Annotated in this window: 52 protein-coding genes (1 of these 52 cut by a window edge); 19 read left to right on the top strand and 33 right to left on the bottom strand. The window is 41.7% G+C overall.

The window, feature by feature from the left end; translation table 11 throughout:
• The 3 genes from A0125_RS06305 to A0125_RS06295 form a co-directional block, all read right to left on the bottom strand.
• Positions 1-391, bottom strand: the start of a protein-coding gene (locus A0125_RS06305) for a Gfo/Idh/MocA family protein (protein ID WP_066753722.1). Its footprint begins 890 nt before the window's first position; the window shows 391 of its 1281 coding nt (coding positions 1-391); the start codon lies at positions 389-391; the stop codon falls past the left edge of the window.
• Between the two features lie 287 nt (positions 392-678).
• Entirely contained in the window at positions 679-1605 is a 927-nt protein-coding gene (locus tag A0125_RS06300; RefSeq protein WP_156472438.1) for a glycoside hydrolase family 43 protein, read from the bottom strand.
• Positions 1606-1733: 128 nt separating this feature from the next.
• A complete protein-coding gene (locus tag A0125_RS06295) occupies positions 1734-2828 on the bottom strand; it encodes a glycoside hydrolase family 43 protein (protein WP_066753720.1) in 1095 nt (364 codons plus the stop codon).
• A gap of 239 nt (positions 2829-3067) precedes the next feature.
• On the opposite strand from A0125_RS06295, the gene A0125_RS06290 reads away from it, so the two are divergent.
• Positions 3068-6211 carry a ligand-binding sensor domain-containing protein gene (locus tag A0125_RS06290; RefSeq protein ID WP_066753718.1) on the top strand — a complete coding sequence of 1048 codons (3144 nt, stop codon included), beginning with the start codon at positions 3068-3070 and terminating at the stop codon, positions 6209-6211.
• 54 nt (positions 6212-6265) lie between these two features.
• On the opposite strand, the gene A0125_RS06285 is transcribed toward A0125_RS06290, so the two are convergent.
• The 6 genes from A0125_RS06285 to A0125_RS06260 all read right to left on the bottom strand — a co-directional run bounded on the left by A0125_RS06285 (position 6266) and on the right by A0125_RS06260 (position 13747).
• On the bottom strand, positions 6266-9916 hold the full coding sequence (locus tag A0125_RS06285) for an ABC transporter permease/M1 family aminopeptidase (RefSeq protein ID WP_066753716.1): 3651 nt from the start codon (positions 9914-9916) through the stop codon (positions 6266-6268).
• Positions 9909-10793, bottom strand: coding sequence for an ABC transporter ATP-binding protein (locus A0125_RS06280; protein WP_066753714.1), 885 nt, complete (start codon positions 10791-10793; stop codon positions 9909-9911). Before A0125_RS06280 ends, A0125_RS06285 begins: the two co-directional genes overlap by 8 nt.
• A 103-nt stretch (positions 10794-10896) precedes the next feature.
• A complete protein-coding gene (locus A0125_RS06275) occupies positions 10897-11700 on the bottom strand; it encodes a M48 family metallopeptidase (RefSeq protein WP_066753712.1) in 804 nt (267 codons plus the stop codon).
• Between the two features lie 74 nt (positions 11701-11774).
• Positions 11775-12422, bottom strand: a complete 648-nt coding sequence (gene plsY / locus A0125_RS06270) for a glycerol-3-phosphate 1-O-acyltransferase PlsY (protein ID WP_066753711.1) — start codon at positions 12420-12422, stop codon at positions 11775-11777.
• Positions 12423-12435: 13 nt separating this feature from the next.
• The gene (gene nadC / locus A0125_RS06265) at positions 12436-13296 is read right to left on the bottom strand and encodes a carboxylating nicotinate-nucleotide diphosphorylase (protein WP_066753707.1); all 861 of its coding nucleotides are present in this window, start codon (positions 13294-13296) and stop codon (positions 12436-12438) included.
• 73 nt (positions 13297-13369) lie between these two features.
• The gene (locus A0125_RS06260) at positions 13370-13747 is read right to left on the bottom strand and encodes a DUF4783 domain-containing protein (protein ID WP_066753703.1); all 378 of its coding nucleotides are present in this window, start codon (positions 13745-13747) and stop codon (positions 13370-13372) included.
• A gap of 155 nt (positions 13748-13902) precedes the next feature.
• Between A0125_RS06260 and gpmI the strand changes: the two genes are divergently transcribed.
• Both gpmI and A0125_RS06250 read left to right on the top strand, forming a co-directional pair.
• A complete protein-coding gene (gene gpmI / locus A0125_RS06255; protein WP_066753701.1) occupies positions 13903-15435 on the top strand; it encodes a 2,3-bisphosphoglycerate-independent phosphoglycerate mutase in 1533 nt (510 codons plus the stop codon).
• Between the two features lie 25 nt (positions 15436-15460).
• Positions 15461-15994, top strand: coding sequence for a hypothetical protein (locus A0125_RS06250; protein ID WP_156472437.1), 534 nt, complete (start codon positions 15461-15463; stop codon positions 15992-15994).
• Positions 15995-16054: 60 nt separating this feature from the next.
• On the opposite strand, the gene A0125_RS06245 is transcribed toward A0125_RS06250, so the two are convergent.
• Positions 16055-16588 (bottom strand): adenine phosphoribosyltransferase, encoded by a 534-nt coding sequence (locus tag A0125_RS06245; RefSeq protein WP_066753697.1) that lies wholly within the window; start codon positions 16586-16588, stop codon positions 16055-16057.
• Between the two features lie 3 nt (positions 16589-16591).
• Positions 16592-17500 carry a helix-hairpin-helix domain-containing protein gene (locus A0125_RS06240; RefSeq protein WP_066753695.1) on the bottom strand — a complete coding sequence of 303 codons (909 nt, stop codon included), beginning with the start codon at positions 17498-17500 and terminating at the stop codon, positions 16592-16594.
• Positions 17501-17586: 86 nt separating this feature from the next.
• Between A0125_RS06240 and A0125_RS06235 the strand changes: the two genes are divergently transcribed.
• Complete coding sequence (locus A0125_RS06235) at positions 17587-18195, top strand: polysaccharide deacetylase family protein (protein WP_066753693.1); 609 nt, start codon at positions 17587-17589, stop codon at positions 18193-18195.
• Here A0125_RS06235 and A0125_RS06230 read toward each other — a convergent pair.
• The 7 genes from A0125_RS06230 to A0125_RS06205 form a co-directional block, all read right to left on the bottom strand.
• Positions 18187-19008 carry a DUF4249 domain-containing protein gene (locus tag A0125_RS06230; RefSeq protein WP_082784925.1) on the bottom strand — a complete coding sequence of 274 codons (822 nt, stop codon included), beginning with the start codon at positions 19006-19008 and terminating at the stop codon, positions 18187-18189. The genes A0125_RS06235 and A0125_RS06230 overlap by 9 nt on opposite strands.
• A 4-nt stretch (positions 19009-19012) precedes the next feature.
• Positions 19013-21106 carry a TonB-dependent receptor plug domain-containing protein gene (locus tag A0125_RS06225; RefSeq protein ID WP_317038803.1) on the bottom strand — a complete coding sequence of 698 codons (2094 nt, stop codon included), beginning with the start codon at positions 21104-21106 and terminating at the stop codon, positions 19013-19015.
• Between the two features lie 11 nt (positions 21107-21117).
• Entirely contained in the window at positions 21118-21333 is a 216-nt protein-coding gene (locus tag A0125_RS16520; protein ID WP_317038802.1) for a peptidase associated/transthyretin-like domain-containing protein, read from the bottom strand.
• Between the two features lie 9 nt (positions 21334-21342).
• Entirely contained in the window at positions 21343-22173 is an 831-nt protein-coding gene (locus A0125_RS06220) for an alpha/beta hydrolase (protein ID WP_066753689.1), read from the bottom strand.
• Positions 22173-23072, bottom strand: a complete 900-nt coding sequence (locus A0125_RS06215; protein WP_066753688.1) for a hypothetical protein — start codon at positions 23070-23072, stop codon at positions 22173-22175. Before A0125_RS06215 ends, A0125_RS06220 begins: the two co-directional genes overlap by 1 nt.
• A gap of 32 nt (positions 23073-23104) precedes the next feature.
• Positions 23105-23755, bottom strand: a complete 651-nt coding sequence (locus A0125_RS06210) for a hypothetical protein (protein ID WP_066753687.1) — start codon at positions 23753-23755, stop codon at positions 23105-23107.
• Positions 23756-23853: 98 nt separating this feature from the next.
• Positions 23854-26769 (bottom strand): FAD-binding and (Fe-S)-binding domain-containing protein, encoded by a 2916-nt coding sequence (locus tag A0125_RS06205; RefSeq protein WP_066754264.1) that lies wholly within the window; start codon positions 26767-26769, stop codon positions 23854-23856.
• Positions 26770-27009: 240 nt separating this feature from the next.
• Here A0125_RS06205 and A0125_RS06200 point away from each other — a divergent pair, with 240 nt between their 5' ends.
• The 6 genes from A0125_RS06200 (at position 27010) to A0125_RS06175 (ending at position 31257) form a co-directional block, all read left to right on the top strand.
• Positions 27010-27483: an Lrp/AsnC family transcriptional regulator gene (locus A0125_RS06200; RefSeq protein ID WP_066753685.1), complete on the top strand. Its 474-nt coding sequence runs from the start codon at positions 27010-27012 to the stop codon at positions 27481-27483.
• A 21-nt stretch (positions 27484-27504) separates the two neighbouring features.
• Positions 27505-28608, top strand: coding sequence for an EamA family transporter (locus A0125_RS06195; protein ID WP_066753683.1), 1104 nt, complete (start codon positions 27505-27507; stop codon positions 28606-28608).
• Positions 28609-28835: 227 nt separating this feature from the next.
• On the top strand, positions 28836-29261 hold the full coding sequence (locus tag A0125_RS06190) for a nuclear transport factor 2 family protein (RefSeq protein ID WP_066753682.1): 426 nt from the start codon (positions 28836-28838) through the stop codon (positions 29259-29261).
• Between the two features lie 124 nt (positions 29262-29385).
• Positions 29386-29949 (top strand): DUF4230 domain-containing protein, encoded by a 564-nt coding sequence (locus A0125_RS06185; RefSeq protein ID WP_066753679.1) that lies wholly within the window; start codon positions 29386-29388, stop codon positions 29947-29949.
• Positions 29950-30244: 295 nt separating this feature from the next.
• Entirely contained in the window at positions 30245-30850 is a 606-nt protein-coding gene (locus tag A0125_RS06180) for a Crp/Fnr family transcriptional regulator (protein ID WP_066753677.1), read from the top strand.
• Between the two features lie 59 nt (positions 30851-30909).
• Positions 30910-31257 (top strand): DUF4260 domain-containing protein, encoded by a 348-nt coding sequence (locus A0125_RS06175; RefSeq protein ID WP_066753675.1) that lies wholly within the window; start codon positions 30910-30912, stop codon positions 31255-31257.
• A 51-nt stretch (positions 31258-31308) separates the two neighbouring features.
• On the opposite strand, the gene cmk is transcribed toward A0125_RS06175, so the two are convergent.
• Genes cmk through topA form a run of 3 tightly spaced genes read right to left on the bottom strand, consistent with a single transcriptional unit; the run spans position 31309 to position 34821 of the window.
• Positions 31309-31998 (bottom strand): (d)CMP kinase, encoded by a 690-nt coding sequence (gene cmk / locus A0125_RS06170; protein WP_066753673.1) that lies wholly within the window; start codon positions 31996-31998, stop codon positions 31309-31311.
• Positions 31998-32411 carry a hypothetical protein gene (locus A0125_RS06165; protein WP_066753671.1) on the bottom strand — a complete coding sequence of 138 codons (414 nt, stop codon included), beginning with the start codon at positions 32409-32411 and terminating at the stop codon, positions 31998-32000. The genes cmk and A0125_RS06165 overlap by 1 nt, the downstream gene beginning before the upstream one ends.
• Before the next feature lie 4 nt (positions 32412-32415).
• On the bottom strand, positions 32416-34821 hold the full coding sequence (topA, locus tag A0125_RS06160; protein WP_066754262.1) for a type I DNA topoisomerase: 2406 nt from the start codon (positions 34819-34821) through the stop codon (positions 32416-32418).
• Positions 34822-35115: 294 nt separating this feature from the next.
• Here topA and A0125_RS06155 point away from each other — a divergent pair, with 294 nt between their 5' ends.
• The 4 genes from A0125_RS06155 (at position 35116) to A0125_RS06140 (ending at position 41424) form a co-directional block, all read left to right on the top strand.
• Positions 35116-35547 (top strand): hypothetical protein, encoded by a 432-nt coding sequence (locus tag A0125_RS06155; protein ID WP_066753669.1) that lies wholly within the window; start codon positions 35116-35118, stop codon positions 35545-35547.
• 168 nt (positions 35548-35715) lie between these two features.
• Positions 35716-36798: an efflux RND transporter periplasmic adaptor subunit gene (locus A0125_RS06150; RefSeq protein ID WP_066753665.1), complete on the top strand. Its 1083-nt coding sequence runs from the start codon at positions 35716-35718 to the stop codon at positions 36796-36798.
• Positions 36799-36829: 31 nt separating this feature from the next.
• Complete coding sequence (locus A0125_RS06145) at positions 36830-39991, top strand: efflux RND transporter permease subunit (protein WP_066753663.1); 3162 nt, start codon at positions 36830-36832, stop codon at positions 39989-39991.
• Positions 39991-41424, top strand: coding sequence for a TolC family protein (locus tag A0125_RS06140; protein ID WP_066753658.1), 1434 nt, complete (start codon positions 39991-39993; stop codon positions 41422-41424). The genes A0125_RS06145 and A0125_RS06140 overlap by 1 nt, the downstream gene beginning before the upstream one ends.
• Positions 41425-41486: 62 nt before the next feature.
• Here the strand turns inward: A0125_RS06140 and A0125_RS06135 are convergent, their stop codons facing one another.
• Positions 41487-42341 (bottom strand): 4-hydroxybenzoate octaprenyltransferase, encoded by an 855-nt coding sequence (locus tag A0125_RS06135; RefSeq protein WP_066753655.1) that lies wholly within the window; start codon positions 42339-42341, stop codon positions 41487-41489.
• Positions 42338-42952: a ribosome biogenesis GTP-binding protein YihA/YsxC gene (gene yihA, locus A0125_RS06130; protein ID WP_066753653.1), complete on the bottom strand. Its 615-nt coding sequence runs from the start codon at positions 42950-42952 to the stop codon at positions 42338-42340. The genes A0125_RS06135 and yihA overlap by 4 nt, the downstream gene beginning before the upstream one ends.
• 125 nt (positions 42953-43077) lie before the next feature.
• On the opposite strand from yihA, the gene A0125_RS06125 reads away from it, so the two are divergent.
• Both A0125_RS06125 and A0125_RS06120 read left to right on the top strand, forming a co-directional pair.
• Positions 43078-43998 (top strand): ABC transporter ATP-binding protein, encoded by a 921-nt coding sequence (locus A0125_RS06125; RefSeq protein WP_066753651.1) that lies wholly within the window; start codon positions 43078-43080, stop codon positions 43996-43998.
• Positions 43999-44010: 12 nt separating this feature from the next.
• A complete protein-coding gene (locus A0125_RS06120) occupies positions 44011-45324 on the top strand; it encodes an ABC transporter permease (protein WP_066753649.1) in 1314 nt (437 codons plus the stop codon).
• 79 nt (positions 45325-45403) lie between these two features.
• Here the strand turns inward: A0125_RS06120 and A0125_RS06115 are convergent, their stop codons facing one another.
• Both A0125_RS06115 and fbaA read right to left on the bottom strand, forming a co-directional pair.
• Positions 45404-45724, bottom strand: a complete 321-nt coding sequence (locus A0125_RS06115) for a hypothetical protein (protein WP_066753647.1) — start codon at positions 45722-45724, stop codon at positions 45404-45406.
• Between the two features lie 166 nt (positions 45725-45890).
• Positions 45891-46970, bottom strand: coding sequence for a class II fructose-bisphosphate aldolase (gene fbaA / locus A0125_RS06110; protein ID WP_066753645.1), 1080 nt, complete (start codon positions 46968-46970; stop codon positions 45891-45893).
• Positions 46971-47177: 207 nt separating this feature from the next.
• Here fbaA and A0125_RS06105 point away from each other — a divergent pair, with 207 nt between their 5' ends.
• Positions 47178-48302, top strand: coding sequence for a CofH family radical SAM protein (locus tag A0125_RS06105; RefSeq protein WP_066753643.1), 1125 nt, complete (start codon positions 47178-47180; stop codon positions 48300-48302).
• A gap of 310 nt (positions 48303-48612) precedes the next feature.
• Positions 48613-48774: a hypothetical protein gene (locus A0125_RS15545; RefSeq protein ID WP_156472436.1), complete on the top strand. Its 162-nt coding sequence runs from the start codon at positions 48613-48615 to the stop codon at positions 48772-48774.
• Positions 48775-48855: 81 nt separating this feature from the next.
• On the opposite strand, the gene A0125_RS06100 is transcribed toward A0125_RS15545, so the two are convergent.
• The 6 genes from A0125_RS06100 to A0125_RS06075 form a co-directional block, all read right to left on the bottom strand.
• On the bottom strand, positions 48856-49185 hold the full coding sequence (locus A0125_RS06100) for a helix-turn-helix domain-containing protein (protein ID WP_066753641.1): 330 nt from the start codon (positions 49183-49185) through the stop codon (positions 48856-48858).
• An 85-nt stretch (positions 49186-49270) separates the two neighbouring features.
• Positions 49271-50641: a Mur ligase family protein gene (locus A0125_RS06095; protein WP_066753639.1), complete on the bottom strand. Its 1371-nt coding sequence runs from the start codon at positions 50639-50641 to the stop codon at positions 49271-49273.
• A 24-nt stretch (positions 50642-50665) separates the two neighbouring features.
• A complete protein-coding gene (gene prmA, locus A0125_RS06090) occupies positions 50666-51502 on the bottom strand; it encodes a 50S ribosomal protein L11 methyltransferase (protein WP_066753637.1) in 837 nt (278 codons plus the stop codon).
• A gap of 2 nt (positions 51503-51504) precedes the next feature.
• Positions 51505-52275, bottom strand: coding sequence for a triose-phosphate isomerase (gene tpiA, locus A0125_RS06085; protein ID WP_066753635.1), 771 nt, complete (start codon positions 52273-52275; stop codon positions 51505-51507).
• A gap of 5 nt (positions 52276-52280) precedes the next feature.
• On the bottom strand, positions 52281-53498 hold the full coding sequence (locus A0125_RS06080; protein ID WP_066753633.1) for a putative sugar nucleotidyl transferase: 1218 nt from the start codon (positions 53496-53498) through the stop codon (positions 52281-52283).
• 137 nt (positions 53499-53635) lie between these two features.
• Positions 53636-53884, bottom strand: coding sequence for a type B 50S ribosomal protein L31 (locus tag A0125_RS06075; protein ID WP_066753631.1), 249 nt, complete (start codon positions 53882-53884; stop codon positions 53636-53638).
• Positions 53885-54084: 200 nt separating this feature from the next.
• Between A0125_RS06075 and lysS the strand changes: the two genes are divergently transcribed.
• Positions 54085-55806, top strand: a complete 1722-nt coding sequence (gene lysS, locus A0125_RS06070; RefSeq protein WP_066753629.1) for a lysine--tRNA ligase — start codon at positions 54085-54087, stop codon at positions 55804-55806.
• A gap of 55 nt (positions 55807-55861) precedes the next feature.
• Here lysS and A0125_RS15350 read toward each other — a convergent pair whose 3' ends face one another.
• Entirely contained in the window at positions 55862-55993 is a 132-nt protein-coding gene (locus tag A0125_RS15350; RefSeq protein ID WP_082784924.1) for a 30S ribosomal protein THX, read from the bottom strand.
• 172 nt (positions 55994-56165) lie between these two features.
• Complete coding sequence (gene guaB, locus A0125_RS06065; RefSeq protein ID WP_066753628.1) at positions 56166-57641, bottom strand: IMP dehydrogenase; 1476 nt, start codon at positions 57639-57641, stop codon at positions 56166-56168.
• Between the last annotated feature and the right edge of the window lie 30 nt (positions 57642-57671).

Here is a 57671-nt window from a genome sequence, read left to right as displayed (position 1 = left end):
CAATCGGTTTTTCTACGTACACGTGCTTGCCTGCGTGTACAGCATCTACCATCTGCAAACAGTGCCAGTGATCTGGTGTACCTATAATTACGGCATCAACATTCGCATCTTTTAGCAACTCTTTATAATCTGTATACGTTGTTACGTTTATATTTTGAGTGGCTAACTCAGCAACGCGCTGTGCGAGCACCTCTTTATCTACGTCGCAGAGTGCGGTACACTGCACCCGACTATCTCGTAGGATAGCTTTCAAATTGGACCAGCCCATACCGTGGATGCCGATTACGCCAACGCGCACCGCTTTTGCAGTATACGATTGGGCAAATGCTCCCCAACTTGTAATGGAGGCCGCTAATAGTACTGTATTGGTAATAAATTTTTTTCTGTCCATTTGGTTAGTTGCTTTTTCTTTACGAAAAGCTTCGATTTTTGGTGTTCTTGCAGAAATAAGCTTCAGTTAAGCAGTCCGCCTGACCCTCGCTAGAGATTTTTGCATGTAACCGATGGCCGTTTCAGAATGGTTTCACGAATTAAACCCTGAAAAAATGCCTTACCATAAATAGTTTATTTAAGGACTGCTATCCCAAAGTTAACCATTTTATAGTGTAAATTGTACCATATCCGATCAAATTCATTTCAATTTGTATCACTAACGTAATACTATGGAAAAGTCAAATATCATGGATAAATCTGTAGAAACTGAATACTTTCTCCCCTAAACACAGGCTTTTTGATCCCATTTTCGTCTTCTAAATTCCAATCAAATGGAACGATAGCGGTACGACGTGGACCCACTGCAGTAGCCGAGTTGTGGGTATGGCATATGTAAAACCATTGATTATTTTTCTGAAAAACATCCCCGTGCCCTGTACCAGGCCACGACGTGTGATTCACACTTAAAAGTGGCTCATTACCATATTTAACCCAAGGCCCGCTAGGTCGGTCGGCTACTGCTAACCCGACTGCGTAATACGGATTTCGAAAATCATTTGCAGAATAAAAGAGGTAATACTTATTATCCCGTTTGATCACCGTTGGACCTTCAACGACTGGCCAAGAAACATTATCGGTGTTTTCCCAAGGTAGTGAGGCATCCAATATTTCCACTAATGTTCCTGATTTGATAGATGCATAATCGTTATTCAGCTCGGCGACGAAAATGCGATTGCCATTTTGCAACTTAACATGGTAAAGGTATTTTTTACCATCGTCATCACGATAAACGAATGGATCGATCTGCTTACCCTCTGTAATAAGAGGTGCCTGCTGCTGTTGCTTAAATGGACCAAGTGGCGATGAACTTTGTGCAATGGCAATATTTTCATTAGCTGTATATGCCATATAATAAATATTTCCTTCCTTCCATACATGTGGTGCCCAAAATCCTTTGTCGCCAAAGACATCATCTTTAATTAACGCAAACCCATTATTAGCTCCTACTGGCCCCTCCCAATGTGTAAGATTTGATGATCGATAAACGCGAAATCCTTGATTGGGCTGATCTCCATCGGTGCCATACAGATAATAGACGCCATTGTCTTCAAAAATCGTGGGATCTGCTGCAAAAATGGAAAGAGAATCTGCCAGGTGTTGCTTGTTCTTCATCGGCGATTCGTTACTATAACTGCAACATATTAGTACTACAGAAGACATGACCGTACTAAGGCGCACAAGAAATCTGTACAAGAGCATACTGAAATTCATAACTAATGGCTTTTAAATACTTTTTATTGCTAATCCTCGATATTTACTGTTGGTCCGTCCACGCGAAGATTACCTTGTTTATCGATCACCAAACGGTCGATAAAAGCCAGGCGCTGATCTCCAGTTTTGTTTGTGCGAGCGTGATATACACACCAAGTAGTCCCGCTGCGATCGGTTACTAAGCTGTTATGACCTGTTCCTGTTACGATTCCTCCTTCGGTAGTGTTTTTCTGCAGAATGGGATTATTAGGTGATTTGTCAAAAGGTCCAAGAGGATGAGTAGATGTGGCGTACCCCACTGCGTAATTTTCTCCACCAAAATAGTTCGCAGAGTACATCATATAATAGGTATTCCCTTCTTTAAACAAATAAGATCCTTCCGTCCATCGGCGGTTCACTTCACCGCTTGTCACCGAGCGGCTTTCCCATTCCGATTGTTGATCGTCCATATTTACTGGGGGACGTAATAGAAGCACAGGCTCACCAACTACACGGGAAAAATCGGCGGCTAATTCTACACCATATATCCAACTTTCTTCTATCGAGTCAAACATTCCTTCCTTTTTTGCCCATCTCGAAATTTCAGAATCTACAGCATGCTTATAGCAACATCTCGAATAATACATATATACCTTCCCATTGTCGGCGAAATAGAGGTTTGCATCAATTATTGGATAACCAGGATCAAAGATAGGGCCCGAAGATTGGTCTATAAACGGTCCCAACGGACTATCAGATTCTGCCACTCCGATTCGGAAATTTTCAATTTCATTAGTAGGATTATCCTTCCAGTGGGCACTGTAAAAGAGATAATATTTTCCCTTATACTCGTAAACTTCTGGTGCCCAAAAATCTTTGACACCCCAAGCGTGTTCTTGCTCGTTAGTATAGGCTACGCCTTCTTTTTCCCAGGAGGTCATATCATCAGACACATACACCACAAAACCATTATCTACTCCGCCTGTACCATACATGTAATACCGATCAGAAGGCTTGTCATATAACACGAAAGGATCGCCAAATGGTACATCCAATGGATTTTTCGGCTGCACCTGCTCTGAAACAGACTGCTTGCAAGCTACCTGAAATACAAGGAGGCCTATGATTAAGAGATGTAGTTTCATGGTTTAATATTAGTATTTAGTGGTATAGCTAGTACCACGAGAAACCTAGTTTAAATAAATATGATAGTTAGCGATAACAGTCGATACGTCCTGAATAAGCACGCATCTATTATTTTATTTTGTTTATAATTGCAAGTGAAATAAGCAAATTTTCACGCGTCTACCTATTGCAAAAGTGTGAAATAATCATGTTAAAAATTTGTCGATTTATCTCAAAAACGTTTAAAATCGTCTCATTGATGTCGGTTCGGCTTTGGCTGCGCATAGCGCTATGTTGGCTATTTTTGAGTACAAGTAGTGCTTTTGCACAGCTTTATTTCAACAATTTTCAGGTCGCAAATGGATTGTCTAACAATGCTGTGTTGTGCAGTGCCCAAGATCAGGATAGTTTTTTGTGGTTTGGCACGCGACATGGGCTAAATCGATTTGATGGTTATAATTTCAAAACTTATTATGCTGATCCCACCAGCCAAAGTGGATTAGGGAGTAATTTCATTCATAGCCTTTGTGTAGCTGATAATAAGGAAATTTGGGTGGGCACCGATCAAGGCCTGTACATTTTTGATCCGTACCGACAAACTTTTTCATTGCTAACTGAAACGCTCACCAAAGAAATCGTCCAAATTCAAAAAGATCGTACCGGAGACATGTGGTTTGTGGCTAATAATGAGTTATTTCATTACGATATTAAGGAGCGGAAGTTGACTTGCAAAGTAAGTTATACGCAAGATCATGTCGCGCACTTCTGTATCGATCGAGACAATAAGATATGGTACGGCACTGGAACAAGCATCATTTCGCTCGCTACGAAAGATCGCTATACGTTAAAGGTTCACCCAAACTGGAATAACCGCATCGAGAAATTATACGTGGATGAGCAAAATGATATATGGATAGGCACATCTAGTAACGGTGTATACAAATTGTCGGGATCTAGTCAACAAGTGTCGCACGTGATTCCTAATATCCAAGCTAATACGCCACTTTTTGTTCGAGATATTATAGAAGTTGATCAAAATCAACTATGGATTGCCACAGAAATGGGGCTCTTGCTTTATAATAAGAAAGATGGCACGTATTCTATTCAACGACATGAGAAGGATAATCCATGGAGTTTGAGTGATAATGCTTTGTATACCATCATAAAGGATCACCAACAAGGCATTTGGATAGGAACTTTTTTTGGTGGCTTGAACTATTACCATCAGCAACACAACTTTTTTGAGAAAATATTTCCTCGCTATTCGAGGAATTCTATTCAAGGGCATGCAACGAGAGAGATTATTGAAGATCAGTATTACAATATCTGGATAGGAACGGAAGATGAAGGACTGACATGCTGGAATCCTAAAAGCAATACGTTCGAAACGTTGGATCCGAATTCTGGACTTTCTCACAGTAACGTACATGGTCTAGCATTAGTGGGCGACAGTCTGCTAGTAGGTACATTCTACAAGGGCATGGACGTAGTGGATGTACGAAGCAAGCGAGTGCTCAAATCTTTCAACATCGCATCAACTCAGGGTGCGTTAGGCGACGATTTTGTGTATTCGATATATAAGACTCGTGACTCGAGCGTGCTCTTGGCAACATCCAAAGGTTTATACCAATTTTTTGCGGGAGCCGACCGTTTTAGTTATGTACAGCATGCACCCAAACATGTGTTTTATACCTCCATTTTTGAAGATAAAAAAGAAAATATCTGGTTAACTACTTGGCGAAACGGTGTGATCAAACTCAATCGCAGTAAGGGCACTCTAGAGCGATATTGGCATGACCCTAAAGATAAAAATTCGATCAACAGCAATCGTGCAAATCGTGTATTTCAAGATCATACCGGGCAGATTTGGATCGGTACCGAAAGTGGTATAGCACTCTGGAACGAAAACAACAACAACTTTGAGCGCATAACCACTAGAAATGGCCTTCCTAGCAATATGATTTTGGGATTTGAACAAGATGTGATGCATAATATATGGATCAGTACATCGCAAGGTTTGGTAAAAATGGAATACAATAAAAAAGCTGTGGAGACATTCGATACCGAGCTCGGAATTTTGGACCTTCAGTTCAACTATAACTCTGCCTTTAAAGATTCGCAGGGATACCTGTACTTTGGTTCCACGAAAGGCCTAATTCGCTTTAATCCGCAAGTGTTAAGCTCGCTATACCGCACCAACATGGTGACGCCGATATACATTACTGGCATACAATCTCATCAACGAGAGCTTACTATTGGCGGAGCGCCTGGAGATCTTACCCGATCGATTACGTACGCCGATGCAATTACTTTAGAGCACGATGAATCCACAATAAGCATTGATTTTGCTGCTCTTAATTACGTTTCTGCGCAATCCACTTCGTACCGATACAGATTGCTTGGACTGGATTCGGCTTGGACATTTCTCCGTAAAAACAATAAAGCGAATTTTACTAAAATTCCACCCGGAAGATACACTTTTCAAGTATTGGCATGCGATGCAAATGGATTACCGATTTCGAAAGAGAAACACTTACAAATCATCATCAGACCGCCGCTATGGGCAAGCCTTCCTGCATTTGTGTTTTACGGTATATTTATTCTGGCTGCGATTAGCCTGGCGATCTATTTTTACGATCGCCATGTGCGAGAGAAAAACCGACGCCGATTACAAACGATAAAGTCGCACAAGGAACGTGAACTGTACCGAGCAAAAATGGATTTTTTCATGCGTGTGACGCATGAAATCAAGACGCCACTCACGCTGATCAAAGCTCCTTTGGAAAAAATACATACGCTGCCACATGATGAAAAAACAAGCAAATGGCTGAATACCATACAGATCAACACGGATAGGTTAATTTCACTTACAGAGCAGTTGCTTGATTTTCGTAAAGTAGAGAGTGATGAAGTGTCTTTGCATCTTCAGTTACAAAACATAGCTCCACTTGTACGACTCTGTGTGACGGAATTTGATCCTATAATCGAAAACAGATCGCTACAGGTAAGCTTACGCCTGCAAGAAGCTGTGGAAGCCTATATTGATGTGGAGGTGATCTATAAGATTATCAGCAATCTACTTTCCAACGCTGTTAAATATGCCGATAGTATAGTGATCATCACATTGAGTGAAGATGCAGACAGCGATACATTTAGCTGCGTCATCAAAAATGATGGTATAAAGCTACAAGCTGCTGATGTGGTCGAAATATTTAAGCCTTTTCATCGCTCGAGCGTACATTATCAGGTTAGCGGCTCTGGCTTAGGACTGGCTTTAGCTTATTCGTTCACCAATCTGCATAGTGGCGAATTATTTTATGACAATGGCGATTCATCGCTTAATACCTTTGTTCTTCGCATTCCTAAGGATGCGCGTACGTCGGTCATCAATTCAAATTCATAAAAAAAGACCTCGCGGCCACTGGCCATCGAGGTCTTAACAACAGATAAAATTAAACTATATCTTCTTCCGATTATCGTTAGAATCGGTATCTATCAATTTATTGTTTGGATCTACGCCAACTTCTACCGGCTTGCTATCTACGATGATTTTCAGCTTATTATTAATCTGATTGATCTTCACGCGTTGCATATAAATTGGATTATCAATTTCATACGTTCCGTTCTTTTTTGGCTCGCCAAATACGGCTATATCCACGTAATCAGACAAAGGGAGTGATTGCACCTCTGCTTTGCCGACCTTGCTTTTTAATGCTGTACCTTCGGCATCTTCAAAACTTTTTTTGCCTTTAGCATCTGTCCGATACTTAGATACCTGAAATTGTACATCAAGCGCATACTGACCATTTGCCAGAGCTTCCGAATTTACTTGGATCAACTTGTTATCATACAAGGTGATCGTCTCAAACATATCCTTTACCGCGTACTGCAACGAATCTGGCACATGCTCATGTAATAGATCCACAAACTCTAGTGATGTCGTATAAGGTGGATACTGAAACGCAACTGCATCAATATAATCGCTCAACAGCGCATTGAATGCTTGCTCGCCCATCAGGTCACTGAGTGCATACATCGCCAAAGAACCCTTATTATAATGAATGTAAGATTGATTCTCGTTATACATCAACGGATTCTCTCCCAACTGTTCGCTAGAGCGGCCACGGAGATAACTATCCAATGCTTCTTTCAAAAAGCGCCGCATCTGATGATGGCCATAGGTATGTTCTAGCACTTTTAGCGAGCTATATTCTGCCAGCGATTCGGACATCATTGTAGCACCTTTCACGCCAGCACCAATTACTTGGTGCGCCCACCACTGATGCGCAAATTCGTGCGCTATCACACTGTACGGGTAATCGATTCCATTAGGATTGTCCTCGTCCACTTTGGCAATAAATCCTATGGCTTCTGAAAAAGGCACCGTGTTAGCAAATGCCTGCGCAAATGTGCCGTGCGTTTTTGGAAACTCAACAACGCGTAACTGTGTAAATTGATAGGGACTAAAGTTCGATTCGTAATAAGCCAACGACTTCTTTAGCGAAGCCATCATGCGCTCGAGATTGTAGGTATGATCCCGATGATAATAAATCTCCAAATTCACATCATTCAGCGAATCACGCATGACCTCAAAACGACCGGAGATTATCGAATAAAAGTTAAGCATTTTATTATCCATCTGATAATGGAAATACCGTCTTCCATCTTTGCTGATCCATTCCTTTTGCAAATATCCTGGTGCTATGGCAATTTGATCGCCCGACGTACTTACGGTCGCTTCAAAATCGATCCAATCCGCATCGTGTGAGATATAGTTATTGCCCAAAGCGGCTGAATCTGTCGGGTCAGGCATCCGATCTTTTGGAGGAAGTCCGTACTTGGCTCTCACCTTGTTATCAGTCAGTTCCGCTCTTGCATCATATGCAAATGTCGGAAACATGCTGCTATTCAAAAATGAACCATTAGCCAAAATCGGCGATTTATCTTTGAGGAACGTGTTGGGCTCATTAGCAAAAGAAAATTCCATTTCCATGGTATCTAGCGGTTGCAATGTCCTTGCCAGCGCATATATCCTAATGTTGGCCACGGTATCATCCACTATGGTACTATTCTCAATAGAAAATTGCTCTGCCGTTATATTGTCACTATGCGACATAAACAGCGTATCGATAGGCTCATTCGTTTTATTGACATAACGCATACGTATCGAAGCTGTATAGTCCCGCTGTTCGGGAAAGATATCCATATCAAGTTTCACATCAATCAGCCGTGGTGATGGCTTATCGCCATAGTGGCTGTATGCTTTTTCCATTTCCACCCTGATCTTTTCTTTATCTTGCTCAGACACATACGGTTCTGCAATATTATTATGATAATAAATCGCATATCCTAGGCTTACAAATGCGATAGCAGCCAATGAGGTAGGTATAAGCAAGCTAGCTGTTGCGCGCTGCCGCAATGTACTGAATCGGGCTCTAAGATTATCCACCAATCCGCGACGCCAAAATAGCAATGCAATACCCGACAATACAATACCAAAAAGAAACCAATATAATCTGTAGTAGAAGTAACCACGCAAACTTCCATAGCCATTCATATCCGAATAGTCGTAACTAGGAGCCATATTGAATTTGAATATGATCTGTTCAATTCCTACTTTAGAAAGAAATGGCAATCCGATAAATACGATCAGACAAACGATAAAGCCAACAAAGTAATTCTTAAAGAAAGTATGTACAAACAAGGCAAAAAGAATATACACCAAGTATTTGGGCAAATCTAATACATAAAGCTCCATCAAATAATGGCCGATCTCAAAGTGAAAGAAACCATGATACATTTGATACCCAATACCGGTAAGCATGCTAGTAAGTAGAATCAACATCGTCATCTGCACTAATGCCAAGGCTTTGGACAGAAAAAGTACCCAATTTGGGATCGCAGTAGAATCCATCAAGAGATCCATTTTTGACATGCGTGCGCGCTGCACCAAGATTCCAGCGAACAGGAAAATCAAAATAACAATGAAAAAACTATATACCGATCCAATAGTAGAAAGTAATTTCCAGGTTAGCGGATAAGTTTCGGTTCCCATAATACTACCGACAGACTCGCTAACGATTAGCACCATTAGCACAGCGACAACCATGATGACGATAAAAGTCCAGTTGCGCACGATCGCCTTCAAGTCATAAAATGACAAACGAAAGGCTACTACTAAGCGACTCCAGAAATCGTAAAAGAGCCGTACTGTTGGCAAATCGATCTTCATCACACTACCAAAATTTTCCTTTACCAGTCGCGTGCCAGCTTGGCGCTTAGTTGTAAGCTGATGCCCCAAGTACGAAAAATCGAACGACCGATAGATCACCGTCCCGATAATCGCGGCTACCGCGCCCCAAATCAATCTGTTATACAATAGCACGCCCGAAAGTGGTAAAAATCGGATATTTTGTTCCTCCACACTCCAATATTTAGAATAGTACGTGATCGGATTGAAGCCAAATGGATCCAATAAAGCGACGGTATAGAGATTATCCATATTACGCGTCATGGTATCCAGCGCCGTCTGCAGCACAAGTAACAATAACACAAAGATGAAACCGACATAAATGTTGCGCGAATAGTTGACCACCGCAAATACGATCAAGCCAAACAGCACCATATTAGGAACAATCAAGACAACAAAGGCCTGAAAATACGCCATCACATGATTAGGCCCTATCAAATCTTTATTTACATTCGGCATATACTGCCCAACCAAAAAACCCAGTATACAAGCCATGGGAATCAGTAAGGTAATGAGCAAACTACTTAGAAATTTGGCAGAAAGATACGCTGGTTTTGTCAAGGGATAAGAAAACAGTACCTGATGTACCTGATATTGATAATCGCGAAATACCGAAGCGCCTATAATCGTTGGTAATAGGAAATAAACTAAAGTAGAGAAAGCATTGAGAAAGCCTACAATATTGATCGGCGAATTGATAAAGGTCGGACTGGACGTAGTAACAGTCACTGCATCAAATGCGCCCAACGATGACATCGTAGTGAACACCGAGATGACGAAAAACAACGCGAAATACACATAAAAAACGGGATTGTGTAGCCAACGTTTGATTTCAAAAGTAAATATCGTACTAAACATGAGCGCTATCTCTCTTGAGTGAAACAAAATAAACATCTTCTAAAATAGGTGGAGTTGCTACAAACTGTTCACCCGGGCTTTGCTCTGCGAATACACGAATATTCAGCGAGTTATCTCGATTATAACTGGACGAAAGCACATGATATTGATTATTGATCGTTTCAAAAGTTTCTCGCGCTATATTGGTGGTCCATACCTTACCTTGAAGCGCATCTTCTCCTGCTTGCGAACTACCGCGGTAAAGTACTTTCCCGCCATTTACGATCGCCAATTCGTGGCACAATTCACGTACATCGTCCACGATGTGCGTCGAAAAGATAACGGTATGGTTGGTACTAATCTCGCGTAACACATTGAGAAAGCGTTGCCGCTCTGCCGGATCCAAGCCCGCAGTTGGCTCATCCACAATAATGAGTTTAGGATTATTCAGCAATAGTTGGGCTATGCCGAAGCGCTGTTTCATACCGCCAGAATATCCGCTAACGCTTTTGGATTTCACTTGAGATAGATTGGTAATTTCCAGCACTTCGTGTACAATTTTCTTACGATCTGCACGACTATAAATACCTTTGAGATGCGCAAAATAATTTAACAGATCTTCTGCCGACATATTCGGGTAAACCCCAAACTCTTGCGGAAGATAACCAAGCACTTGCCGCAATTGCATTGGATTTTTGAGCACATCAATATCACCAAATGTAATCGTACCTTCATCCGGCCGCTGCAAAGTAGCGATAGTACGCATCAAGGTCGACTTGCCAGCACCATTAGGGCCAAGCAATCCAAACATGCCCGGCTGTATCGCCAAATCGATGCCATCTAGCGCCTTCACGCCATTATCATAAGTTTTAGTTAGGCTATTAATTCGCAATTCCATGTTGTTAGTTTTTTAATATTAGTAGCTATTGGCCATATTTTGTTACAAAAAAAAAGGAAGAACCTTCACGGATCTTCCTTTAATCTATCTTTTTATCGAAAGTTTATTTTCTATAGTATTTCATAGCTTCTGGAAGTAGCGATTCCAATTGGCTGATACGTCTGGCATCGCTAGGGTGAGTACTTAAAAATTCTGGCTGCGATTGTCCCGATTTTGCATTCGCCATTCTACTCCAAAACTGTACTGCTTCGTTTGGATCATAACCTGCCAATGCCATAATAATGATGCCGGCACGATCTGCTGCTAACTCATCTTGTCTGGAGAAGCTCAACATACCAATGTTACCACCGATACCATAAACTTGGTTAAAAATCCCGATACTTTTGTTTCTACTTAATTGCGCTGCGCCGCCAATCACAGCACCGCCCAATTGCAGTGCCATCTGATTCGATATTTGTGCCACCGAATGCTCTTCAATCGCATGTGCGATCTCATGCCCCATCACAGTAGCCAAACCTGCTTCAGTTGCAGTTATCGGAAGAATCCCTGTGTAAACAGCGACCTTACCACCGGGCATACACCAAGCATTTACATCTGGACTTTCTACTAAATTAAATTCCCAATTAAAATTAAATTTATCAGCTATACCGCGTTCGGTCAAAAACTGCTGTGTAGCTGTCGCAATGCGATTACCTACATTTTTCACCATTGTTGCCTGCGCTGTACCGGTTACTACTTTTGAACTATTAGTCCCCAAGAATTCTTTGTAAGCCACTGAAGCTTGCTGGTTAATGGTCTCCGAGTCGACTAATCGAAGATATCTGCGTCCAGTAATGGCCGATGTGGCACAACCAACTACTACGGCAAAGATTAACGCTAATGGTATATACTTTAAAAATTTCTTCATAATACTATAAAAATGTGTTTGACAATTACTGGTATCTGTAGTACGCTATGTAAACACAAATGCTATGCCTAAAATCATCCAGACCTTTTCCGGAAAAGATATATTTTCGATTCATGGCCTTTTAAGAGACGCTCGATATTCTTTTGATGTGTCACTAAAATAAGTGCACAAATTGCGATTCCGTATAGTAATATCGACGGAACGCTAGTTTTAAATATAAATGCAATGCTTAAAGGAAAAGTAAAGCCAGCCATAATGGATCCCAACGAAACATAATTAGTTAGGGCTAAAATCACGATAAAAACGCTCACACACAAAAGTGCAGCGTATAAATGGATCGCAAGTACCATCCCACACAGGGTAGCAACCCCTTTACCTCCTCTGAAACCGGCGAATATCGGAAATAAGTGCCCAATGACTGCAATGACGCCCAAAGCAAGTTGAAAATTGACAAATGTAGCAGCATTCGCATTTCCGATGACCGACGAATCTAATAAATAGGGAAGATTAGTAGCGGTCCAACCTTTCAAAATATCTACCAACATGACGACAGATCCTGCCTTACCACCTAATACTCGAAAGGTGTTGGTCGCTCCAGCATTTCCACTTCCATACTCGCGCACATCTACCCCATAAAACGCACGCCCAAACCAAACCGCTGTCGGTATAGAACCAAAGAGATAAGCCAAAATGACGATGCCTGACAAATAAAGGGAAATCATGCTAATAAATGTATTAAATTAATTTGGCTTTTAGACTTAAGTCCAAACTCTTGACAGAATGTGTTAGCGCACCAACAGATACAAAATCTACACCAGCCAGCGCATAAGATCGTATGGTGTCAAATGTAATTCCACCCGATGACTCTGTAATTAACCTTCCCGCTATCATGTCAACGGCTTTGCGAGTATCTTCCGGGGTAAAATTATCCAACATCACGCGGTCAACTCTTTCAGATGAATTAAGAACCTCTTTCAACTCCTGCTCATTTCGTACTTCGATTTCTATCGGGATAGAAAGTCCTTTCGCAGTGCGATACGCAAAAGCGCTATCAAGTGCAGCAGCAATTCCACCTGCGTAATCTACATGATTATCCTTAATAAGGATCATATCGTACAATCCAAAACGATGATTTGCACCTCCTCCAATTCGCACAGCTTCCTTTTCCAAAAAACGAATGCCAGGAGTAGTCTTGCGAGTATCTAAAACCTGGGTCGCAGTACCTCGCAACAGCTCAACATATTCTCGAGTTCGTGTAGCAATACCCGACATACGCTGCATCACATTCAATAGCAACCTTTCAATTTTCAGAATAGAATGGATCTTGCCTCGCATGTAGAGCACGATATCGCCAACCGATACCAGATCTCCGTCATTGCAAAGCTGTTCGATTTGCATAGCTGGATCTATTTGCTGTATTATTTCGAGTCCAACCTCAACACCTGCGAGTACGCCCGCCTCTTTCACCAACAATTTAGCCTCGCCGGATTGACTTACAGAAACAGTGGAAAGTGTCGTATGATCTCCTTCACCAACATCCTCCTTCATCGCCAACGCCACAAATTGATGCAGCCGTTCCCGAAAATTCCTATCCATATGACCTTGATAATTTAAGCGAATATGGAAAAAATTTGGCTGAATCGAAAGTAATGCACAAAAAAATATTGCTCTATTCGATGCGTAATTCACTTATTTGGACCTTTTCCTTCACCATATCAAACTGTACAAAAACTCGAAAAGTGTTAGAAGCGGTTACAAATTCGTAAATGCGATAATTCTGCTTATCATTTTTAACAGGCACCTGTTTTACCTCTATCGCGCGATAGTTTCTCAAAAAATCCTTCAAAATCATTTCAGACTGAAATTTGGAATAATAACCAGTCTCTTTGCGTAGTGTGATAGATACGTTATCGGTGAAGTAAGGCGCAATTTTCTTAGAATCCCCCTCTTTAAGACCTACATAAATTTCTCGTTCCGCTTGGCCAAGTATATTAAGGGAGATAATTAGCGCTATAGGCAACGTAAATAAAGGTGTAAGTAACGTCATTGAACTTGAAATCCCTCAGAAAAAAATTTAAACAATATGGTAGATAGATAAAACGTATGTTCACACACCTATCAACTTTTGTGCCAACCACATTTGCAGGTACTATTTACAGTTGATTGATCGGTTTTGTTATCATAACAAGTATATTTGTCCTAATGAGCTTAAACACGAAAAAGGTAGCACTTTTAATCTTAGATGGATTAGGCTACGGTAAGAATGATGAATCCAACGCAGTTTTGGCTTCCAAAACGCCTTTCTTAGACCAACTGTTTGCAACATATCCGCATTCCAAATTAGAAGCTTCTGGAGAAGCTGTCGGTTTGCCGCACGGGCAAATGGGCAACTCTGAAGTGGGCCATATGAACCTTGGCGCAGGCCGTGTTGTTTATCAAGAATTGGGAAGAATTAATAAGGCGGTTCGCGAAAAAGAATTCAACAGTGACCCAGTGATCCAGAAAGCATTTGAAACTGCGAAAGCTAATCATAAAAATGTACATTTTATTGGCCTTGTTTCCGATGGAGGTGTGCATGCACATATCGAACATCTCAAAGGCTTGTGCGATGCTGCGAAACACGCCGGCCTTACCAATGAAAACGTATTTATTCACGCATTCACGGATGGGCGCGATACCGATCCTAATGGTGCAGTGGGATATTTGACAGATTTGCAACAGCATCTGACGAATTCAGTAGGGACGCTAGCCTCTGCAATCGGTAGATACTACGCAATGGATAGAGATAATCGCTGGGAGCGCGTCAAAAAAACATACGATTTATTAGTTCATGGCACAGCGACGCTAACGACTGATCTTGTGGCTTCCATAAAAGCGTCATACGCGGAAGGCATTACCGACGAGTTTATAGAGCCTTTAGCGGTTGCAGGCGCCGACGGCAAACCAGTGACTACTATCCAGCCTGGCGATATTGTTATTTGCTTTAATTTCCGTACCGATCGAGGTCGTGAAATTACGATTGCATTAACGCAAGAAGAATTCGTAGAGTACGATATGAAACCATTGCCATTGCATTATGTAACGCTTACCTCGTACGACGATACTTTTAAAGGCATTGAAGTTGTTTTTAGAAAAGACAATCTGACGAATACCTTGGGTCAGATCTTAGCCGGCGAAGGAAAAACACAGGTTCGCATCGCCGAAACAGAGAAATATCCGCATGTTACTTTCTTTTTCTCCGGCGGTCAGGAAGATGCATTTCCAAATGAAAGCCGTTTGCTTGTGCCTTCTCCGAAGGTTGCCACATACGATTTGCAGCCAGAGATGAGCGCGCAAGGAATAGTCGATGCGATCACGCAAGAAATGGACGATAACCATCCAGACTTCATCTGCCTGAACTTCGCAAACCCAGATATGGTTGGCCATACTGGTGTATTTGAAGCAGTGGTGAAAGCAGTAGAAACGGTGGACAATTGTACTAAACAAGTAGTCGAAAAAGGGCTATCGAAAGGTTATTCCTTTATTATACTTGCAGATCATGGCAACTCGGAGTTTATGCTTAATGCAGATGGTTCGGTAAATACAGCACATACGACTAATTTAGTACCCTGCATTTTGATCGACCAATATTACAAAACGATCAATGATGGTAAGTTAGGAGATGTAGCGCCAACGATTCTACGCTTGATGGATTTACCTATTCCGGAGGAAATGACTGGCAATGTATTGGTATAAAACTAAATTGGCTCATTCTGCAAACATGATTATTATCTGCAGCTTACTAGCAGTAGCAGTGAGCTGCAGTAAACCGCATGACGCAGCAACTGATGCAAATACGTCCAACTATTATCCTGTACAAGCTTTCTTCAAAAAAGAAGTAGATAGCTTGCGACAGCATAATCCTACCGTTCAGAAAACGGTAGGTAAAGACGCGGATGAAGAGACGAAGACTGTTCATATTAAAAACTGGGAGGCCGAATTAGGCGCATTTCTCGCGATTGATCTAACGAAAGCTACTTACGCGGGCATGTACGAAGTGGATAGTACGGAAAGGCAGATTCTTTATACCGCAAAATCGGATGATGTAGATATTCAATCCTTGTCCATCTTGTTCGATGAATCCCATCAAGTGACCACTATCACTGCTATGAAGAATGAAGACAATTTCCTGTACCAGAATCGAGAGCAACTATCCTACCTGAGAGGTAAAGGTTATACGCTGTTTAAGGAACAACATATTTTATTGTTGGGTACTACTCAATATCAAATTGTCGGTAAATTCGACACGAATTAATGATCGATAACGCTTTTATAAGATTTCTCTATACGCCTTAACAGCGTATAGAGATTTTTTTTATGAATGGTACGACAGCAGCGAAACCACATTTTTACTAAAACGATCCAGCCGTCCGCTGGCTTGAAGGAAAGCTAAATTTATTAAAAAGCAGAAACCAGTAACCTGCCCTCCCACTTTTTCCACCAGTTTAGACGCGGCCACTACTGTACCACCCGTAGCTAAAAGATCGTCATGTATCAGTACACGCGTACCTGGCGCGATTGCATCTTCATGGATTTCGATGGTTGCTTGTCCGTATTCCAGCTTATAAGATTCAGACACGGTTTTGTGCGGGAGTTTTCCTTGCTTACGAATAGGCACAAACGGTTTATTCAAGTGATTGGCGAGCATCAGACCAAATAAAAAACCACGGCTTTCTATACCTGCAATAACATCGAATTCAATATTCTCCAATTGGTTGGCAAATTCAGTAACGACCTCACTACAAACATCTGCATGCTGCAAAATTGGTGTTATATCTTTGAATACTATTCCCGGTTGTGGGAAGTTCGGGACATCACGTACTAGTGATTTTAATTTTTGTTCAAGCATGTATTATTGAAAATCTAAATAGGATTCAATTTTAACAAAAAAATCTGTATCCAGCGTTACTATTTTTCGCATATCGTCAATCGACTGAAATGGACCGTGCTGCTTTCTGTAGTTGACGATATGCGTAGCTTGGCCTTTAGTGATGTATGGATGTTTTTGTAGATCATGCGCATTGAGATGATTGACTCGAAGTCTGCGAAATATCGGCGATTCGAGATAAAGCTGTGGTAGCCACTCTTCCAAACGCTCTTCGGGTAATCCATAAACTTCGCGAAGCTGTCCTATTTGATAAAAACCACCTAACAATTCTCGATACCTCACTATTCGCGTCGCATAAACACTACCAATACCCCGGAGCGTTTTCCAATCTGTCGTATCAGCAACATTAACATCGATTCGGATTGCCTTTTTATCTTGCTGCGTTTTGGTATCCACTCGCCAGGATGGTGTGCCTGATACATTGTCAATCTTGTTACTACTACTTGTATTTTCTTTGGTCGGAATACGAATAAATGGTGCTAATTGCCGATACAAAGCTTCATCAATGACATACAGCTTACGCACGTCTTCTTTCCTGACGAACACGCCTCCTCTATCTTCGTAACGATGAATGACAGCAATCTGTTTTTCCGTTAAACCAAATTTTGCCCATTCCTCTGAGGGCAAACGATTTGGATTAAATGGTCGCAGATGAATAGCTTTTTTTACCTTCGCTTGGCTATCACGCGTGGTATAATGCTTCGCTTCGCTTTCCGGAAATACTTGTATAGCATATGTAGATACAGGGTATGGTTTGCGAATATACGACCACACACTTGGCAACAGCATCAGCACTACAATAAAAATTGTAAATACAAGAAAGCCGTTGCGTTCTTTGTACGTAAGATTGAAAAACTCCTGCAAACGTTTCATTCTTATCTAGAATTAGGTGATCAACAATTCCTTGATTGGCGATTTATATCCTTAAATTTGGGATAAAATTTTAACGTACACAATACATGCACATCGTCAAAGCGCCATTTCTACTACGTAGTTTTTATCCCGAAGCGACATGGAATAAATCCCGGAGAGAAAAGAAAATTTATCTCACATTTGATGATGGCCCTATACCTGAGGTCACGCCATGGATTTTGGATGTATTAAATGATCTAAATGTAAAAGCCACTTTTTTCTGTGTAGGTGAGAATGTGCAAAAAAATCCGGCTATTCTCCAGCGCTTACTACGTGAAGGGCATGCAGTGGGCAACCACACCATGAACCACCTCAAAGGATGGGATACTGCGCTAGAAACCTACTTAGCTAATGTCGAAAATTGCCAGAGATTACTGCACACTACACTTTTCCGTCCGCCATATGGCCGTGCCAAAAAATCACAATTGAAGGTATTGAAGGAGCACTACGAAATCATCATGTGGGATGTACTGACAGGTGATTATGATGCGAGAATATCGCCGGAGCAATGTCTAAAAAATGCAGTAAAATACACTAAAAATGGAAGTATTATTGTATTCCATGATAATGTAAAATCTTTCACCAATGTTCAATATGCACTCCCGCGAATGATTGAGCGCCTCCGAAAAAAAGGATACGAATTTGCTTTATTGTAAGGTATCTTGGATACTTATTTCCTGATATGTAGAGAAATCGAACTCATATATCATGGCGCTACTCACCCCAAAATAGCCCAATGCACCATTTGAAATATTGGACGTAGGATTTGCCGGAGCAGCAGATCCAGGATTTGTCGATTGGAGTTCATCCCAATATCTAAAAACCGCAGCACTTACAGATTGGCGCCGAACAACGACTTTGGAGTTGATATCTATATCATTATCGACACTTCCCACTTGATGCGTGACATACAATCCATCATTGAACTTATCACTAAACACGCTAAAAAATTTAAAAGGTCTGCCATCTACAGAAACATTGTACTTATAGTAGTTGGGTACTCCTGCTGGATCCTGAAAGCGAAATGTGGCGAAATAATAGGTGTCGTTAAATATATTTTCTCGAAGCATGCCTACTGAATCTACTGGCACCTGTGCTGGCATACTTTCGGTAGATTCATATACCTTCTCATCAACAATTACGCGAAGCGTGTAAGTACTATTTTCTCGAGCGCTGAAACTCCGACTTACATAACCTTGGTGTTCGGGCGAATAGATAAAATTAGAAGTATTATTTCGCGGTCCGGTTACCTCCACAACTGCATCAGTCACCACTTCATGTGGCCTAGCATCATTAAAAGGTACTGTTCGGGTCACGTAAATTACCTGCGCACTTGGAAGATTGTTCAAATCGGCCTCGATTACGACGCGTTGGTCGGCATCATTCAAGTTTATGTCAATCACTTCCTCACATGATGATAGCAAATGACAAAAAAGAAGAAGTAAAAAGGAGCTATAAAATCTTTTCATTTTGCTAAAACTTAAAATTCCAAGTAACCGACGGAATGGCGCCAAATAATGCAATCCTATATGCTTCTGTGATATTCGGATTCACCTCATTCTCGCGGAAGTCGATGATGTACGCATTGCGTCGGTTGTAAGCATTGTAGACGCCAAAAGCCCAGCTCGAACGAAAGCGTTTTTTCTCTGGTGTAGGTTCGTAAACTACTGAAAGATCTAAACGGTGATAGTCTGGCATGCGATAGCCATTTCGTTCTGTGTAATAAAACCTTGTGCTTCCGTCTAACTGGTATTTGCCGGAAGGAAATGTAATGGCATTACCCGTGTTGTACACAAATGTTGCACCGGCAGTCCATCTTTTTGACAATTCATACATCGCGACAATTGAGATATCATGCGTACGATCTTGTCGTGCATTGAACCATTCTCCACCATTTATTTGGTCAAATTGGCGTTCACTCTTGGCTAGTGTATAACTTATCCATCCGTTGAGTTTACCGCGATTTTTCCGCAAAAGCCATTCAATACCATATGCTCTACCTTTTCCAAAAAGCAAGTCGCCTTCCAACTGATTGTTAGCCTGCAAATCAGCCCCATTCCTAAAATCGATCTGATTTTGCATATCCTTATAATAGATTTCGGTAGAGAACTCGTACCCATTATTCGCAAAATTCTGAAAATAGCCCAAAGATACTTGATCGGCTATTTGCGGTTTAATATTCATGCTGCTAATAACATATTGATCTGTGGGTAAGCTCGACGTGGTATTGGTCAATTGATGCAAGTGTTGTACAATCCGATTATAGGACGCTTTGATACTATTATTACGATTTAATTGATAACTCATCGAGAGCCGTGGCTCTAGATTAAGATAATTTTTTACCACTTCGCGTCCGTACTGCTTTTCACCAATCGCTTCGCCATCGCTATCGAATTCGTAAAATGTACCCGGTCCCATAACCGTGAAGTTGGTAAGACGCAAACCATAGATCATTGAGAAGCGATCAGATACTTTCCATTCGTCTGAAGCATAGATCGCCGATTCGTATCCTTGGCGTGTATCTACCGAGATAGAGTTAACTGTACTATTATCCGCTGCATTGAGACTGGCTGGACTAATCTTTTGGTTCAAAACATTCACACCAAATCGGATAGAATGCCGATTCAGACCATAGTAGGTAAAATCTTGTTTAAGGTTCCAATTTTTTATTTGTGATGCAATACCAAAATCATTGTCGTTACTATTTACACGTACATTGTATGTAAAATCACTGTAAATCAATGAGGTATTACTAAACAGTTTTTCATTTAATATACTATTCCAACGCAAGGTAGCTGTCGCATTTCCCCAGTCAAAACTAAAGCGATCAGAATATCCCAAATCATCTTTACCGAAATAACCAGATAAATAAAGCGTATTACGATCATTGATCTTATAGTTCATCTTTGCATTGAGATCGTAAAAGTAGAGCTTGCTTTGGTTTATATTCTCGTCGTTAGACAGTTTTAAGAATAAATCAGCGTAAGTACGGCGACCACTGACCATGAATGAGCTTTTGTCTTTGACAATTGGACCATCAATTTTCAATCGCGAGGCGATTAATCCGACCCCACCCTCGACACCAAATTCTTTTTTATTTCCATCTAACATATTGATGTCCAATACAGAAGAGATACGTCCACCATATTGTGCTGGAATACCGCCTTTAAACAAATTGACATCTTTGATCGCATCCGAATTAAAGGTTGAAAAGAAGCCTAATAAGTGAGACGCGTTGTACACAATAGCCTCATCCAACAAAATAAGATTTTGATCTCCACCACCACCACGCACGAAAAAGTTGGATGAACCTTCATTGCCGGTAGCCACACCTGGCAATAATTGAATTGTTTTGAGAATATCTGGTTCTCCAAAAATTACTGGAACTTTCTTAATCTCCTCTGTGGTAATCTTTACGGCGCCCATCTGCGGACTCCTAACTTGGTTGGGTCTAGAAGATGCAGATACAACTATTTCCTCGATTTCTTTTTCCGCATTACTAATTTCGAAACTACGTTGCACATTTTTATTCAGCTCCACCGTACTGGATAACGTACTATATCCCACATAAGATACTTCTACACGGTGGGTGCCAACAGGTACTTGTATGGAAAAAAACCATAGCTATTGGTACTTGCCGAAATATCTAAGTCTGGAAATCGTATCATCGCACCAATCATGGTTTCGCCAGATTCCGCATTCTTTACGAAACCACTTAAGGTAACCCGATTTTGTGCTTGAGCAACTGCCGTAAAAAGCAATAACGTATATAGTGCAAAGAATATCCTAAGCATCACGAGTAGTTAGTTGTGTGAATCTTGTTTTTTAGAACCACCGAAAAATTGGTGAAAAAAAGCAAATTGAAAATCAAGTGATTTGGAGACATAAGCCCAATCATGTTTGCCAGGCATACTCTGATAATGGTGTGGTATATTAAGATAAGTCATGCGATTATGCAATCGTAAATTTACTTCATGAAAAAAATCATCACGACCACAGTCGATGTATATAGGCAATGGATTGCTACCTACCAGATGCAGCATTTCCATCACGGTGTGCGATTCCCAAGTTGAAGCATTTTGCGCATAAGAACCTAAGCGCTTGGCCATATCCCAGTTATTAGGAAATGGACGAATATCAACACCACCAGCGATGCTCGCGACCGCTCCGTAAACATCTTGGTGCCGTAGCGCGAGATAAAGCGCACCATGTCCGCCCATACTAAATCCTGTGATGGCACGATAGCGTGCTTCTGAGCTAGCTGGAAAGTTTGCGGAGATATAATCTACTAATTCGTTGGAGACGAATGTTTCATACTGAAAATTTTGATCACCATCCACATCCCAATACCATGAACCATATCCGCCATCAGGGCATACGACTAAAATTTGATAGCGATCTACCAACTCCTGAAGCTGCGCAACACGCTGAATATAATCGCTGTATTTGCCGCTGTAACCATGTAATAAGTAAAGAGTTGGCAATGAACTTTCAGTCGTATTTGTTGGCTGCACGACGACTGTTTTAATGTTTTTCTGCATGCTATTACTAAACACCTCAACGGTATCGACTTGCGCACCTACTAGTTGCTGGCAACATAGCAGAAAGCACAATAGAATATAGGGTAGCTTCATTAGTTATCGAATTGATACCGATAAAGGTACGAATCCAAACCCAATGGTCGTTCACTAATTGTATAAAAACTTCGTCCATCGCGATCAAACGCAATACCTTCTCCCTGAGGTTCTGGTGCGTAAGGAATTTCATTAAACGATGTGCGCAAAGCCGCTACTACCGATTGCGCGGGCTTACGCTTCCAATGATAGATGCTGGTAAGGTTTTTAATCAATATATCTTGCCCGTTGCTAGATATATCTGCCGCCGTGACAAAAAATAACGGTAACTCTATTTCTTTTTTTAGAAGATACGGTTTGCTCGTGGCGGCATCATATGTGGAGTGCTTTTGCAAAAAATCAGCGCTATACACGTGCACATGAAAATCTCTTTTGGAAATGAGTATCAATTGATCCGTTAGCGGATCTACAAAAAAGGCCTCTGCATCGCGCGGTCCATCGGGATACACAACCTGGTAGGAATCGAGATGCGTAACAGTTGCCTGCTTTTCGCCTTTTTGCCAAATAGGCTCGACAAATACATGAAATGCAACGTGCTTGCGTTTGCTCCGATTATCGCCGATATCACCCACTATTAAATGATATTTTCCATCGCGCATCATCCATCCAATTTCTTCAAAATCTTTCGCAGTTATACCTTCCAAAATATAGGTACATAAGAGATTCGCAGCCGAATCAATCAAATATATATGTGCATCATCCCCACTATCGTTGTGCACCCAAAAACAGTTTGGATTAGCCACCGATGGCACAATGCCCGATAATTCCTGTAAAGAAGGATGTTTGACTTTTCCGAGAACTTGTCGGTTTTCTACCGAATGTACCTGAGCCTGCATCAAGCTGATAGAAAATACTATCAACGTCAAGATCAGGCTAAATCGCACATACATTAATTTCATCTTATAGCGATGCCAGAGATACACAAATGATATTAGTTAGCAGCAAAAGCGGCTATCAACTGCGCGCGATAGGAATTATCTTTTTCGGATATCTCAAACGACTTGCGGTAAGTATCCAACACGGCAAAAACTTCTGCTTCGGCCCCCATATCGTTTTCTAAGAAAAGTTTAAAACTGTACGTTGCCTGCTTATTTTTGTCCAAATCTATGGCTTCGTTATTGGACGAAAACACTAGTGGTGCGATCGTACTAGCAGTCATCTTTCCGGTATCTTTGAGGTCAAACAGATCTTGCAAAGCCTGCACAAAATGATCGGAGCTGGCTCCTAAAGAAGAGAATCGGATCGCTCCCGGTACAAAACCATTATCTTGATCTGGCTCACCTGTAGCGGTTACGCCCGCAGCAATTTGCTTTAACACTTCGATCTTCAGTCCGACTGTATCTTCCTTAAACAAAGATTTAGTCGTGTAAATCATCGTCGAATCCGTCTCTTCGGTATCGACAATATTCAGAAAAAACTTAAACTTAGCGGCGTTTTCATCATTGACGAATGGCCTACTTTCTAACACTTGCTGATTGCTATCCGCATCTGAAGTGCCTTTCTCCTGCTTCTGCGGAGATTGACAACCTACAATAGCACCAAACAAGGCACATATCCCTACGACTGTATATTTCATATTCATAGTTATTTCGTTTTGATCGTTAAACAAATCTGCAAAAAATTAGTTTGAGTTCGAAATGCGCTATCGAGTTATTTTGCGCAATCCCTTAAGCTATCTCGCTATAAAATCAATGCATCGTATAATACTTCTACTGGATGAAAGGCACGTCGCCCGCTGCCATCAGCAATTTGGTGTCTACAAGATGTACCTGCTGCGACAATGATGGATTCGCCGGCCGCCCGTACCGCTGGCAACAATACCAATTCCGCAATTTTCATAGAAACCTCATAGTGCTCTTTTTCATAACCGAACGAACCCGCCATACCGCAGCAACCGGACGGAATCAGCTCCACTTGATAATTGGCTGGAAAGGATAATATACTCGTGGTATGCTGCATCAACTGAAACGCTTTTTGATAACAATGACCGTGTATCTTTAGGCTCTTTGCAGTATTGGTGAAGGCGGTTTTGGCGATATGACCACGCAACATCTCTTGATCCAAAAATTCATCAATCGTCAATGCATACTGTGCCAAATGCTGTGCTGCGGGCTTCCAATCGGCATCAGCCAAGTCGAGATATTCATCGCGTAACGTCAGAATGGCCGATGGTTCTAGACCAATAATTGGCATTTGGTCACTAACTAACGAAGCAAGTGCCTGCACATTGTGGCGAGCCAATTCTTTCGCTTCTTTTACAAACCCTTTGGACAAGTAAGTACGTCCGCTCTCTTTGTGAGCTGGAATAATAACTTCGTACCCCAAGTGTTCGAGCAATAAGATAGCTTTTCGTCCGATTTCGGCATCATTGTAATTGGTAAATTCGTCGCAAAAGAAATATACCTTTCGCGTAGCAACTTTTATACTGGATCGCCGCGATTTCCACCTTTGCAATGTGGTATCGGCCACCGATGGCAGCGATCGTTGTGGGGCAAAACCGATGACTCGTTTTACGATGGCTGAAGCCAGCGACGAACGCACGATCGCATTATAAAGTGGTGCAGCCAAAGAGGCTATTCGTTGTAATGTGGTAAAATGAGCGATCATCTTAGCACGAAATGAAGCGCCAAACTGATCATAGTAATGCTGCAAAAACTCTGCTTTCATCTTCGCCATATCTACTTGAGATGGGCATTCACTTTTACAGGCTTTGCAGCTAAGGCAGAGATCCATCACCTCTTTGATTTCTTCGTGTGCAAAGCGGTTTTTTTGTGTAGAGGAGGTTAGAAATTGTCTCAGAATATTGGCTCTTGCACGTGTCGTATCCTTTTCATCGCGTGTAGCCATAAAAGATGGGCACATCGTGCCGCCACTCACCTCAGTTTTTCGACAATCTCCAGATCCAGAGCATTTCTCGGCAAGCCGTAGTATACCTTCTTGTTTTGTAAAGTCAAAATACGTCTTGACCGCTTCGGGCGTATTGCCTATTGTATAGCGTAGTGAAGTATCCATCTGTGGTGTATCGACAATTTTATGTCGATTAAAGATACCCATGGGATCAAATATATATTTTACTTGTTGGAGTAAAGCGTAGACGTCCTGACCGAGCACTTTGCTGATAAATTCGCCACGCAGGCGACCATCACCGTGTTCGCCACTTAAGGAACCATTATACTTGAGCACGAGATCGCTGGTTTTTTCTAATATTCGTCTAAACTGCTGTACGCCTTTCGGCGATTTAAGATTGAGAAAAGGCTCGATATGCAATTCGCCTGCACCGGCGTGTGCATAATAAGAAGCAAGCACACCTTCTTCGGCCAGCAGCGCTTGCACATCGGTTACGTATGCAGGCAAATCTTCTGGCGCCACGGCACAATCTTCTATTAAGTTCACCGGCTGCGAGTCGCCAGGAAGATTTCTGATTAGACCTAAACCTGCTTTGCGCACATCCCACACCAAATTAGCTTGGTCGCCTATCACCAGCGGATAAGCATAGCCCAAACTTTGAGCTTGTAAATCAGCTTTTAAAGCTTCGGCCTTCGCCATCACTTGCTCTGCCGTTTCTGCCCGAAACTCCACGATGAGCAACGCAGCTGGATCGCCCGATATAAAAAAACGATTGTGTTGATAAGTAGGGTGACCTACTGTAAAATCTAAAATATATTTATCAATCAATTCAGAGGCCTGCGGTGCATGCCGCAACGCAATGATATTCCCGTGCATACAGGAAATCATATCGGCAAAGTGCACACATAGCACGCCTACTTGTGCGGGTGGCAGCGGCATTAATTTTAGCTTTGCTTCGAGCATAATGCCCAATGTACCCTCGGAGCCAGCCAACAATTGGCAAAGATCAAATGGCCGATCCTCCGCTGCTAACAAATCTAGTGCATAACCGGTATTTCGCCTGGTCAACGTTTCTTTGGGGTAACCATTAGCAATAGTATTGCGATTCGCTTTGTCGGTCAATAAATCATTCAGCTGACGGTATATTTCGCCTTCTCGGTTTTTCAGATGGAGCTTTTGCAACAATTGCGCTGGCGAAAGTGCTTCGATTTCCATACGTGAGCCATCATCCAATAATATTGTTGCCGACAGCAGGTTTTGCCGTGTATCTCCCCACACTATGGAATGCAAACCTGATGAATTGTTGCCGACCATGCCACCGATCATCGCACGACTTGCTGTCGAAGTTTCGGGACCAAACATCAATCCATACGGCTTTAGGAATGCATTTAGGTCATCACGGATCACACCGGGCTGCACACGCACCCATCCTTCCTGAAGGTTCAGCTCGAGAATATCGCGAAAACAGCGAGACATATCTAGCACAATACCGCTACCAACTACTTGTCCAGCTAGTGAAGTGCCAGCCGTACGCGGAATAAGCGTCATATGATGTGATTTGGCAAAATTTATCAATTGTTGAATATCCGCTTCATCCTGCGGAATAGCAACAGCCATAGGCAACTCCTGATAGATCGAAGCATCTGTTGCGTAGGCCATAAGCATGGTCTTATGAGCAGCAATATCCTGATCGTAATAAAGCTTTCCGTTTAAATTAGGAGAAAGCGAGCTCAGTACTTCTTTATTCATAAACTTCTGTACAATCACATCCACGCGCGTGGTATGACAAACATAATCAAAACCAGCCTGATTATCTCGATAAGCTCAGTGGGGCTGACAAATGACCTGCAAAAACATTCAAGAATATTATTCACAACTAACCGCAACACACTGTCTTATATTCTCAAAAACCACAACACAAGGAATAATATTCACTATTTACAATAAATTAACGAACAATATTCAGATAATATTTACTTTTGTGGCGCTATGGAAAAAGTGGAATATAATTTAGATCAGATCGACCTGCAAATACTACGGATCATGCAGCAAAATGCCCGCACGAATAATGCAGATATTGCGCGGGAGTTGGGCATGGCACCGTCGGCAATATTGGAGCGAGTAAAGAAGCTTGAACACAAAAGTGTTATTTTGGATTATCACACGCATATCAATCCAGATGCCTTAGATCAGAAGATGCTGTCATTTATATTCATCAAATCACACGACAATATCGGCGATCAGCGTGTAGGTCTTTTACTGGCCAAAATACCAGAAGTATTAGAGGTACACGATATTGCTGGAGATGATGGTTATTTAATCAAAGTACGCACCAGCGACTCCAGTGGTTTGGTCGATTTGATGCGAAATACATTGAGTCAGATCGATGGTATTATATCCACTCGCACCACTATTGTATTGGAAACCGTGAAGGAAAGTCACAAGTTGGTCATTCCTTCGTAGTAAAATTTTAGAATAATTGTTATGGTAAAAAAATTACAATCGCCATTTGGGCTAATTATTTTTGCTTATCTGGTTGTATATATCGTATGGGGATCTACCTTCTTCTTTATTGAAAAGGCTTTGCATGCTTTTCCACCGTTTGTTATTGGTTCTATTCGTTTCTTGACGGCAGGTACGATCCTGATGGTGTATTGTAAGATCAAAGGTTATCGACTGTATGAACCTCGTGCGGTGAAGCAAGCCTTATTCGTAGGTTTCTTATTACTATTTCTGGATATGGCTGCTGTGATATGGTCAGAACAGTTTATCTCGAGTGGAATTGTCTCGATTATTTCCGCTGCTACCGTAATCTGGTTTATTGTATTGGACAAACCGCGTTGGAAAGAAAATTTTAGCAGCCCTACGACAGTGATTGGTCTCATAATGGGCTTCTTGGGCGTATTGATGCTTTTTGCCGAGCAAATATTCAATGATAGCGTAGATGAGCACGATCAGTCCATGGTACTGATTGCTATGATTGTAATGACTATGGGTACAATCGCATGGACAATTGGATCGCTTTACAGCAAATATAGCAGAAAGCCTTCTGATGAAATTATTGAAATTGATGGGCAAAAAACAGCCAAATCGAAGGATTTGCATGTAAGCGTAAAAACGGCTTGGCAAATGCTCACTGCCGGTGTGGTATTTACCTTGGTGGGCACTACTAATGGTGATTATGCAGGATTTGATGCCGCTAGTGTCCCTTTAGAGTATTGGGGCGCAATTGTTTATCTGATTTTCATGGGATCGATTCTAGCTTTTAGTTCTTACATATGGCTCTTGCAGGTAAGACCAGCGACCGAAGTAAGCACGCACGCGTACGTCAATCCTATTGTTGCACTCTTATTGGCTCACTTTTTTACCGATCATATCGTGACCGGACTTCAGATATTAGGTTTATGTGTGGTATTAAGTAGTGTTTTATTAATGAATTGGCGCATGTATTCAGATACCAAACTGATTCATAACCTGAAAAGAAAACGTCGTATCAAAAAGCTTCGGAACATGGCTCCAAAATCTAGTATACCACGAATAGTCGAAATTGCCGAATTTGCTGAAAACGAAGCAAAAGAAAGACGTTAAAAATTTTTAATACAAATTCTTGCAACATTACGATATTTCATTGCGTCTTGAAGTTATGAAAGTCGGCGTATAGATCGGCTAAGTGCTATAAAAAACAGTAGGTGAAATTTTTACCGGTTAATCTTACCTACTGACCGAAAATAGCGCGTAGCTTGTCGAATCATTATTCTGCGGAATCCGTATGTACGCTACTTTTGAAGAAACAATTAAACATAACTTCAAAAAATATGAAAAAGATATTCATCACCCTCACCGCAGCGATCTTAGTAACGTTAAGCCTGAACTCTTTCGCTTCTACACTAGTAAATCCTTTAAAGAGTTACAATTCTAACCGCATCGTAGCGACCTACGTCGAGATGATCTCATCTGGCAATTACGAATGGAGCGAGCACTTATTAGCAAAAGATTTTGAATACGTGAACGATGTCAATAAGACAAAGAATAGCCGTTCTGAGTACTTAAGATTTTTGAAGAAAAACAAAGGTTTAAAATACGATTGCACAAGCAAATACGAAATTCTGGATGAAGTAGGCAATACCAGCATCGCCAAAGCAACGATGAACTTTGGCCACTTCAGCCGCGTAGACTATATCACGCTAAACCGTACTGTTGACGGCTGGCAAGTGAGTAAAGTCGTGACCACATACCCTTAGAAGCTGGGTATTTTGTTTCAGTGTGTGTAAAGCCTACATTTAGTGTAGGCTTTTTTTGTGTTCGAAGCACAAATATTAAACCTTTTAATGCTGTGTTGGTCTGTTATTTGAGTATTTATTTATCATGAGAAAAATCTTAATTACACTACTTATTCTCGTCCTTTTGGGCTTTGCTGGTTGGATCATTTGGAAACGGTTTAGCCCGGCTGATAATGTAGAATCACGGCATCAGATATTAGTAGAACGTATCGAAGCTATGGGCAAATTGGAGTTGGTAAAATACCGACTTAGCGATGTCGTAGAACATAAAAACATCAGCGCGTATCTGCCAGATGCGTCCGTACTACTGATTGTGAAAGCGGATGCTGTGGGCTGTGTAGATTTAGCTCAAATCAGTGCTAATGATGTGGAGGTGATTGGCGATTCGGTAATTATACAGTTGCCTCGACCAGAGATTTGCTACGTACGTATCGATCACGACGAGTCTCGTGTATATGATACCAAGATGGCTTTCTTTCGCGAAGCACAATTGGTGGACGCAGCCTACAAGGCAGCAGAAACTCAAATCCGGAAGGAAGTACGGCAATCGGACATTTTGGAGCAAACAAAATCGAATGCGTTACACGTATTTCGCCCACTGTTGGAAGGCCTCGGATTCCGCAAGATCAATCTCTCTTTTGCGCCGTAAAGGTACACAGGCCACATAAGCACCTGCGAATTTGTTAAAGAAATGTTAACAATTAATATTTATACAACATTCGGGATATACTGGCGTTTTAGTAGTATAATTTCATAATTTAGGTTAATAATTGGTTTGGTAAAGTCCTGAAACTCCCCGTTTCAGGACTTTTTTTTGTGATCGAACTTAAGCAACCTTTGCTTAATAATTGTGCACGAGAACCGCACAGACACACGCTTAAATACACCACTCCACCAACCAAATAGGCGATAAATAGACATCGAACTATTGTGTATATTTGAAAGTGAATAATTCAGCATCAAATCTTAGCACGCAAAGCTTCAGTCAATTAATACAGGGCTACTTTGGAGATCTTACTCACGAAGAATTGTTAACAGTTAGCTCCTATTTTGATGAAGAAAAGCTGCGCAAAAATGATTTCTTTACAAGGACAGATAAAGTTTGTGATAAGCTGAGCATTGTTAAATCGGGTATTTTAAGAGTTTATGCCTTATCGGACGGAAAAGAAATCACACAATGGATAGCTACCGAAAACTTTCTGATTACGGAAGTATTGGGTTTCTTTTTTGATCAACCCAATCGATGGAATATACAAGCATTCACAGAAACCCAGCTTTTGACTATCACCAAGACAAATTACCTGAAGCTTTGCAGCGAATTCCCGAAGTGGAATGAAATTGAAAAACGATTTATTGTTAAATGCTTTGGTATGATTGAGGACAGAGTTTTTTCTCATTTAGCAATGACGGCGGAAGAAAGATACGACCTTTATTTTAAACAAAACAAGGCATTATTTAATCAAGTTCCTTTGCAATACATTGCTTCTGTCCTGGGAATGACACCCGAAACATTTAGCCGAATAAGAAAACGCCGAACCGAAAATTCTTGATCTATATCAAGAGCTTCTTCTGTATAGTTTCAGAACTTTGTTCTGTAAAAGCAGTATAAATGAAGAATCTATTGAAACTTGAAGAATTAGGTCAGTTTATGTTATCGATCATATTGTTTAACCAATTAGAATACGCGTGGTGGGTATTTATTGTCTGTATCCTGATGCCAGATTTGTCGATGATTGGCTATTTCACTAACACGAAGATTGGCGCGATTCTATACAATTTATTTCACCATAAATTAATTGCCATTACTATCCTGAGTTTAGGATTATGGCTACAGTATTCTCCACTTACCTTGGTAGGTATAATTTTATTTGGACATGCTGCTATGGATCGAGTGTTTGGTTTTGGATTAAAGTTTGAGGACAGCTTTAAGAATACGCATTTAGGACAAATTGGGTAATCCAATCGAACCTAGAAACTATCAACATCATTCCAGATCGCTGGTTCTGTGCTATTTTGCAGAAGCTTCCTTCGTTTTGCGATAGAGATCCAGTACGAAATCCAGTTGTTGCTCTTGTGTCAATTGTGAGTTATCCAATACAACAGCATCTTCGGCTTGGCGTAGCGGACTTTCTTCGCGGTTGCTGTCGATATGATCGCGATGTGCTAAATTTTCTACTACCGCTTCCATCGTGAGCTGCTCACCTTTAGCTGCCAATTCGGCAAAGCGTCTTTCGGCACGGATATACGGATCAGCAGTCATGAATATTTTGAGATCAGCACTCGGAAATACCGTCGTTCCGATATCACGTCCATCCATCACAATATTACGTTTTGCGCCTAATTTCTGTTGCTGCGCAACCATTGCCGTACGTACTTGCTTCAAGGCACTCACTTCGCTCACTAACGAAGAAACTTCCATCGTGCGAATAGCTTCCGAAATATCTTCTCCGTTCAACAGGATTTGTGTTTGTTGACTATTAGGAATAAAATCAATGTGAATATCGGCAATAGCTTTCGCCACTTGTGCTTCATCGTTCATATCGACGTTATTCTGTATAAAATACAGTGTGACGGCGCGATACATCGCACCACTATCTACGAAAACGAAGTTTAATTTCTTGGCCAAAGCTTTGGCCACTGTACTCTTGCCGCAGGACGAAAAGCCATCAATCGCGATCACAAAATTGTTCTTCGCCATTAGTTTTGTCCTCCTATCATCACACCGGGTTTACCAATAAATGGCGCATTGATCAGGTTTTCGTCTACGATGCTTTCGGGCAGAAATATGTATTTTTTGTCATACATGATATTGTCTTCGTAGTAGCTTACCCAATATTCATTGGTCAGTCCAAACACTTCCGTATCAATAGCCTCAATCTTCACGGCAGATTGTGCACCAACATCACCTAAAAAGTGCCGCAATGTGGTAGTTTTAACTTCTCGATTATCTTTTGTGCCGTATCCTTTAGAAGATACCAATACATTTTGAATTTGGGTATCCTTCTCATTGATAAGATATACATTCCATACCTTACCTTGTGGCGAGTCACTTTCTAACACGACGGCTACATCTACACCTGTTACACTATTTTCTGGCAGATCCTTCTTCATATGATTAGGATTTCTTTTTCGCAGTTGTCTTCTTTGTCGTTGCCGCCTTTTTCTTCGGTGTTTTCGTAGCAGTTTTGGCAGCAGCTTTTGTGGCTACCGCACCCTTTTTAGGTTTTGGTGCCGTTTCTGCCCATTTGAGTACGTCTTCGTAGGTGATTTTCTCTACTTCTGTACCTTTAGGGATTTTAATATTTTGCTTGCCCATTCGAATAAATGGACCCCAACGGCCATTCTCGATCTGAGCATCTGGATTTTCATCAAATACGCGAATCACTTTATCCCGATCTTTCTGACGCTTCTCTTCAATAATCGTGATCGCCTCTTGCTCAGTAACATCCAAAGGATCTACTCCTTTAGGCAGAGAATAAAAAGAGCTGTCGTGGCGAATATAAGGACCAAATCGACCTATTGCGACAGACATATCTTTATCTTCATAGCTACCGACCTTCTTCGGCAATTTGAACAGTTCTAACGCATCTTCGAGCGTGATGGTTTCGATCATCTGCCCTTTGCGCAAAGAAGCAAAACGTGGTTTTTCTTCATCGTCTTGAGACCCGATCTGTACCAGTGGCCCAAATTTACCAACGCGTACACTAATAGGTTTGCCTGATGCAGGATCTACACCCAATTCGCGTTCACTATTGGCACGATCAGCATTTTCCATGGTATCTTGCACTTCGCTATGAAAAGGACCATAGAAATCTTCCAACATATCTGTCCATTCCTTCGCACCATGAGCGATCTCATCAAACTCCTTCTCTACTTTGGCGGTGAAGTGATAATCTACAATTCCTTTGAAGTGTTGAAGCAAAAAGTCATTGACCAACATACCGATATCTGTCGGAAACATTTTATTGCGTTCGGCACCAGTGATTTCGGTTTTCGTTTCTTGATGCACTTCTTTATTGCGTACGGTCAAAACATCGAACTGTCGTTCGCGGCCTTCGCGTTCTTCTTTGATTACGTAACCTCGATTCTGTATTGTCGAGATGGTCGGTGCATAAGTAGATGGTCTACCAATACCTAATTCTTCTAATTTCTTTACCAGAGATGCCTCAGTAAAGCGCGCTGGCGGTCTGGAGAAACGTTCTGTAGCCGATAAATCATTCAGCTGAAGCGATTGCCCTTTGCTCAATGGCGGCAATAAAGCATTGTCGCCATCATTTTCTAACGCACTTTCTTGATCTTCATCTATGGATTCCATATATACCTTCAGAAATCCATCAAATTTCATGATCTCTCCATTCGCTACAAATTCTTCGGCTCGTGTCGAGATATGAATCTTAGCGACTGTTTTTTCGAATTCAGCTTCGCTCATTTGAGACGCAATAGCACGCTTCCAAATTAGCTCATACAATCTCCTTTCGGAAGCATCCATTTCGACGGTGTGATGCGAAAAATAAGTAGGACGAATGGCTTCGTGCGCCTCTTGTGCGCCGGCAGATTTGGTTTTGAATTGGCGTTGTTTATGGTATTTGTCGCCGTATGCGTTCACAATCTCTGCGCGCGCACTTTCCATCGCGGTGTCCGACAAGTTTACGGAGTCGGTACGCATATAAGTGATGTGCCCAGCTTCGTATAACCGTTGTGCTACCTGCATGGTACGTGCTACAGAAAAACCTAATTTTCGGCTGGCTTCTTGTTGAAGTGTAGAAGTGGTAAATGGAGCTGAGGGGCTTCGTTTAGATGGTTTCTTCTCGAGCGAATTGATCTCAAAAGATGCCGCAATACAATCTTGCAGAAAATCGTGTGCTTCCTGTTTCTGATCAAACCGTTGTGGCAATTCTGCTTTAAATAGTTCGCGTGCATTGCCTGTAGAAAATACAGCAACCACCTTGAACGATGCAGTAGCTTCGAACTTATTAATCTCGCGCTCACGATCTACAATCAAGCGAACGGCTACCGATTGTACGCGACCGGCAGATAAAGAAGGTTTGACCTTGCGCCACAATACGGGCGACAATTCAAAACCAACTAAGCGATCCAGCACGCGGCGAGCCTGCTGTGCATTAACCAAATTGTAATCAATCTTACGGGGTGCTTCTATGGCTTTTAAGATAGCAGGCTTGGTAATTTCGTGAAATACGATTCGTTTGGTATTGTCATCCTTCAGACCGAGCGTCTCATAAAGGTGCCATGATATGGCTTCTCCTTCGCGATCCTCATCGGATGCGAGCCATACCGTTTCGGCTTGTTTAGCAAGTTTCTTTAGTTCGCTGACTACCGCTTTTTTATCCGATGGTACTTCGTATCGTTGCTGAAACTTATTGGCGGTATCGATAGCGTCATCAGTCTTTACCAGATCTCGGATGTGTCCGTAGCTAGATTTTACGAGGAAATCTTTACCTAAATAACCTTCTATCGTCTTAGCCTTTGCAGGGGACTCTACTATCAATAAATTCTTCGCCATTAATGCCTCTTTAGATTCTTGCAAAGAAAACGTTTTTAGAACGCATTGCCAATACAATTGGTCTAATTTTGTCGGAAAAGTTAATAATAGTAGCAAAACTTGACAGGAATTACGCAATTCCGGTATATTATCCGAGTATAAAATTTCAGTACGCCTACCTTCCACCCCATCATTTGACATCACTTATATTACTAACTTCGGCGCGACCCTCCAATTCACTTAAAAAACATACTTACCAAGTATTAATAAAAATTTAACATTACGTATTCCCAGTTTTTTTTACATTTGCACCGCATGGAAACGCGCATGAACCGGCTGCTGACCTTATTAGGGTTCTGGATGTTCACCATCTCAATGGTGTCAGGCCAAACTATGCCAGACAAGCTGCGTACAGTTTTGCCGATTCCAACACAATGCGAATTTGTAGCTGCATCGGACTCCCCTATTTCCGCGAATCCTGCACCGCACCATCACCAGTTTTCGGTCAATTCTTCTTCTCATCACGCTATCGATCAAGCGATTGAGCAAGTAGAAGAAATATCGGTCAAAAAAGAAGATGCCACGCCACAGACAGATCGTTTTGCGCAACAGGGATTTCACCCAAGATGGTGCTACGATGAGCTCGCTCAATCCATAACTTGCTTACCAAGTTATACTAGACATATTGCCAACCAATTGGCAATCCGTACCGAACGGTACATACTTTTCCAAGATTTTCGCATTTAGCCTTCTTCCCTTCTCCTATCTGGAGCTTTGCTAAACTGCACTAAATATGGCAGTTAGCGTTCATTTGGTGTACCATCGCCTGTGTACCTACAATTTGCATCTGCGTTCACTACACCATCTCCCAAAACGTATTTATTAAATCAATATCTGATTAACATCATATCTAGTATGAAATTCAACACCATTTTGTATAGCTTGGTATCGCTATGCATAGCTACATCTTGCCAACAAAAGCACACGCATACAGAAGAAGAAGGGCACTACACAGCCACATCGCCGCTTGTACAAGACACCACCATTACCAAACAATACGTCAGCCAGATCCGGTCGATCCGACATATTGAAATCCGCTCACAAGAACGAGGTTATCTGGAAAAGGTATTTGTAGACGAAGGACAGTACGTGCACAAAGGACAGCTCCTGTTCCAAATCATGCCCAATGTTTATAACGCCGAGTTTCATAAAACAGAAGCCGAATTAGAAACAAACCGCATAGAAGTGCTCAATGCGCAAACCCTATTTGATAAAAATGTGGTCTCAGCCAATGAACTCGCTTTGGCAAAAGCTAAATACAAACGTGCTGAAGCCGAAATGGAACTTGCTAAAACGCATCTTCAATTTACGCGCATCACCGCACCTTATGATGGTTATGTAGATCACCTGAATCTTCGTCTAGGAAGTTTAGTCGATGAAGGCGATCTATTGACCAGCCTTTCAGATAATAGCCAGATGTGGGTATATTTCAATGTACCAGAGGCCGAATACCTTAATTATAAAAACAACGCCAACGAGCATAACCTCGATCAGGTACAGCTCTTCTTGGCCAATCAGCAGGTTTTCGAAAACTCCGGTAAAGTCGAAACCATCGAAGCGGACTTCAACAACGAAACGGGTAACATTGCTTTCCGGGCGACATTCCCTAACCCTAAAAACATCTTAAGAAATGGACAAACCGGTACGATCCTCATGGCTGTGCCGATGCCGCATGCGGTGATCATTCCGCAAAAAGCCAGCTTTGAGATTATGGACAAAAGATATGTTTATGTGATCAATGCGGACAATCAAGTAAAATTGACTCCGATCCAAGTGAAAGCGGAAATGCCTGATCTATTTATAGTAGGATCTGGATTAACCGGACAGGAAAAAATCTTGTTGGAAGGCATTCGTAAAGTACAAGATGGCAATAAAGTGGTGGTCGACTACGAAGCACCGCGCGAAGCGATGAGCAAACTCACCTTGGCTAGCGAATAAGTTATACGTCCACCTTAAAGTATTAAGAAACATGTTTGAAAAATTTATAAAACGGCCGGTGCTTGCCATCGTCCTCTCTATTGTGGTCGTGTTCCTCGGCTTATTGGCCATCGGCACACTTCCGATTTCGCAATTTCCAGACATCGCCCCTCCTGTGGTCGTAGTGAACATTGCTTATCCTGGCGCCAGCGCCAATGTATTGACTGAATCCGTACTTATTCCGATGGAAAAGTCTATTAACGGTGCACCAGGAATGAAATACATGACTTCCGATGCCACCAGCGCGGGTGAAGCGACGATCATGGTTTATTTTGATTTGGGAACAGATCCCAGCCAAGCGATGGTCAATGTAAAAACGCGTATTGAGCAAGTCACGAACCGACTGCCAGAACTCGTACAACGCGAAGGTTTGGTGGTAAGTTATACTTCGCCTAATATGTTGATGTACGTCAATGTGTACAGTAAAGATCCAAATGCGGATCAGAAATTCCTCTACAACTTTGCCAACGTCAATGTCATCCCAGAAATCTCCCGACTGAATGGCGTAGGTAGTGCCAAAATTTTGGGAAGCCGGATTTACGCCATGCGAATCTGGCTGAATCCAGATCGCATGCGCGCCTACAATATCTCGACGGATGAAGTAATGGAAGCGATGAGCCAACAAAGTATTATCGGAACACCGGGTCGCCTCGGACAAAGTACGGGCAAGCGTTCTCAATCACTAGAATATGTGCTCACCTACAAAGGCCGATACAATAAAACGGATCAATACGAAAACATCATTATCCGCTCCAATCCCGAAGGCGAAAGCTTGAAATTGAAAGATATCGGAACGGTTGAACTAGGTAGTGAATTCTATGATATTTATTCTAATCTTGACGGCTTGCCTTCAGCCTCCATTACCTTAAAACAAAACTACGGCAGTAATGCCAATGAGGTAATCAAAGAGGTAAAGGACAAGCTCGAAGAAATTAAAGCTTCTTCCTTCCCTCCCGGAATGGATTATAAAATCACCTACGATGTATCCAATTTCTTAAATGCTTCCATTGACAAAGTCGTGCATACCTTGGGTGAAGCCTTCATCTTGGTGGCGCTCGTGGTTTACTTGTTTTTGGGCGATTGGCGCTCAACACTAATCCCCATTATTGCAGTTCCCGTTTCGCTCATTGGAGCATTTATGTTTATGCAGGCATTTGGATTGACCATCAACCTCATCACACTCTTTGCCTTGGTGCTGGCGATCGGTGTGGTGGTGGATGATGCCATTGTGGTCGTAGAAGCCGTGCATGCGAAAATGCATGAAAAGCATCTGCGACCTTATGCTGCCGTGGTGGAAGTCATCAAAGAGATTAGCGGCGCGGTAATCGCGATCACCTTATTAATGACTGCGGTGTTTGTTCCGGTAGCTTTTATGACAGGACCAGTCGGTGTATTCTTCCGGCAATTTGCCATCACGATGGCCTGTTCCATTGTCATTTCAGGTTTCGTAGCCTTGACGCTCACACCAGTGCTTTGCGCGATGCTGCTCAAACCGCATAAAGGCAAGAAAGCCAAACTCAATCCTATCGAGAAATTCTTGGCCGTATTCAACAAAAAATTCGACCGTTTGAATGTTCGTTATGCGTTATTCTTAAAACGCATCGTCAACCGTCGCGTGGTGACCTTTACCTTATTGGCGGCATTTGCGGTCGGTATTTTTGGTATTTCGAGAACACTTCCGTCAGGTTTTATACCTAATGAGGATCAAGGAATGATTTACGCCATCGTACAAACGCCGCCAGGATCTACGCTGGAACGTACCAATGATCTGGCGCGCCAACTGCAAAAAGCAGCCGAGCATGTGGATGGCGTAGCTTCGGTAACAGCTTTGGCGGGTTACGAAATCCTGACCGAAGGCCGTGGATCCAACGCTGGAACCTGTCTGATCGAGCTCAAAGATTGGTCGGAGCGCACGCACAGCGTACCGGAAATTATTGAACAGCTTGAAGAGCATACCAAAAATATTGCGGGTGCTACGATTGAATTCTTTGGTCCACCAGCGGTACCGGGATATGGTGCGGCAGGCGGTTTTTCATTGCGATTATTAGATAAAACCAATACGGACGATTATAAAGCATTGGAGCAGGTGAATGACGAATTTATGGCTGCTTTGCGCAAGCGCAAAGAATTGACCGGTATGTTTACGTTCTTTTCGGCCAACTATCCTCAATTCGAACTAGAAATTGATAACGAAGCCGCCATGCAAAAAGGCGTCAACATTGAAAATGCGATGAACAACCTCTCTATCTTGATTGGTAGTACATACGAGCAAGGTTTTATCCGCTTCGGTACTTTTTATAAAGTGTATGTGCAAGCATCGCCAGAATACCGCGCTTTGCCAGACGATATTATGAAATTGTACGTGAAGAACGACCGCGACGAAATGGTACCGTACTCCGCATTCATGACCATGCACAAAACGCAGGGATTGAATGAGATTACACGTTATAATATGTATCCATCATCGGCTATTAAAGGCGAACCGGCCAATGGCTATAGTACAGGAGAAGCCATTCAGGCAATTCAAGAAGTAGCCGCGCAAACTTTGCCGCGAGGATACGATATTGGCTGGGAAGGATTAACAAAAGATGAAGCCGCTCGTGGTAATGAGGCCATTTATATCTTCTTAGTCGTACTCGGCTTCGTATACCTGGTATTAGCAGCACAATACGAAAGTTTCATCATCCCGCTATCGGTTATCTTTTCGCTACCTGCCGGAATATTCGGTACCTTTTTATTACTCAAGATCATGGGCTTAGCCAATGATGTGTATGCGCAAGTGGGATTAGTCATGCTCGTCGGTTTGCTCGGTAAGAATGCGGTCTTGATTGTGGAGTTTGCGATGCAAAAACATGCCGAAGGTCTTTCGATCTACCGCGCTGCCGTGATGGGCGCGCGCGTCCGTTTCCGTCCGATCTTGATGACTTCTTTTGCTTTTATCGCCGGTATGATTCCGATGGTGATGGCGCACGGACCAGGTGCGATCGGAAACCGCACAATCGGCGCTGCAGCCGCCGGCGGTATGTTGCTCGGTACGATCTTCGGCGTCATCGTCGTGCCTGGATTGTATTTCATCTTCGGAACGATTGCCAACAAACGGAAACTCATCAAAGACGAGGAAGAAATGCCTTTGCTCGAAAAAATTGAAAACTAATGAAAAGAACAACTTTATTATATAGCACGCTGCTCGTAGCATCCGCTTTAGCAAGCAGCTGCGGCACGCCAAAGATTATTGAAAAACAAGCGTCTACTGCGAATTTACCACAAGCTTACGCACAGGCAGATTCTACGCGGAATATAGCCGATTTGCATTGGAACAAATACTTCAATGATCCGCATTTGGTGAAACTGATAGATACTGCTTTATTGCATAATCAGGAATTGAATGTGATGTTGCAAGAGATCGCCATCTCGAGCAATGAGGTGTTGGCACGCAAAGGGGAATACTTACCATTCGTCGGTGTGCGCGGTGGAGCTGGCGTAGAAAAACGAAGCGAAAACACGCCATTAGGTGCGCTGGAAAGAGAAGTGGAGATTCGCCACGGAAAAGAAAACCCAGAACCGATGCCCGACTTTGGCGCCGCATTGTTTGCCAATTGGGAAATCGATATATGGCATAAGTTGCACAATGCCACGAAGGCAGCACAATTGCGTTTTTTATCGTCGGTAGAAGGTAAGAATTTTATGGTGACTAATCTGGTCGCGGAGATTGCCAACAGCTATTATGAGTTGTTGGCGCTCGATCAGCAACGCATCATCTTGCAACAAAATATCGCCTTGCAGGAGAATGCCTTGACGACTGCCAAAGTACAAAAACTGGCTACCCGTGTAACGGAATTAGCGGTCAAAAAGTTTGAGGCTGAATTGCTTAAAACGCAAAGCTTGCAATTTGAGATCGATCAGCACATCGTGGAGACTGAAAATAAACTGAACTATTTGGCAGGGCGTTTCCCGCAGCACATTGAGCGCACCACTGCCGAGTTTGATGAAAACACGTTAGCCGCTTTGGATGCTGGCTTGCCAGCACAATTATTAGAAAACCGTCCCGATGTGCGGCAAGCAGAACTCAGCATGGCAGCTGCAGATCTGGATGTGAAAGTAGCCAAAGCACGTTTTTATCCTTCCTTGGGCATTTCTGCCTCAATCGGTTATCAAGCTTTCAACCCGGCTTATCTGTTGAAGACGCCACAATCGTTGGTGTATTCATTGGCTGGAGATTTGATGGCACCGTTGGTGAATAAAAAAGCCATTCAGGCAGATTATCTAACGGCCAATTCCAAGCAAATCCAGTCGGTATTTGAGTACGAACAAACGGTATTAAATGCTTATGTAGAAGTGGCCAATCAGCTTTCCAAATACCACAATGCGGTAGAAGGAACGCGATACAAAAACAAGCAAGTAAATGTACTCAATGAGTCGATACAGATTGCCAACGATCTATTTAGCGCGGCACATGCCGACTACATGGAAGTGCTGACCACACAACGCGATGTACTCGAATCTAAATTTGAACTAATCGAATCGCAGAAATCACAATACAACGCCTTGGTGGATCTCTACCGATCGCTCGGCGGCGGTTGGCAATAAAAAAACAAACAGGGCAATCCGAAATGGATTGCCCTGTCTGTTTTTATATAGCTAGGAAATACTTATCCCAATACCCACAAATTCAACAGGAAACAGAACATGAATACCACCGAAGCGATGCCGTTCGTAGTCATGAAAGCGCGATCTACTTTACTCAAATCGGTCGGGCTCACAATACGGTGCTGATAGATCAGCAGTCCGCCGTAGCAAACCAATCCTACATAATAGGGCCAGCTAACTGGAATATAAAACAGAGGCAACAAGACAAATACAAATGACAATACATGTAGCAAAGTCGAAATCTGCAGGGCTTTGGCGGCGCCAAAACGCGCGGGAATAGAATGCAGACCATGCTCCCGATCGAAGGATTCGTCTTGCAAAGCATAAATAATATCAAATCCGCTCACCCAAGTTAAAACCGAAAAACCGAAAAAAATTGGAACGATATGAAACTGTCCAGCTACCGCTAAATAGGCGCCAACAGGCGCTAATCCCAAACCTAAACCCAATACCAAATGGCACAAAGGTGATATGCGCTTCATGTAAGAATAGAACAACACGACGAATAGGGCAATCGGCGCCAAAAACAAGCAAAGCGGATTAATAAAATAGGTGGCGACAATGAATATCGCGCAATTCACAATCGTAAAAATAAGCGCTTCGCGCGGAGCCACTCTCCCTGAAGGAATATCACGTACCGCGGTACGCGCGTTCAAAGCGTCGATATCGCGATCTAAATAGCGATTGAAAGCCATAGCTGAATTGCGCGCGGTGACCATACAGATCAACATCAACACAAAGAGAAGCCAATCGAAATGAAACAAGCCCATGGTGACCGCTAAGAAAAAACCGATAATCGCGAAAGGTAATGCGAAAATACTATGTGCGAAGAGCACTAAAGACATGTACTTCTTCATACTTTTGGAGGCAATACGAAGTTTTCATTAATATCACCAATGGTATTCAACAGCTCATCACACCCGATTTTCGTTTCCGACGAGGTTAAGAAATGAGCCGGAACTTCTTCAAACCATTGTTTTAAAGCGCGGCGAAATTTAGCGATATTTTGATCCGATTTTACGGCAGAATGCTTATCTGCTTTGGTAAATACTAACATAAAAGGCAATCCTTTTTCTCCCAACCAATACACAAAGTCCAAATCAATTTTCTGCGGTTCATGACGGCTATCGATCAATACAAATACACATTGCAACGTTTCACGACGCGTAAGATAAGCACGAATAAATTTTTCCCAGTCTGCACGATTCTTTTTCGAAGTTTGAGCAAACCCATAACCCGGAAGATCGACCAAATACCAATTATCATTAATCAAAAAATGATTGATCAATTGCGTTTTTCCTGGTTTTTGAGACGTTTTTGCCAAATATTTTCGACCGGTAATCGCATTGATGAGCGAGGATTTACCGACATTGGATCGGCCAATGAAAGCATACTCTGGCTTGTTAGGCTCGGGTAATTTATCGATTTGTGTATTGCTGCAGATGAACTCTGCGGTTTTGATCACCATACGCAAAGGTAGCATTTCTCCATGAAAACGGGAGAATAGACGCTACGCTTGCTGTTATCTTCAAAAACATCATGCTTGACGAGATTTTTTCAGTAATTTGAGCCTCGAAAAAACCAATCTTATCCATGTTAGACATTCGCAACATTGTGAAGCAATACGCCAACCACCGCGCGTTGGACGATGTTTCTCTTTTCGTCCCCGAAGGGCAAATATTCGGTTTATTAGGTCCAAATGGCGCAGGCAAAACATCCTTAATCCGTATTATCAACCAAATCACTGCACCAGATGCAGGTGAAATATATTTTCAAGGAGAATCGCTGCAACCCAAACACATCAGTCGTATTGGTTATCTACCAGAAGAACGTGGATTGTACAAGAAGATGGAGATTGGTGAACAAATGATTTATCTGGCTCAGCTAAAAGGATTATCAAAGGAAGACGCCAAAAAGAAAATAAAATATTGGTTCGAAAAATTGCAGATAGAAAGTTGGTGGAAAAAGAAAGTAGAAGACCTCAGTAAAGGGATGCAACAAAAAGTGCAATTTGTAGCCACGGTATTGCATGAGCCCGAGCTGATTATTCTTGATGAACCTTTTTCGGGCTTCGATCCCGTTAATGCGCAGATCATTCAGGACGAAATTTTGGAACTGAACAAAAAAGGAGCTACCATCATCTACTCTACTCATCGTATGGAATCGGTTGAAGAGCTATGCGATCATATCGCGCTGATCAATAAATCAAAGAAAATATTGGACGGAGCAGTTAAAGAAATCAAAGCCAGCCACAAGAATCAAACCTATAAGGTGAGCTATACAAGCAAATCTGCGGCAGATTCGCTACCTAGTAGTAGTGAACTATACAGTGTACTAGAACAGGTGAAGGATGATGATGAACATACCGCTAAAATCCAAATTTCGCCATCTTACAACCTCAACGATGTGCTGTCGTTTCTGATTCCACAGATTAGTATTCATCAGGTGTTGGAAATCGTACCATCGATGAACGATATTTTTATCGAACAGGTTACCAATAACAAACAGTTTTAAGCAGTATCCAACATGAACAAAATTGCACTTATTATCCAGCGCGAATACTTATCCAGAGTACGTAAAAAATCCTTCTTATTAGTCACCTTTTTGGTGCCCGTATTTTTCATTGCACTTTATGCAGGTATCTTTTACCTCACTAAAAAAAGCTTTGAAGATACGCATGCTACCGTCTTTGTGCTGGATCAGCAAGGCGGCATCAGCGCACAGCTCGAAAACAATCGCAACATCACCTACAGCAAATCTAATGTTGAGTTGCAGGAGCAAATTTCTGAGATCAAAGGCAAGAAAGATAACATCAACATATTGATTATCCCAGCAGACTTCTACAGCAGCAAACGCATTGAGCTGCTATCTTCTGGCAAACCCAATATGGCGACACAAAGTGAGGTAAAAAGTCATCTGACGACCATCCTACAAGCTCATCAATATTCTGAACTAGGCATGGATCCTAGTCTCATTCGTGATTTGGATTCTAATATCCGCATTACTTCCAAAGAATTAACAGATACTGGCGACGCGAAAGATAGCGATACGCGAGTGGCGATGGGAATATCCATCGCACTAGCCCTTTTAGTGTATCTGTCCTTATTTTTATATGGCACACAAGTAATGCGTGGCATTATCGAAGAAAAATCCAGTCGAATTGTGGAGGTTATTATTTCTTCTGTCAAGCCTTTTCAACTGATGATGGGTAAGATCATAGGAATCGGATTAGTCGGCTTAACACAATTTCTGTTGTGGATCATTTTGAGTGCAGGCCTGATATCTGCGGCCTCGGTATTTATGGACAAACCTGAAGAGATGACCAGTGCGATGCCGGCTACGGCAGGTATGGATCAAATTTCCGCCACAGACAATGCAGGCGCATTTGATTTAAAAGTTGCCATGAACTCGATTGATTTTCCAGAATTATTGATTTGTTTCTTTCTATTTTTTCTTGCAGGCTATTTATTATACAGTGCGCTCTTCGCAGCGGTGGGCTCGGCGGTAGACAACGAAACCGAGACAAATCAATTTATGATGCCGATCACGATGCCATTGCTTTTAGCTTATGCGCTATCCTTTGGCGTTATTGTCAATGATCCGCATGGATCCATTGCCACATGGCTCAGCTTTATTCCGCTAACTTCGCCTATCGCCATGCTGGTACGAATACCTTTTGATGTTCCTCTATGGCAGATCGTGACCTCATTTGCTATTCTTGTAGTGGGTTTCTTATTTACAACTTGGGTAGCAGCGCGTATTTATCGGGTCGGAATTTTGATGTATGGTAAAAAAGCTAGCATCAAAGAACTCATTAAGTGGTTCAGCTATAAACGATAGAAAAGTAAATGTAAAAGAAAACGCCCTGATTATATAGTTATGATCAGGGCGTTTTTAATAGGAATTATAGAATCGTTGATTATAATATTAAAATCAACAACAAGATAATGATGATAATAGCACCTACTGATAAGTAAACGCCACCACCCAATGCTTTTGATTCTTTTTTCAACTCCTTCAACTCTTTTTTCATGGCCTTGCGTTCTGCTTTGGTCATGTTACTACGATCCATTGTTTTGATTTCGTTCACACGCGCTTCAATTTCAGCAATACGTGCTTCTGTTGCCGGATCAGCAGCTACTTCTTTCGGATTAGGCTCGTTATTATTAGCCAATACCGGTTGTACAAATGTTATTGCGCAAAAAATGGCAATCATCGAAAAATAAAATTTTGATCTCATAAGGTATAATTTTTTGATATAATTATGTGTCTTGTATGTCTAAACAACAATTCGACCAAAAATGTTTATATACGCCTTAAAAGTTTTATTTTTTATATAAAAGAAAAGGAGATCCGTCGGATCTCCCTTTTTTAGCCAGCAGTAAAACTGGGCAAATATGGTTGGATTATAACTTATCGTTGGAGTTAACCGCATTCAACTCTTCAAAAGCTTGTTTTAAACGAGTAACGAATGCTTCTTCACCTTTGCGCAACCAAACGCGTGGATCGTAGTATTTTTTATTAGGAGAATCTGCTCCCTCTGGATTGCCAATCTGCGCTTGCAAATAATCATGGTTTTTGGCATCATATTGGCGTACACCGTCCCAGAAAGCCCACTGCATATCGGTATCGATGTTCATTTTGATGGCACCGTATGATAGTGCTTCTGTAATCTCTTCTGGCGAAGAACCTGAACCACCATGGAATACGAAGTTGACTGGTTTTTGTGCATCTAATTTGAATTTCTCGCGAATATACTCTTGCGAGTTATGCAAGATTACAGGTTGTAGTTTGACATTACCTGGTTTGTATACACCGTGCACGTTACCAAAAGCGGCTGCTACAGTGAATTTATCAGATATTTTAGACAATTCTTCATATGCATAAGCTACCTCTTCTGGTTGCGTATATAGTTTTGAGCTGTCTACATCTGTGTTATCAACACCATCTTCTTCGCCACCAGTAACACCCAATTCGATTTCGATGGTCATACCGAGTGGTTTCATACGCGCAAGATATTTCGCAGAGATTTCGATATTCTCTTCCAAAGGCTCTTCAGAAAGATCTAACATATGAGATGAGAATAAAGGCTTGCCATGTTGTGCATGGAATTTTTCGCCAGCATCTAGTAATCCGTCAATCCAAGGCAATAGTTTTTTGGCCGCGTGATCGGTGTGCAAGATCACCGCTACACCATAGTGCTCTGCCAACAAATGTACGTGTTGTGCCGCAGATACAGCACCTAATACGCACGCTTTTAGATTATCGTTATCAGCAGTTTTTCCAGCATAGAACTGTGCGCCACCATTTGATAATTGAATAATTACTGGTGAATTGACTGCTTTAGCAGTTTCCATCACCGCATTCAATGAATTAGTACCAATAATATTAACGGCAGGCAAAGCAAATTTGTGTTCTTTCGCTTTCTCGAACAGTTCTTGTACCTGATCTCCTGTCAATACACCTTTATAATCTTTTAGGCTCATATGTGTTTTGAGATAAATTATTAAAAAAACTTTTGTCTTTAAAGATACGCAAAAATACAGAAGATAAAAAGCATAGTGTAAATTATACACTAATATATCACGTCATTTATGGGCTTTAACAAATGACGTGTCAGTGCTAGTTCATAATTGTGAAACGATCGCCCCTATCCTTGGCATATCCCCAAAATCACGTATCTTTGTCTCTAGATGAAAGTGAACAATTTATTAGAGCGTGCCTTACAGTTTGACTTCCTAACGCAAGAAGAGGGTGTTTTTCTGTATCATCATGCGGCGACTGCCGATCTTGCTTATGTGGCCAATGAATTACGAAAAATTCAAGTCCCGCATGGCAAAGTGACCTGGCAAATCGATCGCAATGTAAACACGACCAATGTGTGTATCGCCAATTGTAAGTTTTGTAACTTTTTCCGGCGCCCAGGCCACGAAGATAGCTACATCACTGACATCGAAACATATAAACAGAAGATCGAGGAAACATTTAAATACGGTGGCGATCAGCTGCTATTACAAGGCGGTCATCATCCGGATTTGGGATTATCGTTTTACAACAATATCTTCAAAGAGCTTAAGTCCCTTTACCCAAATTTACGATTACATTCTCTTGGCCCACCCGAGATTGCACATATTTCGAAATTAGAAAACATGTCGCATATCGATGTGCTCCGTTCCTTGAAAGAATCTGGACTAGATTCTTTACCAGGTGCTGGAGCAGAAATATTAAATGATCGGGTACGTAGATTGATCTCTAAAGGAAAATGCGGTGGTCAAGAATGGCTCGATGTAATGCGCGCCGCGCACCAGATCAACTTGCCTACGTCTGCTACCATGATGTTTGGACATATTGAAACGATTGAAGAACGCTTCGAACATTTGGTATGGATCAGAGAAGTGCAGCAGGAGAAACCAGCCGATCATTATGGTTTTGTAGCCTTTATCCCTTGGCCTTTCCAAGATGATGGCACATTGCTAAAACGTCTTCGTGGCATTACGAATGACGTGACCGGAGACGAATATATTCGCATGATTGCTTTGAGTCGTATTATGCTTCCCAATATCAAAAATATTCAGGCTTCTTGGCTCACCGTTGGTAAACGCACAGCGCAGTTATGTCTACACGCAGGCGCCAATGATTTTGGATCGATCATGATTGAAGAAAATGTGGTTTCTGCAGCCGGAGCGCCGCATCGCTTCACTTCTACTTCGATCCAAGAGTCGATTAAAGAAGCAGGTTTTGAACCACAACTACGTAATCAGGTCTATGATTTTCGAACCATGCCACAGCAGATGGAAGTGCAGGTAATCGATTATTAAGCCACATCGGAAAGACGCTCAAGTAGCATCTTATAATATATTTATTCTTGGCTGTTTTTACGACTAATTGTGTGTCTATAGCGTAATAATCACATGGGTCGAAGTAGCATTTTTCCTACACGACTAGATGAGTAGAGTGCAACTCATGCTATCGTATGTACATCGCGTCATTGTTTATTGTGCAAGTAATTTGAATACCAAAAAAACAAACTACATAACTACCTGAAATACAGTTTGATATTTTTAGTAAAAAAATCGTAAAATATATTTTTGTTGTATATTTTTACACAAAATAACAGATAGCTAAGCAATGGAAAACGTGATGGAAACGATGGAAAAAAGTGTGCTGGAAGATGAGAAATTATTCAACTTCGATGGCCCTGAAGACGACGACAGCGACTTCGACGACGACTTGGATTTAGAAGGTTTGGACCTGGGTGGTGACGACGATTTTGATGATGACGACTTTTAGTTGCACACATTAGCTAATGCGCTAAATGAAAACAAAAAAGACAGCGTCATCGGCTGTCTTTTCTGTTTCGGAGGATATTTACTATTTCTTATGTAACTGTTCGTAAAGATCAATTACTTTCTTTTGCAAATCGATCACTTCAAGCTCACGAGTTTGCAATCTTTTTCCTAACTCTTTCATCTCCTCCCTTACGCCTTTACTTTCGTCTGAGTCCGCATCAGATAACAATAATACCAAGCTAAGCTCGAAAAGATTTGCAATTTGATTTAAACGAGAAAGATTAACGTCTGTAATACCTGTTTCAATTTTAGAAAAAGCCGGAATTGAGATATCTAATCTCTTGGCTACATCTTCCTGGCTCCAGCCTCTCTGATGTCTTAACAGTCTAATTTTTTTTCCTAATGTGTTCATAGATAAATTTTGTACTCTTTTGTTTATAGCAGATAGAGCAAATTTAACTAAAAAATATAAAACACAGAAATAAAACAAGAAAATTCTACGCCTCTTTCAAAAATTTATCAGCAAGACTAGCTATATTAATACCATTATGAGTGTTAGAACTCATAAAGAGCAAGTTATACCCATTTGAACGAAATGATTCTAAAAAAGACTCTAACTCAACCACATCATTAATGATGTGGAACGAAGGATGATCAAACGCTTTAGCAAGCTGATCCTCCAGTTCTACAGTGGTAATATTTTTTTCTTTGTATGAATTTAAATTAACAAAAGCTACCGCATGATCAGATTCTTGCATGCTGTGCTTGTATTGCATCATCAGTTCTTCCTCTACGGCATCATATGGATTAAGCTCGATAAAAGTAACAAGGGCTTTTGCCGGAAATTGCTCTTTTATCGCATGTATGCTGGATTTCACTTTAGATGGACTATGCGCAAAATCTTGGTAAACGACACTACCATTACCACTTGCCACAAACTCCAAATAGCGTATAGAGCTCTTAAAATCTTGAATAGCCGTATAAAACTCATTCCTTTTTACGCCAAGCCATTCGCAAACAGTATAAGCACCGACGATATTGGATAGATTATGCTTACCAAAAACCTTTAAAGAATATTCATGACCACACACTGTCACAGATGTCACTCCTTTATTAATGCTATATTCTGGCAATTTGTAACCGTGCCTATTGAACTTCAGATCCTTCGTCTCTTCTAAAATCTGATGAAGGCTTGCATTGTCTTTATTATAGATTAATGTTCCTTTAGGTGTTATACTCTCGATGAATTTTCGAAATTGATCAAAGTAATCTTCACTCGATATTACCGTGCGAAAACTATCCCATTCGATACCCGTTATCAATGCGATATTAGGATGATACAAGTGGAATTTTGAACGATTATCTAAAGTCGAAGCATAGTATTCATCACCTTCAATGATGATAAGCGGATTCGTATTGGTTAGCTTCACCAATGAATCAAAACCTTCCAACTGAGCACCTACCAGATAATCAAAATCTACCTCCATCTTCTTTAAAACGTGCATTATCATACTGGTAACGGTAGTTTTACCATAAGTACCTGCAATGACAACTCGAGTTTTATTGATACTTTGCTCGTATACGAACTCTGGATATGAATAAATTTTCACCCCTAGCTGCCGAGCTTTCTCTAACTCGCTATTATCCTCCAACGCATGTTTGCCTAAGATGATGGCATCGAGCTCTTCGGTGACTTTATCGGGAAACCAACCTAACTCCGATGGTAAAAGTTGAGCTTTCTCCAAACGTGATTTTGATGGCTCTACAATCTGATCGTCTGAACCAGTCACCTGATGACCTTGCTCGGCCAAAGTAATGGCCAAATTGTGCATGATACTACCACCAATCGCTATAAAATGTACACGCATATCTCTTACTAACCTATCTTGCTACTATTTTACAAACATCGCAGAACACCAACGATCTAAAACGTGATGATTATTGAATGTCAAACCACATGAAAGTGCCTTTTGTTTTAACATCTCCAAATCCTCACCCTCATAAAACCCTGACACATAAAGCTTGCCATTCGTATTCAAGCAATCAGAATAGCTTTCCATTTGGTCAAATAAAATATTTCGGTTGATATTAGCCAAAATCACATCAAACCGCTTACCGATGATCTGCTCCTGAGAACCCAATACCACATCAATATTTTTCACATGATTTAAAGCACTATTCTCAATCACACTTTGAACGCAGATTTCATCATAATCGACTGCGAGAATAGATTTAGCATCACGTTTTGCTGCCGCAATGGCAAGGATTCCAGTGCCACATCCCATATCTAATACCGATGCATCTTTCAAATCGGCATTCAGCACGTAGGATAACATCATCGCTGTTGTTTGATGGTGTCCGGTTCCAAAAGACATTTTTGGATCGATTACGATCTCATACTCATACTGCGGTTGCGACTCATGAAATGTAGCCCGCACATACAAGCGATCGTCAACCGTAATGGGTTGAAAATTGCTTTCCCACAGCACATTCCAATTTTGATCTTCTATTTCTTGCACCTGATAATCTACCTCGTAATCTGTCGCCTCGCGAACCAGCAAAGCTTCTAATGCAGGAATATCCAGATTAGCCGATGGAATATAAGCTACGAAACCATCCGTAGAATCTTCGAACGTATCGTAGCCTATAACACCTAATTCGGCTATCAGTAGATCTTTTTGCCACACTTCCATGTCGGAAGATGAAAAAGCAACTGATGTATATTTCATATTTATTTAGTGTTGAATACCTTCACGATATCCAAAAAGTCACGTGATTTCAGTGAAGCACCGCCGATCAAACCGCCATCAATGTCTTTTTGTGAAAATAAGCTTTCTGCATTTGACGGATTGCAACTTCCGCCATAAAGAATTGATGTAGCATCTGCTACCGCTTCACCATACTTTTCGGCAACCGTAGCTCGAATAAAAGCGTGCACTTCTTGTGCTTGCTCTGGCGATGCAGTTAGCCCAGTTCCAATTGCCCAAACTGGCTCATAAGCCAATACTACTTGTGCGAAATCGCTTGCAGAAAGGTGGAACAAAGCTGTCTCTAATTGTGCCTTAATAACATCAAAAAAACTACCTGACTCACGCTCCTCTTTGGTCTCGCCAATACAGAAAATAGGTTTTAACTGATGCTTAAGCGTAGCATCTACCTTCTCTGCCAATAAAGCATTTGTCTCGTGGAAGTAAGCACGACGCTCTGAATGGCCTAATATAACATATGCAGCACCAACAGATTTCACCTGCGAGGCCGAAATTTCGCCCGTGTACGCTCCAGACTCTGCTTGGTGAATGTTCTGCGCACCTACATGCACATTATTGACACCATTTGCCAGTTTTGCAATACTAGATAAATGTATAGCAGGACTACAAACAACGACCTCCTGAGCACCAATCACTTCATCCTTAGCCATGTTTACAATTTCTGAAAATAAGCTCACACCAGACTCATAGTCTAAATTCATTTTCCAATTTCCTGCAACGATATTCTTACGCATAATTTTTATTTTGATAATTTGTATAAATACTCTTTTCTTAAATAATCCGTATCAGTATACTGATATTCAAAGATACGGGAATCCAAAGGATTCATCGTATTAATTTTTTTCGCACCGGCACGTTCCAGCATCGTCAGGAACTTATCCAACTGATAATTTGTGGCATTCGTATCTGTAAGCCATAGAAAGTCCGGAACGAACTTGGGCACAAAACCTGATAATGCCACCTGCACTCCAACACCAACTACCGTACCAGTGGTAAAGCGTGTGTGGATAGCAACCATCGCAAAATCTCCCATGATCATACCGCATTTTTGCATACCTGTATCCCGATACGCATGGCTAGCATAATCGTACAGTCGCACATTCTTCCAATCATTTCTTAAATTGGAATTAGATGTACCAGCACCCAGGTTGCAACCTTCTCCAATAACGGCACAGCCCAAATAACCTTCGTGTCCTTTTGCCGAGTTGCCCCAAATCACCGTATTATTGATCTCGCCGCAAACTGTTGAGCCAGGCCCGATCGTGACGTTGGGATAAATCCGAGATCCTGTTTTCACGCGGGCACCTGCACAAATCGCAGCTGGCCCCTTAATCGATATACCATCTTCTAATATTGCGCCTTCGCCAATGTAAATTGGCCCTTCTTCGGCGTTGAGCGTAGCACCACGAAACGAATGTACTCCATCAATTTTTATTTGATCGCCGTAGTATGTATTGTGTTTTGGTAATGACCCTGAGTTAGTATCGGAAAAATTTCTTCGTAAATCTTCGGTTATTTCAATTGCATTGACGCGGTAAACATCTTCAGGATAATTAATAAATCGCACCAAGTCATTATATTCTACTGCTCGTAAGGTACTCAAAAGTAAGGGCGTAAAATCATGTAATTTATCAATATTACATGCAATCCATTCGCCCTGCGTCATCAAGACAGTGCCGACCGATAAGTTTCGGATTTCTTCCACCAATCGATCATTGGGTATCACATTGCCTTTGATAACAATTGCAGATGCGAGCTGATCGATCGAATTACCATACTTTCCACGCAGATAATCTACGGTAAGAAAGAATATCGTCTTATTTTTGGTGTACCATGCCCATTTCTGCGCAATCGTATTGATACCTACTCGAAGATCTGAGACTGGTCGTGTAGCGACCAATGGCAATAATTGACGGCGCCACGGCGCATCATCAAACAGAAACACACTATCGATCATGGCATAAAGATACAAAACTATAGCAGAGGTACTACATGCTGTTCATGGGTGTGCTGATAACGTAAATACGTAAACAAAAAAAGTCTCGATCGTATTGATCGAGACTTTTATATGTATACATCTGTATTGACAGATTATTACTTCTTGTTGTAACGGCTGCGGAATTTGTCGATACGTCCTGCTGTATCTACCAACTTCATTTTACCGGTATAAAATGGGTGCGAAGTGTGGGAAATCTCCAATTTGACCAATGGATACTCGTTACCATCTTCCCAAGTGGTCGTCTCTTTTGTATCTACACATGATTTTGTCAAGAAAGCGTAGTCGTTAGACATATCTTTGAAGACTACTAATCTGTAGTTTGATGGATGCAAATCTTTTTTCATTTTATCTTATGATTACTTGTATACTCAATAATTGAGGTGCAAAGTTAACGTATTTCGCAAACATAATCAAACATTTCAGTAAATAATGTTGCATTGTCCCTCAGGAATGGGCCTGACATCATGTAACGCAATTTTAAGTCAATTTAGCCCTTTAAATTTCCTAAGTTTGCAATTGGAAAAATAAGAAAAAAGAAAATCATATGGCACTTTCCGCACAGGAACAGCAACGCAGGGAGAATTTACAAGGCATTATCAATTTAGGTATAAACCCTTACCCTGCCGAGGAGTTTGAAGTCAATGTAACCGCAGCCGATATCACGGAAAATTACAAAAGAGATAAGTTAAACTATAAGAACATCAGTTTTGCAGGAAGGATTATGAGCCGCCGGATCATGGGTAGCGCATCTTTCGTAGAATTACAGGATTCTACCGGACGCATTCAAGCTTATGTGAAGCGCGACGATATCTGTGCTGGTGAAGATAAGGCGCTATACAATACTGTTTTTAAGAAACTTTTAGATATTGGCGACATTATCGGTATTAAAGGGTATGTATTTACTACGCAAACGGGCGAAATCAGTATACATGTACAAGAGCTTAAAGTACTTACTAAAGCTTTGCGCCCATTACCTATCGTAAAAGAGGCAGATGGCAAAGTATATGATGCCTTCACCGATCCGGAGCAACGCTACCGTATGCGCTATGTGGATCTGATTGTAAATGCACAAAACAAAGAAATTTTTGTGAAGCGCACGAAGCTTTACAGTGCGATGCGTCGATTTTTTGATGACGCAGGCTATATGGAGGTAGAAACTCCGGTACTACAATCTATACCAGGTGGCGCGGCGGCTCGTCCGTTTGTAACACATCACAATGCGTTGGATATTCCACTTTATCTGCGGATCGCGAACGAATTATACCTAAAACGACTGATCGTAGGCGGATTCGACGGTGTATATGAATTCTCTAAAAACTTCCGTAATGAAGGAATGGATCGTACGCACAATCCAGAATTCACTGCTATGGAAATCTACGTAGCGTACAAGGATTACAACTGGATGATGGAGTTCACTGAAAAACTATTGGAGCATTGTGCGATTGCAGTAAATGGTACTTCTGAGGCTACATTTGGCGAGCACAAAGTGGATTTCAAAGCGCCTTATGCACGTGTAACGATGACTGATGCGATCAAGCAGTTTACAGGCTTTGATATCTCTGGAAAATCTGAAGCGCAATTGCGCGAAGCAGCCTTGGGCATGGGCATCGCGGTAAACGAGACAATGGGCAAAGGAAAGTTGATTGATGAAATTTTTGGCGAAAAATGTGAAGGCAATTTCATTCAGCCGACTTTCATCACCGACTACCCTATTGAAATGTCGCCATTAACGAAGAAACATCGCGATAATCCGGAATTGACAGAACGATTCGAATTGATGGTATGTGGTAAAGAAATTGCCAATGCGTATTCGGAGTTGAATGATCCGATCGATCAGCGTGCACGTTTTGAAGATCAGCTAACGCTTTCCGAAAAAGGTGATGATGAAGCAATGTTTATCGATCAGGATTTCTTGCGTGCATTAGAGTACGGTATGCCACCTACTTCAGGATTAGGAATTGGCATGGATCGCTTAATCATGTTCTTGACCAATAATCCTTCTATTCAAGAAGTATTATTCTTCCCGCAGATGCGTCCTGAGAAAGTCAGCAAAGTATCTGCCGACGACGAATTTGCTGCATTGGGTATTCCTGCTGGCTGGATTCCTGTCTTACAAAAAATGGGGTTTGAGACTATCGAATCCTTGAAAGAGGCGAATCCAAATAAGGTATTTAATGACTTGGGCGGAATGCGCAAGAAATTAAAACTCGATCTGTCCATGCCTTCGAAGGAAGAAGTGACAGCTTGGTTTGCAGCAGCGCAGTAAACCTGTTATAAACTAGCATAAAAAATGGGCGAACATCGAGATGTTCGCCCATTTTTTATGCTTCTACTTTCTTAGTGGCTGTCGTGTCCGAAGGTTTTCGCCCTTCTGTTCTTTTTCCTGGTCTACTTGTTCCGTAAGACCCTGTAATGATTTTTCCTCTTTTCGTTTTCTTATCACCTTTACCCATAGTTTCTAGTTTTAATGAACATTAAGATTTAAACTCTATATCAGCAATGTATTAATTTATGATGAAAGATGCAAATGAGGAAGCCCTACCCAAGTTGAGAATCTGCACTATGTATCAAAGAAAAATCCCGCTTCCTTTCGGAGCGGGATTGCATGTTATAGCAATATAAACCTTAGCCGCGACTATTGTAGTTTGGCGCTTCTTTGGTAATTTGAATATTGTGCGGATGCGATTCACGTAAACCGGCACCAGTAATTTTAACAAATTGTGCTTCTTGCAAACGTTCAATGCTTGCTGCACCACAGTAGCCCATCGAAGCGCGCAAGCCGCCAATGTATTGATACACCACCTCAGCCAATGTGCCTTTGAATGGTACACGGCCCACAATACCTTCTGGCACGAGTTTCTTGATATCCTCTTCCACATCTTGGAAGTAACGATCTTTGGAACCTTTTTCCATAGCTTCGACCGAACCCATTCCACGGTATGATTTGAACTTCCGACCTTCGTAGATGATCGTTTCTCCAGGCGCTTCTTCCACACCGGCAAAAAGAGAACCCGCCATAATCGTATTTGCGCCAGCTGCGATCGCTTTAGCAATATCACCTGTTTGCTTAATACCGCCGTCTGCGATCAATGGTACTCCTGTTCCTTTCAGTGCTTTCGCTACTTCATAAACGGCATATAATTGAGGCACTCCTACTCCTGCAATAATACGTGTGGTACATATCGAACCTGGACCAATTCCCACTTTTACAGCATCTGCTCCAGCTTCTGCCAAATCTTTTGCCGCACGACCTGTTGCGATGTTACCAACAATAACCTGTAAATCAGGATAAGCAGCTTTCACTTCCTTCAACTTATTGATTACTCCCAAAGAATGACCATGTGCGGTATCGATCGTAACTACATCAACGCCTGCTTTAACAAGTGCATCGACGCGCTCGATCGTATCATGCGTCACACCGACTGCAGCACCGACTAACAAACGACCGTGCTCATCTTTAGCTGCATTAGGATAATGTCTATATTTCTGAATATCTTTAAACGTAATCAACCCTTTCAACACGCCATTACTATCCACCACCGGAAGTTTTTCAATTTTATAATCGTGCAAGATTTCTTCAGCACGGATCAAATCAGTCCCTTCTGGAGCAGTCACCAAATTAGCTTTGGTCATCAATTCAGCAATCGGTCTACGCATATCTTTTTGAAAACGTAAATCGCGATTCGTCACAATACCTTGCAATTTGCCAGCTGAATCAATTACAGGAATACCACCAATTTTGTGGTCACGCATAATCTGGAAAGCATCACCAACAGTTGCATCCGTAGTTAATGTCACTGGATCTTGAATCATGCCACTTTCCGACCGCTTGACCTTACGAACTTCGGCCGCTTGCTCTTCAATCGTCATGTTCTTATGCAACATACCAATGCCGCCCGCCTGCGCTATCGCGATAGCAAGATCAGCACCTGTAACGGTATCCATCGCAGCAGATACTAAAGGAATGTTAATTTTGATTTTACGCGTCAGATAGGTACTTGTATCAACATCGCGAGGTAAGATTTCCGAATAAGCTGGAACTAATAGTACGTCGTCGTAAGTAAGTCCTTCTGCTACAAATTTGTGTGGGTCTAGTTGCATGGGCAAATATCTAAAGGGATTTCTATTTGC

This window comes from Sphingobacterium populi (assembly GCF_001586775.1).
GTDB lineage: Bacteria > Bacteroidota > Bacteroidia > Sphingobacteriales > Sphingobacteriaceae > Sphingobacterium > Sphingobacterium populi.
Note: the sequence above shows the minus strand (reverse complement) of the source record. Positions and strands in the feature narration are given on the sequence as shown.

Coding starts and splice junctions, on each gene's coding strand:
- A0125_RS06300 (WP_156472438.1), bottom strand. CDS start 1,605: ATGAAGAACAAGCAACACCTGGCAGATTCTCTTTCCATTTTTGCAGCA.
- A0125_RS06295 (WP_066753720.1), bottom strand. CDS start 2,828: ATGAAACTACATCTCTTAATCATAGGCCTCCTTGTATTTCAGGTAGCT.
- A0125_RS06290 (WP_066753718.1), top strand. CDS start 3,068: ATGTCGGTTCGGCTTTGGCTGCGCATAGCGCTATGTTGGCTATTTTTG.
- A0125_RS06285 (WP_066753716.1), bottom strand. CDS start 9,916: ATGTTTAGTACGATATTTACTTTTGAAATCAAACGTTGGCTACACAAT.
- A0125_RS06280 (WP_066753714.1), bottom strand. CDS start 10,793: ATGGAATTGCGAATTAATAGCCTAACTAAAACTTATGATAATGGCGTG.
- A0125_RS06275 (WP_066753712.1), bottom strand. CDS start 11,700: ATGAAGAAATTTTTAAAGTATATACCATTAGCGTTAATCTTTGCCGTA.
- plsY (WP_066753711.1), bottom strand. CDS start 12,422: ATGATTTCCCTTTATTTGTCAGGCATCGTCATTTTGGCTTATCTCTTT.
- nadC (WP_066753707.1), bottom strand. CDS start 13,296: ATGGATAGGAATTTTCGGGAACGGCTGCATCAATTTGTGGCGTTGGCG.
- A0125_RS06260 (WP_066753703.1), bottom strand. CDS start 13,747: ATGACGTTACTTACACCTTTATTTACGTTGCCTATAGCGCTAATTATC.
- gpmI (WP_066753701.1), top strand. CDS start 13,903: ATGAGCTTAAACACGAAAAAGGTAGCACTTTTAATCTTAGATGGATTA.
- A0125_RS06250 (WP_156472437.1), top strand. CDS start 15,461: ATGATTATTATCTGCAGCTTACTAGCAGTAGCAGTGAGCTGCAGTAAA.
- A0125_RS06245 (WP_066753697.1), bottom strand. CDS start 16,588: ATGCTTGAACAAAAATTAAAATCACTAGTACGTGATGTCCCGAACTTC.
- A0125_RS06240 (WP_066753695.1), bottom strand. CDS start 17,500: ATGAAACGTTTGCAGGAGTTTTTCAATCTTACGTACAAAGAACGCAAC.
- A0125_RS06235 (WP_066753693.1), top strand. CDS start 17,587: ATGCACATCGTCAAAGCGCCATTTCTACTACGTAGTTTTTATCCCGAA.
- A0125_RS06230 (WP_082784925.1), bottom strand. CDS start 19,008: ATGAAAAGATTTTATAGCTCCTTTTTACTTCTTCTTTTTTGTCATTTG.
- A0125_RS16520 (WP_317038802.1), bottom strand. CDS start 21,333: ATGCTTAGGATATTCTTTGCACTATATACGTTATTGCTTTTTACGGCA.
- A0125_RS06220 (WP_066753689.1), bottom strand. CDS start 22,173: ATGAAGCTACCCTATATTCTATTGTGCTTTCTGCTATGTTGCCAGCAA.
- A0125_RS06215 (WP_066753688.1), bottom strand. CDS start 23,072: ATGAAATTAATGTATGTGCGATTTAGCCTGATCTTGACGTTGATAGTA.
- A0125_RS06210 (WP_066753687.1), bottom strand. CDS start 23,755: ATGAATATGAAATATACAGTCGTAGGGATATGTGCCTTGTTTGGTGCT.
- A0125_RS06205 (WP_066754264.1), bottom strand. CDS start 26,769: ATGAATAAAGAAGTACTGAGCTCGCTTTCTCCTAATTTAAACGGAAAG.
- A0125_RS06200 (WP_066753685.1), top strand. CDS start 27,010: ATGGAAAAAGTGGAATATAATTTAGATCAGATCGACCTGCAAATACTA.
- A0125_RS06195 (WP_066753683.1), top strand. CDS start 27,505: ATGGTAAAAAAATTACAATCGCCATTTGGGCTAATTATTTTTGCTTAT.
- A0125_RS06190 (WP_066753682.1), top strand. CDS start 28,836: ATGAAAAAGATATTCATCACCCTCACCGCAGCGATCTTAGTAACGTTA.
- A0125_RS06185 (WP_066753679.1), top strand. CDS start 29,386: ATGAGAAAAATCTTAATTACACTACTTATTCTCGTCCTTTTGGGCTTT.
- A0125_RS06175 (WP_066753675.1), top strand. CDS start 30,910: ATGAAGAATCTATTGAAACTTGAAGAATTAGGTCAGTTTATGTTATCG.
- cmk (WP_066753673.1), bottom strand. CDS start 31,998: ATGGCGAAGAACAATTTTGTGATCGCGATTGATGGCTTTTCGTCCTGC.
- A0125_RS06165 (WP_066753671.1), bottom strand. CDS start 32,411: ATGAAGAAGGATCTGCCAGAAAATAGTGTAACAGGTGTAGATGTAGCC.
- topA (WP_066754262.1), bottom strand. CDS start 34,821: ATGGCGAAGAATTTATTGATAGTAGAGTCCCCTGCAAAGGCTAAGACG.
- A0125_RS06155 (WP_066753669.1), top strand. CDS start 35,116: ATGGAAACGCGCATGAACCGGCTGCTGACCTTATTAGGGTTCTGGATG.
- A0125_RS06150 (WP_066753665.1), top strand. CDS start 35,716: ATGAAATTCAACACCATTTTGTATAGCTTGGTATCGCTATGCATAGCT.
- A0125_RS06145 (WP_066753663.1), top strand. CDS start 36,830: ATGTTTGAAAAATTTATAAAACGGCCGGTGCTTGCCATCGTCCTCTCT.
- A0125_RS06140 (WP_066753658.1), top strand. CDS start 39,991: ATGAAAAGAACAACTTTATTATATAGCACGCTGCTCGTAGCATCCGCT.
- A0125_RS06135 (WP_066753655.1), bottom strand. CDS start 42,341: ATGAAGAAGTACATGTCTTTAGTGCTCTTCGCACATAGTATTTTCGCA.
- yihA (WP_066753653.1), bottom strand. CDS start 42,952: ATGGTGATCAAAACCGCAGAGTTCATCTGCAGCAATACACAAATCGAT.
- A0125_RS06125 (WP_066753651.1), top strand. CDS start 43,078: ATGTTAGACATTCGCAACATTGTGAAGCAATACGCCAACCACCGCGCG.
- A0125_RS06120 (WP_066753649.1), top strand. CDS start 44,011: ATGAACAAAATTGCACTTATTATCCAGCGCGAATACTTATCCAGAGTA.
- A0125_RS06115 (WP_066753647.1), bottom strand. CDS start 45,724: ATGAGATCAAAATTTTATTTTTCGATGATTGCCATTTTTTGCGCAATA.
- fbaA (WP_066753645.1), bottom strand. CDS start 46,970: ATGAGCCTAAAAGATTATAAAGGTGTATTGACAGGAGATCAGGTACAA.
- A0125_RS06105 (WP_066753643.1), top strand. CDS start 47,178: ATGAAAGTGAACAATTTATTAGAGCGTGCCTTACAGTTTGACTTCCTA.
- A0125_RS15545 (WP_156472436.1), top strand. CDS start 48,613: ATGGAAAACGTGATGGAAACGATGGAAAAAAGTGTGCTGGAAGATGAG.
- A0125_RS06100 (WP_066753641.1), bottom strand. CDS start 49,185: ATGAACACATTAGGAAAAAAAATTAGACTGTTAAGACATCAGAGAGGC.
- A0125_RS06095 (WP_066753639.1), bottom strand. CDS start 50,641: ATGCGTGTACATTTTATAGCGATTGGTGGTAGTATCATGCACAATTTG.
- prmA (WP_066753637.1), bottom strand. CDS start 51,502: ATGAAATATACATCAGTTGCTTTTTCATCTTCCGACATGGAAGTGTGG.
- tpiA (WP_066753635.1), bottom strand. CDS start 52,275: ATGCGTAAGAATATCGTTGCAGGAAATTGGAAAATGAATTTAGACTAT.
- A0125_RS06080 (WP_066753633.1), bottom strand. CDS start 53,498: ATGATCGATAGTGTGTTTCTGTTTGATGATGCGCCGTGGCGCCGTCAA.
- A0125_RS06075 (WP_066753631.1), bottom strand. CDS start 53,884: ATGAAAAAAGATTTGCATCCATCAAACTACAGATTAGTAGTCTTCAAA.
- lysS (WP_066753629.1), top strand. CDS start 54,085: ATGGCACTTTCCGCACAGGAACAGCAACGCAGGGAGAATTTACAAGGC.
- A0125_RS15350 (WP_082784924.1), bottom strand. CDS start 55,993: ATGGGTAAAGGTGATAAGAAAACGAAAAGAGGAAAAATCATTACAGGG.
- guaB (WP_066753628.1), bottom strand. CDS start 57,641: ATGCAACTAGACCCACACAAATTTGTAGCAGAAGGACTTACTTACGAC.